Genomic DNA, 57261 nt, shown 5'->3' with positions numbered 1-57261 from the left:
GCGGACGGGCCCGCCCACCGGCGGGTGACCGGGCTGTCGGAGGGCGGTCCTAGACTGCCCGGGCGGGAGCGGCCGACGCCGCCGTCCGGCCGAGGGACCGACGCGGCCGGACGTGTGACGGGAACCGTACGGCCGGACCGACACGATCGAGGGATGGGACGCGTGGCATGACGGCAGTCGAGGCCCACCGGCCCCCGGGCTCCGCGCCCGGGCCCCGGGCCCCGCGGCAGCAGCCCGGCCCGCCGACGGGACGGCGCTCGAGCCCGCACCTGCGCGTCGCCGTCGCCGTCGTGGTGCTGACGACGCTGCTCGCCGGCGGCATCACCTTCGCCGGGGTGTTCGCCTCGGTCGGCCGCTGGCAGAGCACCTCCGAGGTCGTCTTCAACTCGACGATGCCGACGGACTCGAACATCGCCCGCGGCTCGCGCTACGTGCAGGACCGGCTCAGCACGTGGGAGACGCTCGGCAGCAGCGAGGCCGTGGCCCGCCGTGCCGCCGAGATCGGGGCGCGGCCCGGCAACACCCCGTTCGACCCCGCCACGGTGAGCATCTCCTCCAAGCACCTCACCGCGACCGAGATCCTCGAGGTGACGGTCACCTCCGACGACGCCGCGACCGTCTCGGCCGACGCGGGCACCGCGGCGCAGGCGCTGGCCGACGTCGTCGTCGGCAGTGAGCGCTACCCGGGGTCGGCCGACTCCAAGGTGACCGCGCGCGTGGTCAGCACGGGTGGGCCGGCCGTGGACCACGGGGTCCAGGAGGCCCGGTGGTGGGGCATCGTCGGCGCGGTCGCCGGCTTCGTCCTCGCGCTGCTCGCCTGCTCGCTGCTGCGTCCCGGGCGCTGGTCGCGCGACCTCGCCCCGTTCACCATCCGGTCCCGCCGCCGCATGGTCGAGCTCAACCAGGCCGTGATGCACGAGGCGCTGCGCGACCTGGTCGTGGGCGGGCTGCGCTCGCCGGTCGGCAAGGTCACCGTCGGCATCGCCGCACTGTCGATCGTCGGCTACGGGCTGACCGGGCTCGCGATCTTCCCGCTGATCCCGGTGCTCGCGGCGGCCGTGTGGACCTGGAAGAAGGCCGACCCGCGCTGGTCGTCCGCGGCGCTGCTGTTCACCGGCGTCGGCGTCTTCCCGGAGAAGGTCGACCTGGTCAAGCTCGGCCCGGTCACCCCGACGGTCCTCGAGGTGTCGCTGCTCCTCGCGTTCGTGCTGCTGCTGCGCGGGCGGGGGATCGCCCGGTCGCCGCGGCCGCTGTTCACCTGGCCGATCATCGCCATCCTGAGCGCCGCGACCATCGGCGCGGTCGCCGCGCTGGCCCTCGGCGGCTCGTTCAGCCTGATGATCGACAACTATCGGGCGCTGCTGATGGTGGCGGCCTTCTTCCCGGTGTACTACGCCTTCGCGCGCCGCCCCCACCAGCTCATCTCGGTGATGCTCTCGATCGCCGGGGTCTGCAGCTCGATCGTGCTGGTCGCGGCGGTCATGGGCTGGTCGCGTCTGCTGGTCGACGAGCGCAGCTCGGTCATCACCGGCTCGGACACCTCGTCGGTCGCGCGACTCTCGGGCCCCACGCTCGACATGTGGGCGCCGCTGCTGATCCTCCTGCTCTCCGCGCTCATGCCGCGCCGGCCGCGGTGGCTGTGGATCGGGCTCGTGCTGATCGGCGTGCTGCACGAGGCGGCGAGCTTCAACCGCTCCACGTGGGCGCCGCTGATCCTGCTGATCGTCGCCGTCGCGGCGGTCACCCACGGGCCGAAGGGCCTCGTCCGCCGGGCCGCGGTGCTCGTCGTCGTCGGGGCCATCGGGCTCAGCGTGGCCCTCACCGGCCTGGCCGGCGGGCAGGCCAAGGCGATCGCGCTGCGCGCCACGAGCGTCGTCACCGGCCAGGCCTACGGCGAGGACAGCCTCCCGGACCGGTTGCGGGAGAACGCGGCCGCGTACGCCACGCTCGAGCGGCAGCCGTTCGTCGGCGTCGGCGTCGGGCAGTACTACGGCGGCGAGCTGCCGCAGTACAACAACGACCTCAGCCGCCCGTACGTCGACCCGCGCCCGTACATCCACAACCAGTACCTGCGGATCTGGCTCTACATGGGCGTGTTCGGCCTGTTCGCCTACGCGTTCGCCGGCACGCGGATCCTCTCCACGGTGCTGCTGTCCTGGCGCCGACGATCTCCGGGCGCACCGATGGTGGTGGTCGTCGGGATGGGCCTCGCCTGTCTCGCGGCCCAGTCCAGCCTGCAGACGATGCTCGTCGACCGACCCGCGATCCTCACCACGGTCACGCTCATGGCGGCGCTCGGGGCGTTCGCCACGTGGTCGCCGTGGCCGGTCCGGCCGGTCCCCGGGATGCGTCGGCCGGGGCCTCCCGGGGCACCCGTCCCGATGCCGCCGCCGGGCCCACCCCGACGACCTGCCGTCCCCGCAGGCACCATGGAGGAGTGAGCACACCGATGACCGTGACGTCAGCGCTACGCAAGGCGTGGTGGGTGCTCGTGCTCGGTGCCGTGCTCGGCGCCGTCGTCGGACTCGTCGTGGACCTCCGCGTGTCGGGGCAGGGCTACACCTCCCAGGCCCAGGTCCTCGTCTCCGGCGGCGGGGGCGGGGACGCCGACGAGGTCTACAACGCGAACCAGTACGTCAACCAGCGGATGTCGACGTACGCCGAGTTCGTCACGAGCGACCAGGTCCTCGGCCCGGCCGCACAGCAGCTCGGCATCTCGGAGCCGGACCTCGCCTCGCGGGTGACGGCGAACGCCGGCAGCGAGACCACCGTGCTCACCATCGACGTCCAGGGCGCGAGCCCGGACGACGCCGTCCGCTCCGCGCGGGCGGTGACCCAGTCGTTCACCCAGGCGGTCCAGGTCCTCGAGACCCCGGCGCCGGGCCAGCCGCCGCGCATCACCACCGACGTCACGGGCGACCCGTCCACACCGACGCAGAGCCAGTCGAACTCGGTGCTGCGCGTCGCGGGCGGGGCGCTCGCCGGGCTCCTGCTGGTGCTCGTGGGTGTGGTGCTCTACGGCTCGCAGGCCGTGCGCCGTACCGGGAACCGGGTGCTCGCGTGGGTCTCCAGCGACCCCGACGGCGCGCGGCCGCCGATGATGGGCCCGCCCACCGGCGCGAACCCGGTCCTCGGGCCGCCGCCGGGCTACTACCCGCCGCCGGGTCGTCCCCTGCCTCCGCCGCCGCGGCCCTCCGGGCCGCCCGCGCCGCAGCCGGCCGTCGACCCGACGCCGACCACGCCCGTCTCCGCGGCCCAGCTCGCGGCGGCCAAGGCGGCGGCCGGTCAGCCGGAGGCGGCGCAGCGCTCGCCGGGTGGCCCGCAGGGCGGTCGGGACGGCGAGTCCGGCGGCACGCCCGCCGCGGCCTCGGGGCCGTCCGGTGGTCCCGGTGGTTCGGGGTCCTCACAGGGTGCCTCGAACGCGCCGAAGTCCTCGGGGGCGCCGGGGTCGCAGGGTTCCTCGGGGTCGCAGGGGTCGCAGGGTTCCTCGGGTTCCGAGAGCAGTGGCGCGGGCAAGGCCGGGGCGGTCGCCGCCGGTGCCGCCGGTGCCGCCGCCGCAGTGGGCGCTGCCGCGGCCGCGGCGAAGTCCGGGAGCGGATCGAGCCCTGCCCAGGGGCCTGGTCCGCAGCAGAACGGGTCCGGCGCCGCCGGGCCGAACGGTCGGCCGGGCCCGGGTGGCCCGTCCAAGCCGCCTTCCGGGGGAGCGGCGTCGCCGAGCCCAGCCGGAGGCGCGAAGCCGAGCCCGGGCGCGAAGAACGCGGGGCCCGCGAACGGTGTGAACGGCCAGGCCGCCGGTGGGCGCGGACAGGGGCCTTCCGGTCCCGGTACGTCGACCCCCGGCACGAACGGCAACGCCCCGAAGGCGGGCCCGGCCCCCAGCGGCCCGAAGCCGCAGGCCGGCCCGGCGCAGAACGGTGCGCAGGGGCAGCAGGGCGGGCCGAAGCCCGCCGGTCAGCAGCAGCCCGGTTCCCAGCAGGCGGGCGCGAAGCCCGGTGGCCCGACCGGCGGCGCCGGTCAGCAGCAGGGCGGCCCGAAGCCGGCCGGTCAGCAGCAGTCCGGGCCGCAGCAGTCCGGGCCGCAGCAGTCCGGGCCGCAGCAGTCCGGGCCGCAGCAGTCCGGCCAGCAGCAGTCCGGCGGCAAGCCGGCCGGGCAGCAGCAGTCCGGCCAGCAGCAGTCCGGCGGCAAGCCGGCCGGGCAGCAGCAGGGCACGCCGCAGTCCGGCGCGAAGCCGGGCGGGCCGCAGGCGGGCCAGCAGCAGACCGGCGCCAAGCCGGGTGGCGGGTCGAACGGTGCGGCGGGGCCGCAGGGCCCGAAGGGCTCCGGTCCCGGGCAGAGCGGTTCCACCCCGTCGCAGCCCGCTCCGTCGTCGTCCGGCCCGGCTGCGTCCGGTGGACCCTCGTCGTCGGCCCCGGCGGGTGCGTCGAAGCCGTCGCCCACCGCGAAGGGCGCCACGAACGGCCAGAACGGTCAGGGCAAGCCCGGCCCGGCGCCCAAGCCGGCTCCGGCGGTCAACGGGGCGGGCGCTGCACCGAAGGCAGCGGCGGGCCCGGACGGGGCGTCGGACGCGCCGACCACCACGGTCGGGACCTCGCCGTCGTCGTCCTCCCCGACGCCGCGCCGCCCCGCGCCGGGCAAGCCGGTGTCGATCAAGCCGAAGAGCTCGTCGTCGCCGACCCCGAGCGTCACGCCGGGTGGCAACACCCCGCCCGCGCGCAACGGAGGCCTCGACGCCGACACCGTCGCGGTCGACATGCGCCGCAAGGGTGGGCCGAGCCCCACACCGCGTCCGCGCCCGAACGGCACGCCGAACCGCGTCGGTTCGGCCGCCTCCGGCGACGGCGACCGCGGCGGTTCGCGCGACGCCTGACCCGGTCCCACCTCGACGGCCCGGCCCCGGAGCACCCGCTCCGGCGCCGGGCCGTCGTCGTTCCCAGCCGCGAGGGGCACGTAGGGCAGGTGTCCGGGGCGTGGGACCTGCGTGGTGTCACTCTCGCGCGGTGGTGGCGCGGGGCGCCCGCCGCGAGAGGCACGGGGCTCGCGCGGGGGTGGCGCGCGGCGCCGGCCGCGAGGGGCACGTAGGGCAGGTGTCCGGGGCGTGGGACCTGCGTGGTGTCACTCTCGCGCGGCGGTGGCGCGCGGCGCCGGCCGCGAGGGGCACGTGCCCTGGCACGGCGCGGCCCGACGAGGCGGGCGCCCGCCGCGAGGGGCGCGCCCACCGCCGGTCTACCCGACCAGAGGTGCCCTTCGCCCAGCGGCGGCGACCCGCGTGAACACCGACGTCCACCCCTCGGCGGCGCGGTCGGCCGAGAAGTACGCCAGGTAGTGCGACCGTGCCGCCGCGCCCACCTCGGCGGCCACCTCCGGGTCGGCCAGCCGGCCGAACACACCGGACAGGCCGGCCACGTCGTCGATCCCCAGCGGCGGCAGGGACGGCGGGGCGAACTCGGGCAGGCCCCCGGAGTCGGACACGATCGTCGGGACGCCGAGCTGCATGGAGAGGACCTGGACGCCGCTCTGGGTCGCGAGCCGGTAGTGCGCGAGGGAGCCCTTCGCGCGCGCCAGGTCCGGGAGCACGTCGGCGTAGGAGAAGTGCTCCCGGCGCCACTCGACGTGCGCGGGCAGGGTGAGCTCGGACAGCGGGCCGTTGCCGAGCAGCACCAGGCGGTCCCCACGATACGAGGGCGACGCCACGTGCGCCGCCCACGCCCGGAGCGCCACCTCGACGTTCTTGTACGGCGACATGCGACCCAGCAGCACGAAGTCGCGCCGCGCGGCCGCGGGCACGGGCACGGCCGGGAGGGCCGATTCGGGCACGTCGGAGGTGACCGGCACGACGTCGACCCGCCGCCCGAACCGCGCCGAGAGCACGGCGGCCACGTGGGCGCTCGGCGCGACGACCGCGGCGGCCGACCGGGTCTGGTGGTCGAGCACCGCCCGCTGGTGCCACGGACGGACCTCGGTCGCGTCGTGCGGCCGGTCGTCGTGGACGATCTGTACCAACGGCGCGAGCCGCGTCATGGGCAGCCACCGCGGGTCGTGCATGAGCTCGGAGACGACGACGTCCGGGGCGAACCGGCGGGCCTCCGCGGTCACGCGGGCGAGGGCGGGGAGGGTCCGCGGGTCCTTGATGGCCGGGTCGAGGACCCGCTCGTCGGGACGGGCGGCGACCTTCTCGTAGTGCTGGTCGGTGGTGACCACCAGGCACTCGTGGCCGGCGGCGGTGAGGGCGTCGACCTGCACCCGGGTGAGCGTGCGCAGCCACGGCGACAGCCAGAGGATCCTCACAGCAGCTCCGCGGGGTCGGCCGGGGCGCCGGGGATCGGCCGGTCGAGCAGCCGCGCGAACGCCCGCTGGTAGGCGTCGGCCATCGCGGCGTCGGTGTAGTGGGTGAGCGCCCGCTCGCGGCCGGCCGCGCCGAGGGCGGCCAGCCGGTCGCGGTCGGTCAGCGCCGCCGTGAGGGCCTCCGCCCACGTCTCGACGGTCGCGGGGGAGACCACGACCCCGGCGGCACCGTGCCCCAGCATCTCCGGCACCGTGCCGCTCGCCGAGGCCATCACCGGCACACCGCGGGTCATGGCCTCCACCATGACGAGCGGGAACGCCTCGAAGTCGCTCGGCACGCAGAGCACGTCGGTCTCGGCGAACGCGGCGTCGGGCCCGGACACCTGCCCGTGCCAGCGCACCCGGTCACGGGCCGCCTGCGGCGTCCGCGCCTCGAGGCGGGCCTTGTCCGGGCCGTCGCCGAAGACGTCGAGCGTCCAGTCGTCCCGCCCGGTGGCGAGCAGGGCGTCGACGAGCAGCAGCGGGTTCTTGTACTCGACGATGCGGGAGAGCATCGCGAACCGGACGGGCTCCGTGCCGGTCGCCCGGAACGGCCGGGGCGCGGCGGCGGGGATGCCGTTCGGGGCCGCCATGACGACGTCGGTGAGGGCCTGGTGGCGCGTCAGGTCGACGTGGTGCTGCGCGGAGAGCACGAGCAGGGCGTCCGCGGAGCGCAGCACGGACGCGACCGCCCCCGAGTACGTCGGCCGGTCGAGCCGGGCCGGGTCGTGCGTGGCCGGCATCCACCGCCGCCGCTGACCCGTGACGCGCCCGAGCGCCCGCCAGGCGCGCGCGAAGGCGACCTCGGTGTTGGTGACCCCGCCGACGACGACGGCGTCCTCGCCCGCCACCTCGACGGTCGGCTGCCACCACGGGACGAACGCCAGGCGCACCCGCGGGTCCAGCTCGGCGGTGTACAGGCCCAGCCCCTGCAGGCAGACCAGCGTCACCGGGTGCCCCCGGTCCACCAGGGCGTTGGCCAGCAGCACCCGCTGGCGCTCGGCGCCGCCGAGGGTGAGCTGGTTGGTGGTGACGACGACGCCGGGCCGGCCCGCGGCCTGCTCGGTCTGGGCCTCCCGACGACGACGGCGGTCGGTGCGCTTGGAGCGCTGTACGCGGTCGAGCACGGCCGCGCCGAGGGAGAAGACGGTGCCGGGCCCGCGGTTGCCGGCGTTGCCCAGCGCCATCACCTGGGCGGCGCGCAGCAGGTCGACGCCGCGCTGCGAGGCGAGCGGGTCGCCGGTCTGCGTACCGGCGGCGGCGTGGCGGACCTGGGGGCCGTCGTCGTCGACGAGCTTGAGCGTCCAGCCGGCGCGGCGCGCGGCGGGCTGCCAGGTGGCGTCCTCGCCGTAGACGAAGAAGCGCTCGTCGAACGGGCCCAGCGCCTCCCAGGCGTCGCGGGAGAGCAGCAGGCAGCACCCGGCCATGTAGCCGTCGACGTCGTGCGGGGCCTCGGGGTAGAGGTCGGAGAGCCCCGCGAGGCGGGGATGGTCGCGCAGCCGCTTCGCGTAGCCGGCGGCGTTGAGGAGGTTGCGCAGCACGCTCTGCTCGCGATGCGCGACGTCCCACGGCTGCTCGCGGCCCTCGGGGTCGAGCACGGTCGGCGAGACCGCGGCGACGCGGGGCTGCGCGAGGGCGGCCCGGGCCGCGGTCAGCGGACCGATCAGCTCCGCGTCGGGGTTGAGGTGCAGCATGTCGGCGTCCGGGCACTGCGCGGCGAGCCGGTTCATCGCGGCGATGTAGCCGAGGTTGGACTCCGAGAACGTCCACCGGACCTGCGGCCAGGAGGTGGCGAGCGCCCGGACCTCGTCCGACCCGGACGACGCGTTGTCCCACACGTGGACCGGCGAGTCGGGGAGGTGCTTCTCGACGCTGCGCAGGGCCCGGTCCAGCAGGTCGGCCCGCCGGTAGGACACGATCAGGACGGCCAGCTCACGACCCGACACGATCCTCGGTCTCCTTCGCCGTCCCCGCGGAATCCGGACACGGCGATCGTGGCACGACACCCGGAGTGACCCGGCGCCCGCCCCGGTCAGCCCTTCCGGATGACGCGCATCTCGACGAACTTGCCCTGCTGGCGCATGCGGATGGTCTGCAGCGCCGCCAGTTCGAGCTCCATGGTCGGCACGTCGGTGATGTCGGCGAAGTCGCGACGGCCGACGCTGCGGGTCCCGGCGGCGACGGTGGGCCGCATCTGCGCCGTCTCCGCGTCCAACGCGTCGCGGCCCTCGGGCACCCGCGCCATGCCGGGCAGCACGGTCGTCGCGGCGTCCAGGCCGACGCCGGCCGGGTCGATCCGCGGCTCGACGGTGGGCGCCGACGGGGCGACCCCGATCCCGTCGTCGGCGTTCTCGGCGGCCGCCTCGGCCTCCATGCGGTCGAGGCTCTTCGGGCGCAGCGCCCCGAGCAGGGCGTTGCGCATGGCCGGGGGGATGGCGCCGACGAGCAGCGCGCCGACGAAGTAGGCGATCCCGCCGGCGGCGAGCGGGATCAGCAGCGGCAGGTCGTAGGTCAGCCAGATCGCGCCGAGGGCCAGCAGGCCCGCGGGCACGAGCCGGGCGAGGTAGCCGAACGGCAGCGGGTGCACGCCGTGGCGGCGCAGCCGCCACTGGGAGGCGAGCACGCCGATCGTCTCGGTGACGATCAGCATGATGCCGCAGGCGACGGCACCGAGGTGCGGGATGAGGATGATGTTCCCGACGATGTTGATGCCGAGGTTGATCGTCGACATCGTCGTCAGGTAGCGCTGCTCGTGGGCGGCGATGAGGCCGTCCGAGACGATCGCCGACAGGAACGTCATCGCCACGGCGATGAAGAAGAACTGCAGCGGCGGTCCGGCGAAGGCGCCGACGCCGTTGGACCCGCCGACGAGGTCGGCCATGCGTTGCGCGAGCGGCCACCCGATCACCGCGATCGGGAAGCCCATGAGCAGCAGGAAGCGGTAGCCCTGGTCGACCGCGCGGGCGAAGCGGGCCCGGTCGGAGTTGTAGGTCTCGTTGATCGTCGAGAGCACCGAGCGTTCGAAGACCTGCGAGATCAGCGTCAGCGTGAACGCGATCTGCAGGGCGGCGTAGTAGCCGCCGATCTGTTCGGAGGTCCCGAGGATCGAGAGCAGGAGCCCGTCCGCGCGCCAGTACAGCACCGCGATGATCGAGATGATCGTGAGCGGGAAGGCCTCCTTGAGGAGCTTCCACATCTGCGGCCAGTCGACCACCCAGGTCAGCTGGGCCAGGCGGCGCGCGCCCCACCACTGGATCACCAGGCGCAGCGCCTGCGGGATGATCTGCACCGCGCACATGGCGAGCAGACCCCAGTCGAAGTAGGCCACCGACGCGGCCGCCGAGAGGGTCAGCACCCGCGAGAAGAACTCCGCTGACGCCGCCGACGAGTAGCGCACCTTGACGTCGAAGACCGGCTCGTAGCAGGACGAGATCGTCGTGAAGATCAGTCCGACGGCGAGCACGCCGACGGCGGCCTGCTGCTCGACGTCGCCCCAGTAGACCCCGAAGCCCGCGATCGCGGCGATGATCGCCAGCGGGACCGCGTACATCGTCGAGAAGGAGATGTTCATCCCGACGAGGCGTTCGAGGTTCCCCCCGTGCCCGGCGACGCGGCGCACGATGATCGTGCCGAGGCCGAGCTCGGTGAACGCCTCGAAGCTCTGCGCGAAGACGACCGCCGCGGCCAGGACGCCGTACCCGCCCTCGCCGAGGTAGCGGGTGGCGATGCCGAGCGTCACCATCGACAGCGGCAGCGCCGAGAACTTGGCGAGCACCTGGATGGCGACGCCTCGTGCGATCGCCGTGGACCGGGTGCTCATCGTTGGCGATGCTACTCGTGGGGGTCCGGAGCGGTCCCGGGCGGCGGTCCCCTCCCCGGGGTTGCGCGGGTCGCTGACTAGGGTGACCTCCCGATGGACGTCCGGAGCTCCACCTGGCTGCTGACCGGCGGTGCCGGGTACATCGGGTCGCACGTGCTGCGGGCCCTGCGGGCCGCGGGCCACGACGCGGTCGTCCTCGACGACCTGTCGACGGGGCTGCGCGAACGCCTGCCCGACGACGTCGAGCTGCTGCACCACGACCTGCTCGACCCCGGCCTGGGCACGGTCCTGGCCGACCTGACGCGTCGTCGGGACGTGGCGGGCGTGGTGCACCTGGCGGCGAAGAAGTCGGTGCCGGAGTCGGTGGCCGCGCCGCTGACCTACTACGAGCACAACGTCGGCGGGACGGTCGCGATGCTGCGCGCGGCGACGGCCGCGGGCATCGGACGGTTCCTGTACTCCTCCAGCGCGGCGGTGTACGGCGAGACCTCCGCCGAGCCGGTCACCGAGGACCACCCCACGCTGCCGACCAGTCCCTACGGTGAGACGAAGCTCGCGGGGGAGTGGGCGGTCCGCCGGCACGCCGAGGCCGAGGGGCTCGGCTGGACGGCGCTGCGCTACTTCAACGTGGCGGGCACCGCGTCCGCGGCGCTGGCCGACCGGGGCGCGACGAACCTGCTGCCGCTGGTGGAGCGCGCGGCGCGCACCGGCGAGCCGGTCAAGGTCTTCGGGGACGACTGGCCGACCCCGGACGGCACCTGCCTGCGCGACTACGTGCACGTCGAGGACCTGGCCGAGGCCCACGTCGCGGCGGCCGCGGCGCTGCTCGGGGGTCGCTCCCCGGGAGCGCTCAACGTGGGCCGCAACGCGGGGACGAGCGTGCTCGAGGTGATCGCCGCGGTGTCGGCGGCGCGGGGACAGCAGGTGCCCTACGAGGTCGTCGGGCGCCGCCCGGGCGACCCGGCCCGCGTGGTGGCCGACGCGTCGCGGATCGCCGAGGTCCTCGGGTGGCGCGCGGAGCGCGACATCGACGCGATGTGCGCTCCGCGCCCGTGAGTACTCATCCGTGCTCCGGCACGGATGAGTACTCACAGGCCGTCAGGCACCCAGCGTCCCGTCCGCACTCAGCTTGCGGTAGTACCCCGACAGGTCCATGCGGCGCTTGGCGTTGACGGTGGACTTGCCCTCGTCGACGAACAGCCGCAGCGGGATCGCGCGGAAGTCGAAGCTGACCCGCGAGGTGTCGGTGTCGTTCGGGTAGTTGCCGTGGCGGTTGTTCACGGCGTCGAACCGGAACACCTCGCCGGGCTCGACGACGGCGGGCGAGAAGGTGTCGCTGCCCGGGGTGTCCTCGATCCACATCGAGTTGGTGCCGTAGGCGCGGGTCAGCGGCAGCCAGTAGTTCAGCGTGGCCGGCTGGTGGTTGTAGTCGGAGTCCTTGTGGAACTCCGACACCGCCACGCTGCCCGGGCGGTGCACGCGGAAGGTGGGGACGCGCTGGACGGCGAGGTCCTCGCCGTACTGCGGGAGGATCCACTCGACCAGGAAGCGGTCGTAGAGGTCCCGGACCTGGTCGTACTCGCGGTAGAAGATCGAGTGGTCGTCGGAGTCCTGGTCGTGGTTGTCCACGTCCGCCCGGCGGCCCAGCTCGTGGATCTTCTCCAGGTCGGGCGTGTCGAGGATCTTCGCGACGACGGTCGAGAAGGGGAACTCGATGGGGTCGTACGTGAGCACGGTGCCGTGCTCGCTGCGGTCGGCCATGGCCGGTTCCTTCCTACTGCGGGGGAGCGAGGACTTCGCGGTACATCGCCACCAGGCGGTCCGCCCAGGCGTCGGCACCGAACGGTGCGACGCTCTCGCGGGCCCGGGCACCCAGCTGGACCCGGACCTCGTCGTCGGAGAGGAGTTTGTCCAGGGCGGCGCCGAGGGCCGCCGGGTCGTTGACCGGGACGACGACGCCGTTGTCGCCGTCGCGCACGAGGGTGGCCAGGCCACCGACCGGGGTGACGACGGGGCACAGACCCCAGGCCATCCCCTCGAGGACCGACATCGGCAGGCCCTCCCACCAGCTGGGCAGCAGCAGCAGCTGGGCGTCGCGCAGCAGCGCGTCCCGCTCCGCCGGCCCGATCCAGCTGCGGACGTCGACGCCGGCCCCGAGGCCCGCCGCGGCGACCGCCGCGTGCACCGCGTCGATGTCGCCGTGCCCCGCGAGCGTCACGTGCAGGCGCTCGCGGTGCTCCGCGTGCAGCCCGGCGACCGCGTCGAGGAGGTCGAACACGCCCTTGCGGTCGATGAGCCGGCCCAGGAACACCGCCCGCACGGGGCTGCCGTGCGGGTCCCGCTCCGGGAGCTCCGCCGGCCACTCCACCGGGTTCGCGACGACGACGACGCGCTCGGCCGGGAGGCCGAGCCGGCTCGTGTAGGTCTCGCGGGCGCCGTCGGCCAGCACGATCACGCGGTCGGCCCGCAGCAGCCACGCGACGACCGGGCGCAGCGGCGCCGGCAGGCCGTCGAACCACTCCGCGAACGCGCCGGCGTGGGTGTGCAGCACGGTCGGGACCCCGCGCCCGCGGGCGACGGCGACGATCACGCCCTTGCGCAGGGCGGAGAGTCCCTTGGCGACGTGCAGGTGCACCACGTCGACCCGGCCGCCGAGGACGAGCGCGAGCGCCCGGGCGATGCCGCCGACCATGAGCCGCAGCCGGCGCAGGAGGCCGGTCTCGTCGTAGGTCGTCACCACGCGCACCGCGACGTCGTCGCGGGCGCCGAGGAAGCGCACGTGCAGCCGCTGCACCGAGGAGATGCCGCCGGGCGTGCCCTCGGCCTGACCGACCACGAGGACGCGGAGGGGACCCGCGACCCGTCGTCGGGAACGCTGCGTGGACGTCACCGGCGGGCCGGGTCCACCGTCGCGTACGCGGCGAGCAGGGCGGTCTGGGAGTGCGACCAGGAGAGTGCCCCCGCGACGCGCTCGCGGCCGACCTCACCCATCTGCTTGCGCCGCACCGGGTCGTCGAGCAGGTCCGAGACCAGCGCGGCGTACTCGTCGACGTCGTTCGGGCGGGCGAACAGCGCGGCGTCGCCCGCGGAGACCCGGCTCTCGGTGAGGTCGAACGAGACCATCGGCAGGCCCATCGCCATGTACTCCATGATCTTGTTCATGGTGGACACGTCGTTGAGCGGGTTCAGCGGGTCGGGCGCGAGGCCCAGGCACGCCGTCGAGAGGTAGCGGCGCACGTCCGGGGTGTCGGCCATGCCGGTGAACGTCACCCGGTCGTCGAGGCCGAGCCGGTGGGCGAGGTCGACGACGTCGTCGAACGCGTCGCCGCCGCCGAGGAACGCGGCGTGCCAGTCGTCGCGGCGCTCGGCCAGCCGGGCGAGGGCTCGGACCGCGTAGTCCACGCCGTCCTGCGGGCCCATGACGCCGAGGTAGACGAGCAGGTGCTCCTGACCCCGGGCGAGGTCCGGCTCGGGCGGGACCTGCTTGAAGCGGTCCAGGGCGGGGGCGCTGCGGACGGTGAACGCCTTCGAGCCGTGCACCCGGCCGCGGCCGACGGCCTTCGACCGGTAGCTCTCGTTGGTGGAGATGACCACGTCGGCGGACCGGTAGGTCAGGAACTCCATCAGCCGCAGGCCCCAGTAGAGGGCGTCGCGCTTCGGGCGGAAACGGGAGAGGTAGAGCTCGGGCACGAGGTCGTGCTGGTCGAAGACGACCTTCGTGCGGCCGCCGCTGAGCACCTTGAGCACCAGCGCGACCACGAACAGCAGGTCCGGCGGGTTGCACAGGTGGACGACGTCGACCGGGGCGCGGCGGTGCACCGCCCGCGCGAGCCGCACCGAGTGGAACAGCGCGGTGGCGTACTCCTTCAGATAGCCCTGCGGGCCGCCGGACGCCGCCTGCAGCGGGTACCGGTGGATCCGCACGCCGTCGACGGTGGCCTCGCGCTCGGTGTCGCGCTCGGTGCCCCGCGGGCAGATGACCTCGACGTCCCAGCCGTGGTCGCGCAGCGTCGTGGCCTCCTGCCACACGCGCCGGTCGAACGGCACCGAGAGGTTCTCGACGAGGATGAGTGCTCTGCCGGGCAAGTCTCGTCTTCCGTCCTGTCGGGGGCCAGGGCCGACCCGAGCGGAGGCCGTTCGGGCTCGGACCACGGTAGCGAGGGGGTGTCGGTCCTCCGTCGGGTGCCCGGCGTCGGCACGCCTCACTGTCCAGAGGACGCGCGGCGACCTGCCCGGTTGTCGTGACGCACGGCTCGGTGCGCCGGTCCCGGGTGCGACGATGGGGTGGACCGCCGCGGGGCCGCGCGGCGGCGGCCGCTCGCAGGGTCGACGTCCACCTCCGGCGAACGGGCCGATCCCGGACATCGGTAGCGTCGCGGTAGCCCGAACGGGTCACGAGTCACAGGGGGAGTCCGAGGACATGCACGTACACGTGGAGCTGCCCGAGGAGCTCGACGTGGAGGAGTACCGGCTGCGGAACGCGCGCGGCGAGATTCCCGACCACACCCCCTACGGCCTGCACCACATCGGCGACGACGGCGACGTCGTCACCTTCCGCCGGCCCGCGCACGGCGTGGTGGCCTACGCCTCGCGCAAGGTCCGCAACCGGCTCGACGGCTACGAGGCCGTCACCGCCGTGACCGGCGCCGTCCAGCGTCGCGGTGCGGACGCCGTCCTCTGCATGGACGAGCGTACCGGCGTCCCGGCGCTGTTCACCTCCCCGCGCCGTCCCGTCGTCACCGGGATCGGCTGGCTCGAGCGTCCCGACATGCTCGGGCGGTCCGAGCGGATCGCGACGACGCGCGCGCTGAAGCGGGCGGCCGGGATGTTCAGCCAGTCCCCGGGCGTGGTCCCGATCCTGCGCGAGCACTGGGACGTCGACCCCGGCCGGGTGCACGGGGTGACGCTCGGCATCGACCCGGACTTCTATCCGGAGCAGCCGTGGGACGCGCGCGACCCGGGTGGGGTGACCATCACCAGCGTCGGGGACGACCGCAACCGCGACCACGACACGCTCGTGGCCGCCGTGGAGCAGGTCCGCGCGGGCGGCGTCCCGGCCTGGCTGGAGCTGGCGACGACGATCCCGGTCACCCTCGCCCCGGACGCCGGGGTGGTGCACGCCCGGCGCATGAACGCGGCGATGCGGGGGCTCTACCGGCGCTCGACCGTCGTCGCGATCGCGCTGCGGTCCAACCCGGTGGGCGCCGGCCTCACGGTGGCGCTGGAGGGGCTGGCCAGCGGCCGTCCGGTGGTCGCGACGGACAACCCGGGCATGGACCACTACGTCGACCACGGCCGCACCGGCATCCTCGTGCCGCCGGACGACCCGGCGGCGATGGCCCGCGCGATCGCCGACCTGCTCTCCGACCCCGAGCGGGCGGCCGCGATGGGCGCCGAGGGCCGCAAGGACGTCGAGACCCGCTTCACCTCGGCGCACATGGCGCGCGAGCTCGCCGACATCGTCCGCGGCGTGCTCTAGGCCTTCCCGACGACGGTGGCGGCGCCGGCCGTCGTCGGGAAGGGCGCTACGACGTGACGAGCGCGCGCCCGGCGTCGGTGGCGACCATCTCCACGCCGTCGAGGACGTCCTCGCCGCGCATCACGCGCAGGTAGGCGGCGCGCAGCCGCGCCAGGACGCCGTCGACCGGGTAGGCGAACCCGTCGATCTCCGAGACGAGGGTGAGCTCGGAGATCGTGCCGGCGATGGCGGCCTCCTGAGCCGCGAGCAGCTCGGTGCGGTCGATCGGGCGGCGGACGAGGCGGAGCCCGTCACGCTCGACGATCCGCTCCAGGATGCGCACGGTGAGGCTGTCGAGCGCGCCCTCCGACGACGGCGGCACCACGACCTCGTCGTCGATCAGGGCGACGACGCACGCCCCGGTGGCCTCGGCGACGCGGCCCTCCCGGTTGAGCAGGATCGCGTCGTCGTAGCCGAGCCGGCGCGCCTCGATGCGGGCGAGGCGCGCGACGACGTAGTTCGCGCTGCTCTTCACCCGGGTGGGCAGGTCGACGTCGGTGCCGCGGCGCCAGGTGGAGACGCCGAGGCGCATCGGCTCGCCCGACTCCTTCTGCTGCGTGAACGCGGTGATCACGAGCTGGGCGCGGGTGCCCTCGCCCCAGTGGCCCTCGGTCACGTAGAGGGTGGGGCGGAACCACAGGTCCCGCTCCCGCACGAGGAGCTCGGCCGCGAGCTGCTCGAGGCGGCGCAGGAACTCGGGGTAGTCGAAGTCCACCGGGATGTGGAAGAGCTTCGCCGATCGGAGCAGCCGCTCGTAGTGCTCGCGCGGGGTGCGCAGCGAGAAGGTCTCGCTCGCCGGGTCCCAGTAGCCCTTCACGCCCTCGAACACCGAGAGCGCCCGGGTGAGGGCCTCGGCCGAGATGTGGATGCGGACGTCGTCGTAGGGGACGAGCTGACCGTCGACCGACGCCCACGGCGGGGTCTGGAGCTGAGAGAGCGACGCGATGTGCGCCATGTGTCGGTTTCCTCCCCGAATGAACCACGACAGGAAGACGGATCGTGATCGGACCGTACCGGCCGCGGTAAAGATCAAGTCCTTTCGGGCACCTCGGTGGACCCGGTCGGACAACCGGTGGCTACCGTGCGACGTCTCGGGAGCCAGGAGGTTCTCCTGTTGTGGGGAGAGCCGGGCGCGAAGGGGGCCGACGTGACGAACGTTCTCTCGAATCCGTCGTTCGACGACGCGACGCGACGCGAGCACCTGTACTCCGGCGACGTGATGGTCTACGGCGCGACGCCGGCGACCCTCGCGCTCGTCCAGTTCACCCGGGAGCTGGTGGAGGAGGCGTTCGCGGGGCGCGACCCGCAGGTGGCGCAGTACGAGATGGAGGTGCGGGACTTCGCGACGCTGCTCGCGGACCTCAAGCCCCGCTTCATCCACCACCCGCGGTGCAAGGAGCTGCTGCCGGCCATCCTCGAGGAGCGGGGCTGCGACCTGGAGCGCACGTACTTCGACGTTCCCCGGCTGCGCACCTCGACCTCGGACGACTACCTGACGACGGGCATCGCGTTCGCGTTCCACCCGCACCGCGACACCTGGTACTCGGCGCCGATGTGCCAGACCAACTGGTGGATGCCGGTCTACCCGGTGACCTCGGACAACGTCATGGCCTTCCACCCGAAGTACATGACGCAGGGCGTCCGCAACGGGTCCCGCCGCTACGACTACGACGAGTGGAACCGCACGAGCCGGTTCAGCGCCGCGACGCAGATCGGCAAGGACACCCGCGACCAGCCCACGCCCGAGGAGCCGGTCGAGCTCGACCCGCAGGTGCGTGTGGTCCCCGAGGTCGGCGGGATGATGGTGTTCTCCGGCAACCAGCTGCACTCGTCGGTGCCGAACACCTCCGGGCGCACCCGGTTCTCGATCGACTTCCGCGTGGTCGACATCGACGACGTCGAGGCGCACCGCGGTTCGCGCAACGTGGACTCGGAGTGCTCCGGGACCTCGCTGCGCGACTTCCGGCGGTGCTCGGACCTCGCCCCGATGCCCGAGGAGCTCGCCGCGCAGTACGACGGGCGGGCGGTCGTCGGGGTGTAGGTCGCCCGGGTCCCGCGGCGCTCAGCGCCGCCGCGGGGCCGCGTGCGTCCGGAGCGCCGGCGCGACCGGGCGGCCGCGGAGCAGGCCCTCGGTCGACCCGTGCTCGATCGCCTTGCGGTAGGTCGGCACCGCGTCGGCCACGGCCTGGATCGTCCGGTCCACGTCGTCGTCGGTGTGCGCCGCGGAGATGACGAAGGACTGGCCGAGCACGCCGCCGCGCAGGAGGTCGGCGAGGAAGAGCGTGCGGAACTCCTGCGAGGGCAGGCCGTCCGGGCCCCGGGTGAGGAACACGAGGCAGTTCGGGTGCCCCGCGACGAGCAGGTGGTCCTGCATGCCCTCGGCCTCGATCGCGGCGTTCGCGCCCGCGGCGAGCCGCTCGCCCGCGCGGCGCATCGCGCCGACCGGGTCCTCGGTGCGGTAGACCTCCGCCACCGCGCGGAACGCGGTGAGCCCGACCGTCTCCGGGCCGTTCGTGGTGGAGAGCAGGAACACCCGGCCCTCGTCCGTCGCGAGACCGCCGAGCTCCATCAGCTCCCGCTTCCCGGCCAGGGCGGCGATCGGGAACCCGTTGCCCATCGCCTTGCCCCACGTGGACAGGTCGGGCACGACGCCGTACACCTCCTGCGCGCCACCGGCCGCCCAGCGGAACCCGGTGATCATCTCGTCGAAGACGAGGACCGTGCCGTGCGCGGTGCACAGGTCCCGGACCGCCTGCAGGAACCCCGGCGCCGGGGCGACCATGCCGGTGGCGGCCTCCAGGAACACCGCGGCGATGCGGCCCGGGTGGGCGGCGAAGAGGGCGCGCAGCGAGTCGAGGTCGTTGAAGCCGAAGCGCAGGGTCGCGTCCCGCGTGGCAGCGGGGATGCCCGCGTGCATGCCGGTGGTGCCGATGAACCAGTCGTCGACCGAGAAGAAGGGCTGGTCGGCCACCGCGACCAGGTCGCGCCCGGTCGCGGCGCGCGCGAGGCGCAGCGCCGCGGTGGTGGCGTCGGAGCCGTTCTTGGCGAACTTGACCATGTCCGCGCCGGACACGGTGGTGAGGAAGTCCTCCGCGGCCGCGACCTCGAGGGTCGAGGGGCGGGTGAAGCTGACCCCGCGGGAGAGGACGTCGCGGACCGCGTCGACGACCGGGGCGTAGCCGTGCCCGAGCGTCACCGCCCGCAGGCCCATGCCGTACTCGACGAACTCGTTGCCGTCCGCGTCCCACACCCGCGCGCCGTGGCCGTGGTCGATGACCGGCGCCATGCCCTCGGGGTACTGGTCGTCGCCGCGGGCGTAGGTGTGCGCGCCGCCGGGGACCATCGCGTGCAGTCGGTCCGCCAGGGCGGTCGACCGGCTGAAGTCGGGGGCGGGTCGCTCCACGGAGCACCTCCAGGTCGCAGGGCAGCGGACCACGTCGTCGGCTACGTTCGGTGGTCGCGTCGGGACGGCCGGACGTCATCGTCCGCTACCGGATCGGCGGGGGCGGCACCGGGGTGACGAGAGAATATGCACCACTCGTCCGGTTCGTCCCAAAAAATCGCTCCGTGACGTCCCGGCTACGCGTCCCGTACGGGGTGGAACGGCCGGGGCGGGCATCGGTGACGCCGGAGTCCGACGACCGCCAGATGTACGCTGCGTCACGTCCGGCCGCCGTCGGAGCCGGACGGATCGACCGTCCCGGGCGCGGCTGGCCTGATCGGTGCGTGTCGGCGACGGCGCCCGGTCGCGGGTGCCGGCGCCCGTGCGGCCGGAGGGCGTACCCGCCGGCGGGACCGTGATCCCCCGACCGTGATGGCCCGGACGGCGGCTCCAAGATGGTGCACATGGCGGATCGGAGTTCCTGCGGTACGACGAACGACCGTGGTCTCTCGGAGGACGGCGGCTCGGCGGCAGCCCTTCCCGGGCGTCGTGTCGTCGCCCTCCGCACCACCGTGCGGCGCCCGTCCGAGCCGGTGCCCGCGTGGGCCGGCGGCGGCGCCGCGACGGGGGCGTGGAGCCCGGCGGACGTCCCGGCGGCCGAGGCTCCCGTCGTGGAGCCCCTCGTCCCGTTCGGCGCGGCCCTGCCGTTCGAGCCGGACCCGGAGGCCGCGGCGTTCCTCAACGCCCCCCGGCGCCCGCTCGCCTTCTACGTGGCGCCCTTCGGGACCCCGCCGTTCGGGAACCCGCCCTCCGCGTCCGCCCCGCGGGCGGCGGCCGGCGGGGCGGAGTGGGGCCCGGCCTACCCCGCGGGGGCCTGACACCGTCGTCGTGCCGGGTCGTGCCCGCGCGGGCATGATCCGGCGGTGACCTCCCTCGCGGGCCTGGTCGACCGGTTCACCGCCTCGATGCGGTCGAGCGGCCCCTACCGCGCCCCCGACGAGGCCGAGCAGGCCCGTGCCGACGAGCTCGCCGCGGCGATCTGTTCCGGAGGCCCGCTCCCGTCGATCGCCGCCGCCCTCGGCTTCCTGACGACGAGGGTCGACGGCCGGGACGCGTGGGTGTCGGACCCGCGCAGCGACCGCTCGTGGGGCCTCGTCGTGCTCCCGCCGTCGACGCCGACGCTGGTCGTGGAGGTGCCGCACCCGGCCTCGGACCTGCGCACCGAGCAGATCGGCGTCGGGATCGTCGAGCGGCTCGACGGGGCGCTCTACCTGCAGGCCGGCGCGCACCGGCACGCGGGCGCCCCGGCCGGTGCGCGGCGGCGCGCGGACTGCCCGGCCGACGTCGCGCACCGACCCGACTCGGTCTTCGCCCGCCTCGTCGCCGGGCTCGTGGCCCGCGGCGGTCTGCCCCAGGTGCAGCTCCACGGCTTCGCGGACCGGCCGGGGCTCGACGCCGTCGTGTCGTCCGGCGCCGCGCCCGGGTCGGCGCTGCTCGAGGCGACGGTGGCGGGTCTGGCGGCGGGTGGGGAACGGGTGCGCCGCGGCGGGGACGTCGGGTGCGAGGACCTCTCCGGCACCCGGAACGTGCAGGGCCGGCTCGCGGCCCGCCACGGGACGGTGTTCGTCCACCTGGAGCTGTCGCGTTCGGTGCGGCGCTCGGCCCGTCGTCGGGAACTCGTGGCGGAGGCGGTGGCCGGGGCCGTGCGGTCGGCCACCTAGTGTGGGCGGCCATGGGCAACCGGCTCCTCGTGCTCGGCTGGCACAACATCGACCCGACGCCCGGGTTCCCCGACCCGCCCGGCGTGGGCCGGCTCGGGTTCGCGAAGCAGCTGCGCATGCTCTCCCGGTTCGCCACCGTGCTGCCGCTGCAGACCGCGCTGGGGCTGATCGAGGCCGGCGAGCCGCTGCCCGCGCGCGCCGTGGTCCTCACCTTCGACGACGGGTACCGCGACAACCTCGAGCTCGGCGTGCCGATGCTGGAGCGCCACGGGCTGCCGGCGACGTTCTTCCTGGTGCCGGGCTTCCTCTCGGGCACCGTCGGGGCGTGGTGGGAGGACCTGTCGGCCGCGTTCGACCGGGCGCGCGCCGCGACGCTGGAGTTCGGCGGCACGGTGTACCCGCTGTCGACGCCGGCCGAGCGCGAGACCGCGCACGCCGCCGTGCGGGCGTCGCTGAAGACGCTCGACCACGCCGCCCGGGTCGCCGAGGTCGCCCGCGTGTCGGAGCTGCTGGCACCTGCGGACTCGTCGGTCGGCGAGGGTCTGTTCATGGACTGGTCGGGCGCGAAGTCGCTGCTCGCGGCCGGGCACGAGATCGGCTCGCACACCGTGTCGCACGCGATCCTGGAGCGGGAGACCGAGCCGGGGCAGCGCGTCGAGATGGGCGAGTCGCGGGCGGCCCTCGAGGCGGGACTCGGGATCACGGTGGACACGCTGGCCTTCCCCAACGGCTCCCGCGCGGACTACTCGGACGTGACCACCCGCGTGGCGCGCGACCTCGGGTACCGGTGCGCGATCACGACGACGGCCGGGCTCGCCTCGAACGGGGACTCGCCCTACGAGATGCGCCGCGTCGTCGTCACGCCCACGACCGACCTCGCCAGCGTCGCCGAGAAGGGCTGGCGCAAGGCGAAGGGTCTGGTGGGTCGTCGCCTGTCGTCCCTGACGTCCCGCTCCTCCTGAGCCCTCCCCCCTGAGCCCTCCCCGCCAGTGCAAGCATTGCGTCACTGCTTGCATCCAGTGCCAGAGAATCCGGCTCCGTCGATCGCCGGATTCACGGCCGACCCGCGTGGTCCGGCTCCCACGTGACGTCGGCGTGGGGCAGAGCCGCGGCCACCCGTCGGGCATCGACGACGTCGCGGTACAGCCCGTCGGGGTCCCGGCGCACGCGATTCGGTCGGATGCCGATCACGTGGAGGCCCGCGGAGCGGTAGGCGCGGTGCTGACGTTCGGTCTCGACGACCTGGTCCGGCGTCGTGAAGTGGTGCTCGGTGGAGTCGACCTGCGCCACGAGGCCGATCTCGTCGTCGAAGGCGTCGGCGATGCCGAGGAGTCGTCCTCCGCGGTCCACCACCCGGACGTTCCACCGCATCGACCCGAGCTCGGGGTGCTCCGCCCACCACGCCCGGACGTCGAACTCGGCGGGTGAGCGGACACCCGCGTCGATCGCCCCCAGGACCTCGCGGGGTGTGCCCGAGCCACGCCGGGACCCGGCGTCGAGTTCGGCCCGCAGGGTCTCGCGCGGGACCATGCGACGCTGGACCGCTTCGGTCAGGATCGCTGCGATCGCTCCGTCGTCCCGGATCCGGCGCACGGCGTCGAGGACGCAGCGATCGAGGGGCGCCACGGGGAGTCCGTCGCGCAGAACCGATTTCGGGAGGCGCTTCGTCCGCTCGACGCGGATGCCGCGCACGCTGCGCACCTGGCGGTGTGCCGCGATCAGGACGTGCACCTCGTCGGCGAGCTCACCGCGACGGAGGCCGTGCATCCGGGCGCCGTCGAGCCCGGTGACCATGGCGTCGGACCCGGCGTGGAGCAGGGCCGCGACCAGACGCTGCCGACGGCTCGGTGGCCCGTTCCCCAACAGGACCGTGGCGGGCGCGAGGAGCTGCCAGGGTCCGTCCTTCCGGCATCGCCGGTAGATCGTGCACTCCGGAACGCCCAGTTCCATGAGCGCGACCACGGCGATGACGTCGTCGTCCGCCGCCTGCCGCAGGCGTTCGAGGTCCTTGGCCCATTCTCCGCGTCTCATGGCGGCAGCGTGGGCCGGGAGGGCCCGCGGATGGGAACGCGCGCGGCCGGCCTGTGGATGACTGGAGTGTCGAGGGCCGGCTGTGGATGGCCTGGAGTAGGACGACGACGGCGGGTGGACCAGAGAAATGGTCCACCCGCCGTCGTCGTGGCGTCCTACCCTGACGACCTCACGGTGCCGGATTTGCTATCACTGGGTGCAAGCAGTGACGCATTGCTTGCACCGAGAGGTGCACTGTCAGCGGCGGATGCGGAAGATGCCCCACGACAGCTGACCGCTCCTGCCCCCGTTGACCCAGTTCCGGAGGCCGGTCTTCATGTTCGAGATGTACTCGTCGGAGATCTTCCCGGCGAACGCCTTCTCGGCCTTCTCCAGCTCCGCCAGCACGCGCCCGTAGTGGGTCGTGAGCTGGTCGGTGTGGTCGTCGAAGGAGCAGTCGTTCAGACCGTGCTTCGCGAACTCGGCGCGGTAGAACCCGGGCGAGCCGAGGCTGTCCAGGTGCAGGCGCGCCAGGATCGGCGTGAGTGCGGAGACGTCGGCGCCGTCGGCGGCCATCGGGTCGGTGAACACGACCTGCCCGTTCGGGACGAGCACGCGCGCGATCTCGGCGACGACGGTCGAGCGCTCGCCGGAGTGCAGGAACGCGTCCTGCGACCACACGAGGTCGTAGGCGTTGTCCTGGATCGGCATGTTCTCGAAGCTGCCGTCGACGACGTCGACGAGGTGGTCGAGACCCTGCTCGCGGGTCTTCTCCCGGTTCCGCTCGTTCTCGACCTCGGACAGGTTCAGGCACGTCACCCGGCAGCCGTAGGTGCGGGCCAGGTGCCGGGCCGCGCCGCCGTAGCCGGCGCCCATGTCGAGGATCCGGGTCTCGGCGGTGATGCCGGCCGTCTCCGCCATCCGCTCCACAGTGCGGGCCGAGGCCGGCGCGATGGCCTCGTCGGGGCTCGCGTAGAGCCCCACGTGGATGTCCTCGCCGCCCCACACCTCGTGGTAGAAGGTGTCGGCGTCCTCTGAGTTGTAGTAGTCGCGCGCGGTGTGGACCGCGCTCGAGTACGACTCGGTCAGCTCGTCGTCGGTACGGTACGTCTTCTCGGCCACGTGAATCCAGAAGTCCGGGGTGTCCTGTCCGTAGGTGTCCTGGAAGTCGCCATAGGTGTCGATCTTCTGGAACCCGACCTCGCGCATGAGCCGCCGCACGTACTCCTTGCGCAGCGGGAACATGTTCAGGTGGTACACGGACCCGTCGTCGTGGAACGTGTACCGGAACCGGGCCAGGCCCTCGTCCAGGTACTCCGGCTCCGCCGTGACCGTGTCACCGCTGTAGTAGTACTTGTGCTTCGAGGAGAAGCCCTCGTCCAGGATCGCGTCGTAGTTGCGCTGGTCGAGGATGAGCACGCCGTCGTGCGAGAGCATCGCGTAGAACTCGGCGAGCGCCTTGCGGCGGTCACGCTCGGAGAACAGGTGCGTGAACGAGTTGCCGAGGCAGATGATCGCGTCGTACTCGCCGTGCACGTCGCGGTTGAGCCAGCGCCAGTCGGCCTGGACCACGCGCAGCACGTGACCGCGGTCGCGGCCGTTGGCGAACGCCTTGGCGAGCATCTCCGCGCTGCCGTCGGCCGACACCGTCTCGAAGCCCGCCTCGAGCAGCTGCACCGAGTTGAAGCCGGTCCCGGTCGCCACGTCCAGGACCTTCTCGACGCCCCGTGCGCGGAGCTGGTCGATGAAGAACGAGCCCTCGCTGGCGGCCCGTCCCTCCCAGCCGATGTAGTCGTCCCACTTGTCGACGAATCCCTTGATGTACTCGTCCTGGTAGTGGTTGGTGTCGCGCATCTCGTTCGGGTTGTCGCCGAACTCCTGGTGCACCTCGGCCTCGGTGTACTCCTCGAGGCCAGCCGCGGTGTCGGGGCTCCGGTCTGCGGCTGTCGTCATGCGGTGGTCCTCCGGACGTCGATATTCGTCTCGCTTCCAACGGGGCCTTCCGGAGAGGAGACGCTAGAGCGGTCCGACCACGATGGACACCGAAGATCGCCACGCTCGGTGACGGAAACGATCAAGTGAACCGGTCAGGAATGAGGTGCGCTGGTCCGATCAGCCCTGTTGGGACGCGCCGTCCGCCGTGCGACGGGGAGGTTGCCGTGACGTGAAGAGATACCGGTCACGTTAGTCGCGCAGCCCGATCGGGCAGAGGACGTGCTTCACGCCGACGGTTCGACGATGACCTTCCGGTTCGTCGAGGCCGGGCCGGGGAGCTGCTTGCCGTCCGGGCCGACGTCGTTGACGTAGCCGGGGAACTGGCTCCCCACACCCTTCGTCGTGATCTGGTCCGCCGAGGCGCCCAGGGACACCAGGAGCCCCTTCACCGCCTCCGCGCGCCGCGTGGACAGGTCCACCTGCGACGCGGTGCTCCCGGCGCGGGCGGTGGTGCCGGTCAGCGCGATGCGGCGGGTGGGCGCCTGCTTGAGGAAGTCGGCGAACGGCCCCAGCACGCCCCGGGCGGCGTTCTCGTCGCGGAAGTCCGCGGTGTCGGGCTGGAACCCCACCGACCCGTCGTCGGGCAGGGCGGTGGCCTTCCCGGGGGTGATGGTCGGGGGCGGCGGCAGGTCGACCACGGAGACCGGCGGGACGTCCGACGGGGCGTCCCCCGACCGGGGCTCGTCGACGACCGCGACGCAGGACGCGCCCCCGGCCTCGGCGATGCCCTTCCACAGCGCCACCAACGAGGCGCGCTGGGAGGTGTCCAGCGGCCCCTGGGGCGCCGCGACGTCCCCGATCCCGGCCAGGATCACCGTGGCGCCGTTCAGGGCGGGCAGGGCCTTGGCGTCCCGCAGCGAGGCGACGACGTCGGCGACCGGCGCGTCGAGGAGGCCCTCGGTGCGGAAGTCGAGGGGGGCCACGGTGGAGAGCCCGGAGTCGACGAGCACGACCGTCCCCGGCCGAGAGCCCTGCACCGAGCGGCCCGCGAGCGTCAGCGCGCCGAGCGTGTCCGCCTCGGGGGTCTGCGCCCGCAGCGTCGGGATCGCGTTGCCGAGGCCGGAGAGGAAGGCGTTCTGGTCGTCCTGCGCGGCGATCGCGTTGCCGGCGTCGGTGCGGTAGGTGTCGCTGCCCGCCACCGTCGGGCGGCCGTCGACGTTCACCACCGTGAACTTCGGCTGCACCTTCTGGTCCGAGGCGCCCGCGACGACGGAGATCGCCGCCTGCTGCACCGCGCCCGGCAGGCTCGGCTCGGGCTCGTTGGCCCGGCCGCCGATCGCGATCGCCATCGGCCCCACGGGCACCGGGCAGGACAGCGGGGCGCCCCCGCCGCCGGAGCCGAACCCGCCTCCGGAGTCCCCGGAGGAGCACGCCCCGAGGACGAGGGCGGCGGTGGTGGCGACGGCCAGCGCGGACAGGCGCCGGAGGATCACGAAGGGTCTCCGTTCTGGGCACGGTGGTGGCCGTTGGTGCCGCGGTGGCCGTTGGTCCCGGTGGCGGGGTGCCGGCCGTTCACGGCGGCCGGTGCGGGCGCGCGGTGCGGGGGCGGGTCCCGGCGGACCGGCGGCCGCGCCTCGCGGCCGGGCTCGAGGGCGCGGGCCGGGGTGAACAGCGGGTACGGGGCGGAGTTGGTGAGGCCGTCGGTGATCGACGGGTTCTGCATCTTCGACGCCATGAGGTTGCGGGCGTAGTTCTGCAGCTCCAGCATCTCGGCCGCCACCTGCTGGCGGGCGGCGACCCAGCGCTGCTCCTCGCGGTCGCGCTCGTTCTGCTGCTGGCGCAGCGCCTCGCGGGAGCGCTCCAGCTCGGCGCGGCTGGCCCGCTCGGCGGCGGTGGCCTCCTCGAGACGGCGCTCGGCGCGGCGCAGCGCGCCCGCGACCGGGTTGAACGACACGAACGTCGCCACCATCGCCGCGACGCCGCTGGCGAGGAAGAGCGCGCCGAACAACAGGGCCGGCAGCACGGCCGAGGAGTCCAGGGCCGTCGACGAGCTCGACCCGAACCCGCCGCCGGACCCGAAGCCGCCCCCGGAGCCGAACCCGGACCCCCCGGAGCCGAACCCCGATCCCGACGACGAGCCGAACGGGTTCGACGACGTCGAGGACGGCGTGAGCAGCCGGGTGACGAAGGAGGCGACGCCCAGCACGAGCCAGGTGCCGAAGGCGGCGAGGGTGAGCAGCAGCGACGCGCGCGGGTCCCCGCAGCGCCGCCGGGCCAGGCCCTGCCCGACGAGGTGCGCGAGGCCGACCGAGGCGGCCGCGAACCCGACCGTGCCGATCACGATGAGGAAGGTCGACCCGCGGAAGACGCGGGCGAGCACGACGTAGAAGGCGGCGATGTCCCCGCCGATGGCCAGCACGATGATGCCGAGCGCGAGGTAGTCCTCGCGGGAGCGGTCGATCAGCATCGTGGAGTCGCGGTAGGACCCCACGGTGTCGGGCCGCGGCCCCCGGCGCAACGAGAACCGGGAGCGCCCGCCGCGGTCCGGCGAGGTGGTGGTCATCGGGTCTCCTGCTCGGTGACGGCGTCGTCGGACCGGGGGTCGTCCACGGGGTCGGGGACGGGACCGCCGGCGGCGCGGCGGCCGGGCCCGGTGCGCACCCGCAGCGGGCCGGTGAGGGCGTCGTCGCCGGGCGGGCGCCGGACGCTCAGCGCCTGGCGGGCGGCGCGCGGGCCGCGGGCGGCGCTGCGGCGCGGGTCGTCGGCCACGGTGTCGTCGTCCTCCGCGACGCCGGGGCGTCCGGCCGGCGTGCGCGGGTTCTCCATGAGCCGGTCGCGGGCGTCGGCGTAGTCGCGGCGGGCGATGTCGAGGGCGCGCCGGTCGCGCTCGTGGTTCGCCTCGGCGTCGGCGAGCTGCTGGCGGGCGCCGCCGACCAGCCGGTCGATCACGGCGTGGTGGTCGGCGTGCTCGGAGTCGATGCGCGCCAGCCAGCCCGACGCCCAGGAGGCGATCAGCGGGTCGAGCGCGGCGCCGGTGCCCTCGTCGACCGCGTTCGGCAGCAGGTCGTTGACCAGCGAGCGGACGCGCCCGCGGGCCGCCGCGACGTCGGGGGAGGCCTGGTTCGGGTAGGGCATGGGGCCCACCCGGTCCTCGGCGTAGACCTGGGAGAACCGCTTCTCCTCCGGCGTGCCGGGCGCCCGCAGCCCCGGGCGCGCCGGGGTGTCGGGGGCGCCGGTCACCCGGTGCGCCGGGGTCCGGTCGGCCGGGCCCGACGGGTCGGTGCGGTCCGCGCGCCGCCGCCGCAACCACTGGAACATCAGGACTCCTCGTGAGCGTGGTCGGACGGGACGGCCGCTCCGGCCTCGGCCTCGAACACCCACCCGGGGATGCGGGGGTGCTGGGCCACGAGCCAGGGCCCGATGGCGTCCCCGCGGGGGTGGTGGCGCACGAGGTGGCGCTCGTAGGCCGAGATCCGGGCCATCGCCTGCGCGTGCAGGCGGCGGACCCGGGTCGCGCCGACGATCTCGCGGGCGCGGATGGCGGCGTGGACGCGGGCGAGCTCCTCCCGCGCCGCGGACCCGGTCCGCCGCAGGCGGGTGATCTCCTCGACCATCGGGCGCCGCAGCGCCTCGTACTCCCGCGCGCGGCGGGCGCGCACCACGTCGTCGGCGGTGAGGGACTCGCCGCCGCGGCGCAGGCCGAGCTGGTCGCGGTCGAGCAGCGCGGGCCAGGACGCGACGCGCTCCTCGGCCCGCTCCGCCGCCTCCGCGGTCTCGACGATCCGGACGCGCAGCGCGGCCTCGGTCTCGAGCAGCGGGGCGAGCTCGACGTCGAGCCGGAGTCGTTCGCGGTGGCTGCGCGCGAGGAAGTCCTGGGCGAGCTCCTCGAGCGCGGGCGTCCCGGACGCGCCGGACGGGACCCCGGCGCGGCCGTCGGCGCGGGCGCGGCGCCAGTCCGCGAGGCGGGCCGCCACCGTGTGGACCGGCATACCGGTGGACCCGTCGGGCGGGGGGATCGACGGCGACGACGCCGGGGGAGCCGGGGCGGGAGCGACGGGACGCGGCTCGACCGGGGGACGCGGGGCCGGCGCGCCGATCACCGGTGTCCCGGCGGCGGGCGTGCCCGGCTCGGGTCGGCGGTCCCCGCCCGGCCCCACGTGACGCGGTGGGGGCGGCGCCGACCGGCTCATGGGGCCTCCTGCTCGCGGTCTCACCGGAGCGTCACCGGGAGCCGTTCGGTGCCGGACGGCCTCCTCGCGCCGCCCCGGCGGGGTCCTCGGGGGACCCTCCGTCGCCAGGAGTGTAGGAGGGGCCACCCGGACCGCGGTCCCGGCGGGGGGAGCTGGTCCGTCCGGCCGATCGGGTTCCCCCTCGACACGCGCCCCTCGACACGCCGATCGTCGTGTCACTCGACGGTGTGGAAGTCGCGACGTGTTCTCGGGGCTCGATGGGGTGGTCAGATGCCGCCCGACCTGGGGAATTACGCCTGGACGAGCCGAATGGCTGCGAGGCGAAGGGGTTAATCGCTGGGCTGAACGGTCGATATTCAGACCGTGCAGAACGTGATGGACGGCCTGGAGGACGCGCTGTCCCCGCACCCGGCACTCCGGGGGGCGGGGGAGCTCCGACCCGTCGACCTATTCGAGGAGGTGCGCAGCACCGAGCTGGTCGACGTCGTCGACGACGCGGTCGTCGCCGCGATCGCCCGGGAGGTCTCCCGGGCGACCCACGAGCTCGCCGAGCGCCCGCCCGAGCCGGAGGACACCGACACCCGCGCGCCGGTCGACCTCGAGGTCGTCATCCCGGCCTACAACGAGTCCGGCCGGTTGCCCGCGACCCTCGCGGCGATGGTCGCCTTCCTCTCCGAGCAGCCCTGGACCTCCCGCGTCGTCGTCGTGGACAACGGCAGTGTCGACGACACCGCGGCCGGCGTGCTCAACGTGACCGGACGGGCGTGCAACGTCGCCACCGGGTGGTGCGTCGAGGCCGTCGCGATCGGCTGCTCGCAGGCCGGCAAGGGCGCCGCGGTGATCCGCGGGCTGCGCACCAGCCGGTCGCGCGTCGTCGGGTTCACCGACGCCGACCTGTCCACCCCGCTGGAGACCTTCCTCCCGGTGATGGCCGCGCTCGAGGACGGGGCGTCGGCCGCCATCGCGTCGCGGCACGCGCCCGGGGCGTCGATCGCCGGCAAGCAGCCGCTCGGACGCCGGCTCGGGGGCTCCGCCTTCCGCATGCTGTCCCGGCCGCTGGTGCCCGGCATCCACGACACCCAGTGCGGCTTCAAGTTCTTCGACCGCGAGGCCGTGCAGAGCGCGCTGTGGAAGTGCCGCTCGACCGGGTTCGCCTTCGACATCGAGCTGCTGCGCCACGTCCGCGACGACGGCGGGCGCATCGCCGAGATCCCCGTGACCTGGACCGACACCGCCGGCTCGACCCTGCGCCCGGTCCGCGACGGGCTCGCGGCCTTCGGTGCGGTGGCCAAGCTGCACCGCGAGCTCAACCGCGGCACCGGCCCCGCCCTGCCCGTCCGCCGCGCGTCCGCCCGGCCGACCACGACCGCCCCCGGGAGCGCTCAGTGACCACGACCCTGCCCACCCCCGAGGAGACCCTGCCGCCGGTGCGGCTGGTCCCGGTCCTCGGCCGCGCGACGGCGCAGCTCGCGGGGTGCCGCGTGCTCGTCCTCAACTGGCGCGACGTCCGGCACTCGCAGGCCGGCGGCGCGGAGGCCTACGCCCACCAGATCTCGAAGCGCTGGGTGGAGGCGGGGGTGCACGTCACCTGGCTGACCGCCCGGGACGCCGGGCAGAGCGCCCGCGACGAGATCGACGGCATCGAGATCCGCCGCGCCGGCGGGACGATGGGCGTCTACGCCCGCACCGCGATGCGCCTGCTGCGCGGCGGCCTGCACCGCCGCTTCGACGCGGTGATCGACTGCCAGAACGGCATCCCGTTCTTCTCGCCGGTGTTCACCCGGAACGCGGTGCCGATCGTCCAGGTCGTCCACCACGTGCACCAGGACCAGTTCTCCACGCGCTTCGGCCCGGCGGGCGCGCTGGTCGGCCGGCTGCTCGAGGGCCGCGTCGCGCGGCGGGTCTACCAGGGGAAGCGGACCGTCGCGGTGTCCGCGTCGACGCGCCAGGAGCTGCGTCGGCGGCTGAAGTTCGACGGGCCCATCGACGTCGTCCCGAACGGGATGAACACGTCGATCTCGTCGGGCACCCGCCGGCGGGCCGAGCAGCCGACGATCGTGCTGACCAGCCGGCTCGTGCCGCACAAGCGGGTGGACCTGCTGCTGCACGCCATCTCGGCGGCGCTGCCCGACGTGCCCGACCTGCAGGTCGAGATCGTCGGCGACGGGCCGGAGCTGACCGCCCTGCGCCGCATGGCGGTCGAGCTCGGGCTGGGCCGGGTGGTGCGCTTCCACGGCCGGCTGCCCGACGCCGAGCGGGACGCGCTGATGGAGTCCGCCTGGCTGACGACGTCCACCTCCGACGGCGAGGGCTGGGGCCTGGTCGTGCTGGAGGGCGCCGCGGCCGGTGTGCCGTGCCTCGCCATCCGGACGACCGGGATCCGCGACTCGGTGCTCGACGGCGTCACCGGGTGGCTCGTCGACGGCATCGACGACTTCGCCGCCGTCCTGCCCCGCACGGTCGCCGAGCTCTCGGACCCGGCCCGCGCCGACGAGGTCGCCGAGGCGTGCCGCACCTGGGCGGGCTGCTTCTCCTGGGAGCGCTCCGCGGAGCTGCTCGCGGGGTCGGTGCTCTCCGAGATGCGTGCCTTCCACCGCTCGTCGGCCGAGTCCGACCTGCCCCCGGCCGACCGCTCGGCCCTGCACCGCGCGGCGACCCGTCGTCGGGCCCGCTCGGACATGACGGTGCTCGCGCGGTTCAGCCACCCGGAACCCGCCGAGGCCGCCGCCGCGCTGCGCCTGACCGACGAGGTGTCGATCTGCCTGGGGCGCAACCGCGTCCTCGCGCTGCTGCGCGGGTGCGACGAGGTCGACGCGCTCGGCGTGATCGGCCGGCTCGGGGCGCAGGAGCCCTACGTCCGGCTCGCGAGCCGGCCGGAGCTGCTCGGCGGCCCGGCGATCGTGGGCATCGCCCGCGGGGAGACCCTGCCCTCGGACGTCGTCCCGGGCCGATGAGCGCCCCGGTCGGTGGCAGCGACGCGTCGGTGCTGTCGCGGGACGACGGCGACGACGCTCCGCTGCCACGCGGGTCCGGCGGATCGGCCGCGGCACCCGTCGCCCGGCCCGACGACCGCGCGACCGGCGGCACCGCCACGCTGCTCTCCGCCTCCGGCGGCGTCGTCGGGCTGCTCAGCTACGCGGTCACCCTGGTGATGGCCCACCTGCTCGACGCCCCCGGCTACACCGCCTTCGCGGCCGCGGTGGCCGTGGTGGGCACCGCCGGGGTCGCCTCGGCGGCCCTCATCCCGTTCCCGCTGGCGCACGTGGTGCGCGCGTACCCCGCGCACGCCCCGCAGCGCCGCGCGGCGACCGCCTTCGCGGTCGGGGTGTCGGTGCTGGTCGGGCTGGTCGCGGCGGTCGTCCTCGGGCTCGTCGTCGGGCCCGTCTCGGACCTCCCGACCGCCCTCGCGGCCGGGGTCTCCGGCCTCGCGCTGTTCGCCATCGCCCCGGTGTGGGGCTTCCTGCAGGGCGAGTCCCGCTTCGTGCGCTACGCGGCGCTCACCGTCGGCGAGGTCGCGGTGCGCCTCGGGGCGAGCGTGCTCGCCGTCGTCGTCGGGGCCGGCGCGTGGGGCGCGGTGGGCGGCTTCGCCGTCGGCGCCGTGGCCGTGCTCGCGGTCTCGCTGACCCCCGCCGGCGGCCCGTTCCGGGGCCTGTCGCCCGCCACGGTGGTCCGCGCCCTGCGCGACCGGGCCCGGTGGGCGGAGACCGGTGGGGTCGCCGCGGCCCAGGCCGTCCTGTCCGCCCTCGCGGCCGCGGACGCCGTCGTGGTCGCGCTCGTCGTCACCGACGCGCCGGCCGCCGCGGGCTACCAGGCCGTCTCGACGCTCGCGAAGGCGCCGGTCTACGTCGCGGTCGGGACGGCGCTGGTCGCCTTCCCCGTCCTGCGCGTCGCCCGGGGGCGGGACCGTGACCTGCGCCTGCGGGAGGCGCTCGCCTCCTTCGTCCGCCTCGTCGTGCCCGCCGCCGCGGTCGTCGCGACGGTGCCCACGGCCCTCGTCGGGATCGTGCTGCCCGAGCGGTACCTGCCCTCGGTCGCGCTGCTGCCGGTCCTCGCCCTCATGGGCGTCGGGCTCGGGACGACGACGGTGCTCGCCACGCTGCTCCTCGCGGTCCGCGCCCGGCAGGCCCTCGCCGCCTCGCTCGCCGTCGCGGTGGTCGCGCTCGCCGGAGGACTCGCGCTCGGTGCCGCCGGCACGCTCGCGGGGCTGCCCGGGGTGCCGGCCGACCCGGCCGGACCGCTCGCCGCCGGGGCGGCGGCCGGCGCCGTCGTGGGCGCCGTCGCGGTCGCCGTGCTCGGGGCCGGGCACCGGCCGCGCCCCGTCCCGCCGGGGACCGGGCTCGGCCGCGCCGCCGCGGTCGGCGCGCTCTACGCCGTCGTGGCGACGGTCGTGCTCGCCGCCGCCCGCCCCTCGGTGGGGCTGTGGCTCGTCACCGTGGTGGTCCTCGGCCTCGGCCTCGTGGGGCTGCCGGTGCTCGGGCGGCGGATCGCCCCGGAACCGGACCCCGCCCTCGCCCCGCCCGACCGGGAGCGCGGTGCGCTGCACGTGCTGCACCTCGCGTTCGAGGACCCGGCCATGCCGGGCTCGGGCGGCGGCGCGCTGCGCACCGCCGAGATCGACCGGCGCCTGGCCGCGGCCGGGCACCACGTCACGGTGCTGACCGGACGGTTCCCGGGCGCCGAGGACCGGGTCGAGCGCCACGGCGCCGGGACCGTGCACTGGGTGCACCCGCACGTCGGCCGCGGCCGGACCCGGCTCACCCGCCTGCTGCCCTACATGGCGGCGGCCTTCCTCGCCGCCCGGCGCGCCGGGCGGCGGCACCCCGGCGACGAGGCCGGACCCGGCCCGGTCGACCTCGTCGTCGAGGACTTCTTCGCCCCGATCTCGTCGATGGCGATCCCGCGCTGGACCCGGCGGCCGGTCGTCGGGGTGGTGCAGTGGCTCAACGCGAAGGAGAAGGCGGCGCAGTACCACCTGCCGGTGCACTGGGTCGAGCGCTGGGCGGTCCGCACCCACCGTCGCATCGTCGCGGTGTCGCACGGCGTCGGCGCGGCCACCCAGGCGCTCAGCCCCCGGGCGCACGTCGAGGTGATCGGCAACGGCGTCGATCCGGTGGCGTTCACCGTGCCGCCCGCACCGGTGGCCGGGCGCCGCGACGTGGTCTTCGTCGGACGGCTCGAGATCGCGCAGAAGGGCCTCGACCTGCTGCTCGAGGCCTGGGCCGCCGCGGCCGACCGCATCCCCGGCTGCCTGCTGCTCGCGGGCACCGGACCGGACGAGGAGGCGCTGCGCGCACGGGCCGCCGAGCTCGGCGTGGCCGACCGGGTCCGCTTCCTCGGCTGGGTCGCCGGCCGGGACAAGGCCGAGCTCGTCGCCTCGGCGCGCATCGCCGCGGTCCCGTCGCGCTTCGAGACCTTCGGCATCGTCGCCGCCGAGGCGCTCGCCGTCGGCACCCCCGTCGTCGCCTACGACATCGACTGCCTGCGCGAGGTGGTGCCCGCGGAGGGCGGGGTGCTCGTGCCGACGGCGGACGGCTTCGACGCCCGCGCCTACGCCGAGGCACTGGTCGAGGTCTGGCACGACGAGCCGCGCTGCGCGGTCGTCGCCCGCCGGGGCCCGGAGCTCGCCCGCGTCCACGACTGGGACGCCCTCGCCGCCACCCAGGACGCCTTCTACCGGCGGGTCGCCGCCGAGGGCCGGGGAGGGGCGTGACCGGGAGCTCCGTCCCCCTGGTCCGGCTGCGCCGCGACCCCGGGCGGGTGCGGACGGCGGGGCCCGACGGCCGCTGGGGGCCGGTGGGCGGCGCCGGCTGGGGGCCGCCGTCGGCGGTCGACGCGATCCCGGACGGCCTCGCCGCGCTGCGGGCGACCGCGGCGCCCCGGCACGCGGTCCCGGAGACGGTGCCGGACGAGCCCCGCCGGTCCCGGGCCCGCCGCGGCTACCGGGTCGACCCCGACGCACCTCCCCCGGACGACCCCCCGACGGAGCCGACCACGCCGGTGCCCGGCCGCGGCGGCGGCCGGCACCGGGCGACGCCCGGGCACCGACGGGGCGGCGGGACCTCGCCGGGATTCGCGCGCCCGCAGCACCGTCGGCGGCGGCTCCCACCGGGGGCCGCGCCGCCGCTCGGTCGCGTCCTGGTCACCGCCCCCGGACCCACCCGCGCCCGCCCCGGGGGGATCGCCGGCATCGAGTGGCGGGTCCGCGACCTGCTCGCGGTCCTCGGCACGTTCCTGCTGGTCCACCGGCCGACGGCGGGTCTGGTGCGCCGGTTCTCCCGGGAGCCGGGCGCCCCCCTCACCGGCGTGCTCTACGGCGCCCGGCCCTTCGGCGGCGCGCTGCCGGGTCGTCGCCCGGACGTCGTGTTCCTGCTCTCGACCCTCGTGCTCGTCGCGGCCGCAGTGTTCCTGCGCGGCTTCCACCAGCACTCGGCCTACGAGCTGTTCATGGACGAGGTGCAGTACGCCGACGTCGCGAACTCGTTCGCGGAGGGCACCGGTCCGCAGCTGTTCAACGCCCCGTTCTTCCTGCACCCGCCGCTGGCGTTCCTGTACTTCAGCCGGTTCATCAGCGCGCCGCAGACGAGCATGACCGTCGAGTTCGTGCTCTCGCTGCGCCCGGCGAACCTGCTCTTCGGCGCGGCCAACGCCGCGCTCGTCGTCGCCTGCGCCCGCCGGGTCGTCCCGCGCTGGGCCGCGCTCGTCGCCGGCGCCTTCTACGCGCTCGACCCCTTCGTCATCCGGTTCGACAGCCGCCTGATGCTCGAGGCGCCGATGCTGTTCGGGGTCCTCGCCGGGCTGCTGTGCCTGCTGCTCGCCGCGGAGGCGCCGACCGGGCGGCGGCGCTGGGTGCTGCTCGTGGCCGGCGGTCTGCTCTGGGGCCTCGCGATCACGACGAAGACGAACGCCGGCCTCGTCACCGGCCTCCCGCTGCTCATCATGATCGTCTTCTCGTGGGGCCTGCGGCGCCGCGAGGCGATCACGGTCTTCGCCTGTGAGATCGGCTTCTACGTCTGCTACGTGGCCTGGACGCTCGTCACCGGTCGGTTCCTCGGGTGGGCCGACCAGACCCTCGGCGGCGTCGCCCGCGCGATCGGGCTCGTCAAGGAGACCGGGTTCAGCTCGGCGAACGCCCCGTCGTTCTCCAGCCGCATCGTCGCGAACCTCTCGCTGACCGGCACCTCGTACGTGCTGATCGGGGTCGCCTCGATCTTCGCCGCCTGGTTCGTGCTGGTCTCCTGGCGTTCCCTGCGCCTGCGCGGCGAGCCGGGCGAGCGCTTCGCCGACCCGCGCGACCTGGGCGGCCGGGTCCGCGCGCCCGGGGAGCACGCCCTCGCCGTCATCGCCTGCTGGATCCTCGGGGTGCTCGGGGCGATCACCTACACCGTGGGGCTCGGCGAGCTCGAGGAGCAGACCTTCTACCTCCTCGCGGTGCCGCTCTCGGTGGTCATGGCGCTGCTCGTCACGCGCGCGGCGCGGGCGCGGCGGTGGGTCACGGCGCTCGCGCTGGGGCTCGTCGTCGTGGTGCTGGCCTGCTCGGCCGCCATCTGGTGGAACATCCGCTCGCAGACCGACGACACCTACAGCCGGTTCTCCGCCTGGCTGTTCGCGAACGTCGACCCGAAGACCACCCACATCGCGCTCGGCGAGCACACCGCGCAGTTCGTCATGCCCGGCTACGGCGTTTTCCCGTTGGACGACGTCGACGACGCCCGGGCCTCCAACTCCCGCTACGGCGTCGTCTCGACCCAGCTCTCCGAGCTCGGCCTCGCCGACATCACGCCCGCCGCCATCGCCGAGCTCGACCGGCGCTATCCGGTGGTCTTCCTCGCCCACGGCCGCACCGCGGGCGACCTCAAGGTCTACGACTTCAGCCGGCCGCTCGACGGGTCGGCGCCCATCGGACTCGGTCCCCAAGGCTAGGAGCGACGATGCCCGAGCAACCCCGCCCCGGCGCCGCACCGAGGGCCCCGAAGGCCCCGACCGGGCTCATCCCGAGCCTGGTCGGCATCCGCGGCTACCTCTCGCTCGTGGTGGTGGCGGTCCACGTCGCGCCGTTCGCCGCGGCTCTGGTCCCGGCCACGGCCGCGTTCTTCCTGCCGGTCTGGCACCACGGCTACGTCGCCCTGGACCTCTTCTTCGTGCTCTCCGGCTTCGTCATCAGCTCGGGCTACGCGCGGACCTTCGCGCGGTGGCCGGGGCGGGCGACGTTCGGGAAGTTCCTCTGGGCGCGCCTGTCGCGCTTCTACCCGGTGCACCTCGCGGTGCTCGCGGCGATGGTGTTCGCGGTCCTCGCGTCACGGGCGATCGGCCGGGAGATCCCGCACGGCGGGAACCTGACGTGGGACCTGCTGCGCCAGATCACGCTGACCTCGGGCTGGGGCGGCGCACAGGCCCTGACCTGGAACGGACCGGTCTGGTCGCTCTCCGCGGAGTGGGCCTGCTACCTCGTGCTGCCGCTGCTGCTGCCGCTGGTCCAGCGGCTGCGCACCCCCGTGGCCTGCCTGGTCGGCTACCTCGTGGCCTGCTCGATCCCGCTCGTCCTCTACTCGATCATCGGGTTCGACGACGGGACGATCACCTACGGCATGCCGCTGCCGCGCGCGTTCGGCGGCTTCCTCGCGGGCGCCGTGCTCTACCAGCTCACCACCGTCTCCGAGCGCATCCCCGCCTGGCTGGGCCGCGTGACCGGACCCCTCGTCGCGGTGGCGTTCCTCGCGATCGTCGTCACCTCGAACCTCGAGGGCCCGCCCATGTTCGCCCTGCCGATCATCGGGCTCGTCGTCCCGGCGCTGGCGCAGCGGCGCGGCGCGGTCGACCGCTTTCTCTCGACGAAGGTCTCGCTCGTCGGGGGCGAGTACAGCGTCGCCCTCTTCCTCGTGCACGTGCCGTGGATCCTGGCGGCCTCGCTGCTGATCAACCCGCGCACCTTCCCCGGACCCGTCTGGGGCGTCGTCGGGATCGTCCTGCTGGTGCTCGGGGCGTTCGTGCTCGCGTGGCTGGCGTACGTGCTGATCGAGCGGCCCGCGCAGAAGTGGATGCGGCAGCTCGTCAAGCGCGCTCCGGGTGCCCCGGCGAAGCCCGTGGAGGAACGGGTCGAGGCCGCGGTCGAGCACGCCGACTCCTCGAGCAGTGGCCGGGGGAGCGGCGACGCCCGGTAGTCGTCGTTGACGACTTGAGCCGAGGGCCATTCCCGTTCAGAGCAACCTTGATGCGAACGTGACCTGAATCCGTGCTCGACCTACACCGAACGAGTGACAGTCTGACGCGCCCGTCGCCCGGCTGTCCCCGATCGGAGCTCCCGTGTCGAGCGCTCTCCGCCTGCTCCCCGCCGCGATCGTCCTCGCGCTCGTCGTCTCCGTCGCCCTCCCCACCGGGCGGGCGCGGGCCGCGGACGGACCCGCGTGGGGGTTCGTCGCGTCCACCTGCAGCGAGTCGTCGGTCGCGGCGAACCGGGCCTACGGCCTCGCGGTCGTCGAGGTCGAGGCGTACTGGGACCGCTACCTGCCCACGCGGGCCGGCGTCGTCGACACCGCCTACGTCGCCGACCTGCGGTCGCGGATCACCCGGTGCCTCGACGCCGGCCTGCGGGTGGTCCTCGGCTCCGGTACGCAGTACCCGCCGGCCTGGGTGCGGGCGCTGTCCGGGTCGAAGCTGGTGGACCAGCGCGGGAGGAACCCGGCCACCGGCGCGCTCGACACGGTCTTCTCCGCCACCGTGCGGGCCGCGCAGGTCGACTACCTGCGCCGGCTCGTCCGGGACCTGCCGTCGAGCCGGATCGAGGCGATCCGGGTCGGCACGAGCGTCGCGGGGGAGATCGGCTACCCCGGGCCGAACGAGGCGGGTGACGGCTTCCTGCAGAGCTGGTGGGCGTTCTCGCCGGCGGCCCAGCAGGGCACCGGCCTCGCCGCGGGCGCGTCCCGGACGCCGATGCCGGGCTGGGTCCCGGGGCAGCGGACCTGGCAGGGGCGCGCCGTGACCGCGTCGGCGGCGCGCTCGTGGTTCCTCTGGTACTCCCGCGCGCTCACCACCGCGATCAAGGGCCAGCACGACGCGTTGCGGGGCGCCGGGTACGCGGGCCAGGTCCACCTGCCGGCGCCGGGGAAGGGCGTGCTGCCCGCCGACCTGACCACCGCCACGAACGCGCTCCTGAACGGCACCGGCGACCGCGACGGGTCGCTCGGGCGTGGCCTGAACTACCCCGACCAGTTCGGGGTGCTGGCGGGGAGCACCTCGAGGACGGTGATCGCGCTGACCGGGATCGACGACGCGACCGCCGTCCTCGCCCGCCGCCAGTCGCCGCCGCAGGACGCGTGCCGGGACGGCGACGCGGCGGCCAGCGTCGCCGCGGGCACCCCGGTACACCTGTGGTCGAACCAGCGCTTCGCCCGCGCCCAGGCCACCCGGGCCAACCTGCCCGCGGTCGGGGAGAACCCCGGCCCCCCGGCCGCGCAGACCGGCGGCACGTCGTACTCGGACTCCCTCGCCGAGCAGATCGCCCGGTCGCCCGCGTACGCCCGGGGCTGCCGGCTCGCGGCCCTGCTCGTCGCCTTCGAGTGGGCGATGGACGACCCGCGGTGGGGCGTGACCCGCGACGACTACCGCCGGGCCGTCCTCGGCTGACCTCCCGCGGCGGGTCACCGGACCGGGCGGTATCGCGCTCCTTCCCGACGACGGGCGGCGCGGGTCGGCCAGGCTGCGCGGGTGAGGACCTCCGGGCGTCCGCCGTTCCGTGCCCTGGTGGTCCTGCTCGCGCTCGTCGCGTCGTGCGGGGCGGCTCCGGCCGCACCCGTCGGCGGGGAGCCCGCGTGGGGCGTCGTGGACTCGACCTGTGCCCCGGACCGCCTGGCGACCCGGCCGCCCGGGATCGACGTCGCGGTGGTCGAGGCGCATTGGGACCGCCTCGAGCCCGCATCCGGTGCGGTGGACACCGGCTACGCCGACGGGCTGCGGGCCACCGTGCAGCGCTGCCTCGACGCCGGGGTGCGGGTGGTCCTCGGCAGCGGGCTGCAGTACCCGCCGGCGTGGGTCCGGGCCCTGCCCGACGCGGCCGTGCGCGACCAGGCCGGCCGGACCCCGACGAACGGGTCGGTCGACACCGTCTTCTCCGCGGCCGTCGCGGCCGCGGCCGACGGCTACCTGCGCCGGCTGGTGGCGGCCGTCCCCGCCGACAACCTGGTCGGCATCCGGGTCGGCACCTCCACCGCGGGCGAGCTCGGACACCCGGGGCCCGACGCGTCCGGAGCGGCGTTCGACAGCTGGTGGGCGTTCGGCCCGGCGCCGCAGCACGGGCAGGGGCTGGCACCCGGGCAGGTCCCGTCGCCCCTGCCGGACTGGATCCCCGGGCAGCGGACGTGGCAGGGGCGGGCCGTGACGCCGGACGACGCGCGGGCCTGGTTCGACTGGTACTCCGGCGCGGTGGTGCGGGCCGTCGCGGACCGGGCGCGGTCGCTGCGCGCGGCCGGCTACGGCGGGCCGGTGCACGTCCCGGCCGCGGGTCGCGGGGTCCTGCCCGCCGCGCTCGACGCCGCCGTGGCGGTCGTGCTCGACACGGCCGTCCGCGACGGCGCGCTGCGCCGGGGCCTGGACTACGTCGGCGACCTCCCCGCGCTGGCCGCCACGGTGCCGGGTGCGGTCGTCGACATCACCGGCCTCGACGACGCCACCGCCGTCCGCGCCCGCCGGCTCTCCCCGCCGCAGGACCGGTGCGCGCCCGGGGACGCCGGGCGCCTCCTCGGCGGCGACCCGTCGCTCGACGACTGGCCGAACCAGCGCGTCACCGCCGCCGCGGCGGCGCGGGCCGGGCTGCCGACGGTGGGTGAGAACCCGGGTCCGCCCGGCCCGACGACGGGCGGGACCGCCGACTCCGACAGCGAGGCCGACCAGCTGCGGTACGCGGTGGCCTACGCCCGCGGCTGCGGGTTGTCGGCGTTCCTGTTCGCGTTCGAGGACGACCTGTACACCGACCGCAGCGGCATCACCCCGGCCGACTACGAGGCGGCGATCCGGGGCTGAGGACTGCTCCGAGCAGGGGATTCACGCCCGGAGCAGCTGCTGGGCCGTCCGCGTGGAACCGTTGCGCCGTCCGAACGACTCGGGCCGCGAGCTGTGCCATCCGGACCCGGACGGGGCGATGCCAGCGAGCGTGTCCCTCCTCCTGCGTCCCAGGCGCCTCATCCGTCACAGCCGGGCGGTCGTCGTCCTCGCCGTGCTCGCCCTCGCACTCCTCGGCCTGCGGCCGCCCGCCGCGCACGCCGCCACCGACCCGAGCTGGGGCGTCATGGCCTCCGGCTGCACGTCCTCGGACATCGCGGCGAACCGCGCCGCCGGCATCACCCTCGTCGAGGTCGAGGCGTACTGGGACCGGTGGCTGCCGACCTCGGCCACGGCCGAGAACACCGACTACGTCACCGACCTCGCCGCCCGCGTCACCGCCTGCCTCGACGCCGGGGTGCGCGTGGTCCTCGGGACCGGCACGCAGTACCCGCCGTCGTGGGTGCGGCAGCTCTCCGGCGCGACCTTCGTGGACCAGAAGGGCAACACCCCGACGACGGGTGCGGTCGACACGGTCTTCTCCGCCGCCGCCCGCTCCGCGCAGAACGACTACCTGCGCCGCATCGTCGCGAAGCTCCCGGTGTCGCGCCTCGACGGCATCCGCGTCGGCACCAGCACGGCGGGCGAGATCGGCTTTCCCGGGCCGAACGAGTCGGGCACCGGGTTCCTGCAGAGCTGGTGGGCCTACGGCGCCGACGCCCAGCAGGGCACCGGGCTCGCCGCGGGGACGCCGAAGACGCCGATGCCGGGCTGGATCCCCGGGGCGAGGACGTGGAACGGCAAGGCCGTCACCGCCTCGGCCGCCCAGAACTGGTTCCTCTGGTACGAGCGCTCCCTGGTCTACGCGATCAAGGACCAGGCCGACACGCTGCGCACCGCGGGCTACACGGGCACCGTGCACGTCCCGTCGCCCGGCAAGGGCGTGCTCCCCGCGGACCTCACCGCGGCCACGAACGCGCTGCTGAACGGGACGGGCGACCGCGACGGGTCGCTCGGGCGCGGCCTCTACTACGTCGACCAGTTCCCGGTGCTGGCCGGCAACGTCGCGAGCACGGTCGTGGTCGACCTGACCGGCGTCGACGACGCGACCGCCGTCACCGCGCGCGGCCTCAGCCCCGCGCAGGACACGTGCCAGGCCACCGACGCCACCACGAGCGTGCAGACCACGACGAACGTCGCGGCCTGGTCGAACCTGCGCTTCGCCCGCTCGCAGGCGGCGCGGGCCGGGCTCGCCGCCGTCGGGGAGAACCCCGGCCCGCCCGCGGCCCAGACCGGCGGGACCTCGAACTCCGACTCCGAGGCCGAGCAGATCCGCCGGAGCCCCGGGTACGCCCGCGGGTGCGCCCTGGCCGCGTTCTTCCTGGCCTTCGAGGACGTGCTCGACGACCCGTCGTCGGGATCGACCCGGCAGGACTACGTGGACGCCGTGACCGGGGCGGGGTGATCGGAGCGCCGCGTGCCCGCCGGGTACCGGCCCCACACCACCCCGCCGGCCCCGTCGCGCGCCAGGGCGGAGCCCGCCACCGCGGCGCCGAGCCCGAGGACGGCGTGCACGGCGTCCCAGCGGTCGTGGCCGGGGCCGTGCAGGACGACCACGAGCCCGTCGCGCGCCGCGTGCACGGGGTCGTCGCCGAGCCGCAGGTCGACGCGCACGGCGGGGACCGGGAAGCGCACGGCGATGCGCTCGGCGAGGCAGCGCAACGGGTCGGGTCCGTCGGTCCGTCGTCCGGTGGTGAGGGCGCGGGCCAGCGTGGGTCGGGACGCCGGGAGCCCGCCGACCTGGACGACGGCGGGTCGCAGTGCCTCGGGGACAGCGAGCTTGCGCACGGACTCCACGGTGGCGACGGAGGTCGACGCCGTGACCAGCCCGAGCCCGGTGCGCCCGGTGTCGGTGGGGACCTCGACGGCCGCGCACCGGCCGAGCAGCCCCGCCGCTCGCCAGACGCGCTCGACGTCGTCGAGAGCGAGAGCGGGCTCGGACGCCGTGCCGGGCCGCAGCAGGAGCGTGTCGGTCACGGGGGACTCCGCAGGTCGGGGCCGAGGTGGCCGCGACCGTACAGATCGGACGAAACGGACACCAGGGGGCTCCGATGTCCGCGACCGGCCGCTCACCCACCGTGATCTGGCACCGTGACGCCCGAACCGATCCCGAGGAAGGGTGTCTGGGGTGTTCGCACGGCGGGTCATGGTGGTGGGGACGGGCTACGTCGGGCTGACGACGGGGGCGTGTCTGGCGTCGTTGGGTCACGAGGTGGTGTGCGCGGACATCGACGCGGCGAAGGTGGAGCGGCTGCGTCGCGGTGTGGTGGACATCGTGGAGCCGGGGCTGGCGGAGCTGGTCGCGGAGCAGACCTCGGCGGGGCGGTTGTCGTTCGTGGTCGGCGCGGGGGCGGCGCTGGGTTCGTTCGAGGACGGGCGTCCGGCGGAGGTGCTGTTCCTGTGTGTCCCGACGCCGATGGGCGCGGGCGGGGTGGCGGACCTGCGCGCGGTGGAGTCGGTGATCGAGGAGGTCGGCGCGGAGCTGGCGGCGGGCACCGTGGTGGTGAACAAGTCGACGGTGCCGGTGGGCACGGCGGCGCGGACCGCGGAGCTGCTCGAGCGCACCGATGTCGCGGTGGTGTCGAACCCGGAGTTCCTGCGCGAGGGGTCGGCGGTCAAGGACTTCCTGGGTCCGGACCGGATCGTGGTGGGCTCGGACAACCAGGACGCCGCGGAGCGGGTGGCGGCGCTGTACGCCCGGCTGGGTGCGCCGACGGTGCTGACCGACGCGGCGTCGGCGGAGCTGATGAAGTACGCGGCGAACTGCTTCCTGGCGATGAAGCTGTCGTACGTGAACGCGATGGCCGAGCTGTGTGAGCGGGTCGGGGCGGACATCGGGGACGTGACCGAGGGGATCGGCTACGACCGGCGGATCGGGCAGGCGTTCCTGTCGCCGGGTCCGGGGTGGGGCGGGTCGTGTCTGCCGAAGGACACGCACGCGTTGCTGCAGGTGGCGGACTCGGCGGACTTCGAGTTCCGGTTGCTGCGCGCGACGATCGACACGAACACCCGCCAGCGGCAGCGGATCGTGGACAAGGTGCGCCTGGCGGTGACCGGGAAGCGGACGGGGTCGCTGTCGCGGGTGCGGCTGGCGCTGCTGGGGCTGACGTTCAAGGCGGGCACCGACGACCTGCGGGACTCGCCGGCGTTGGCGATCGCGGCGCTGCTGCGTCAGGCCGGCGCGGAGCTGGTGGGGTACGACCCGGCGTTCGTGGAGGGGAAGGACGGGGCGGCGCCGCCGACCGAGATCGACGGGGTGCCGCTGGCGGCGGACGCGGTGTCGGCCGCGCAGGGCGCGGAGGCGGTGCTGGTGCTCACCGAGTGGCCGGTGTTCCGCACGTTGGACTGGTCGGTGATCGCGTCGGCGGTGAAGCGCCCGATCGTGATCGACACCCGCAACATCGTCGACCCGGCCACCCTGCGCCGCGCCGGCCTGACCGCCGTCGGCCTCGGTCGCCGCGGGGACGGGGACGTGGCGGAGTAGGGCGCCCCTGACCTGCACGAACGGCACTCTCGCAGCATCTATGTGCGCGAGGGTGCCGTTCGTTCAGGAGGTGGCGGGCGCCAGCGACGCCCGGAGCACGTCGGCGATCGGTGTGGCGGGACGGCCGGCCAGCTCGGCGAGCGTGGGGTCGGCCGGGGCGAAGTCGCCCCGCGCGGCGGCGGGGAAGAACCCGAGGAGCAGGTCGGCCGCGGGGGCGGGGACACCGCGGCCGAGCAGGGTCTCGCGGTACTCCGCCGGCTCCACGACGACACGGCGCACCGGGCGGCCGGTGAGGTCGCCCACGAGGGTCGCGACCTGCTCGAAGTCGACCGCCTCGGGCCCGGTGAGCGGGGCGGTCGGACCGTCCGGGGCGCCGTCGACGAGCAGGCGGGCGGTCGCGGTCGCCAGGTCCTCGCGCGTGGTCCAGGCGACCGGCCCGTCGTCGGGAAGGCGCAGCTCCCCGGTGGTCGCGGCGTCGGCCAGGAACATCGGCACGGTGTTCGCGTAGAAGCCGTTGCGCAGTGAGGTCCACGCGATCCCGGCCGCGGCGAGGATCTCCTCGGTCGCGGCGTGGTCGGCCGCGGCCGCGAACGGCGAGTCGACGCGGGCGCCCTGGTGGGCGGTGTAGAGGACCCGCCGTGCGCCCGCGGCGACGGCCGCGTCGATCGCGGCGCGGTGCTGGGCGACGCCGTCCGGGCCGAGGGTGTTCGCGCTGACGACGAGCACCTGCTCGGCCCCGGCGAACGCGTCGGCGAGCGTGTCGGGCGCGGTGAAGTCGCCCTGGCGGACCCGCACGCCGCGATCGGCCAGGTCCTGGGCCCGGGCGGTGTCCCGCACGCTCACCCCGACCTCGGCGGCGGGCACGAGCTCCAGCAGGCGGTCGACGACGAGGCGGCCCAGCACGCCGGTGGCGCCGGTGACGACGATCATGTCGGTCTCCTATCGGTGGTAGCGCCTCGACGCTAACACCGGAAACGTACCGGCGCTAACGCGTGAGTGTTACCGTCGTTCCCGTGGAGCCCCGGGAGCGGATCGTGGACGCTGCGGCGCGGCTGCTCGAGTCCGAGGGCGAGGAGGCCGTGTCGACGCGGGCGGTGAGCGCCGCGGCCGGGGTACAGGCGCCGACGATCTACCGACTGTTCGGGGACAAGCAGGGGCTGCTCGATGCGGTCGTCACGCGCGGGTTCTCCGACTACCTCGCGGAGAAGACGGTGCGGGAGCCGACCGACGACCCGGTCGCCGACCTGCGGACCGGCTGGGACCTGCACGTCGGTCTCGCCCTCGAACGGCCCGCGCTCTACCGGCTGATGTACGCCCGTCCGCAGGCCGACGGGTACTCCCCGGCAGCGCGGGCGGCGTTCGTCGAGCTCGCCGCGCTGATCCACCGCATCGCCGTCGCCGGGCGGCTGCGGGTGCCCGAGGGGCGGGCGGTCGGGATGGTGCACGCCGCGGGCTCGGGGGTCGCGCTCTCGCTGATCGCGGTGCCGCCGGAGAAGCGCGACGAGGGGTTGTCGCGCGCCGCCTGCGAGGCGGTCGTCGCGGCGATCACCACCGAGGAGGCGTTCCCGACGACGGGGCCGGTCGCCTCCGCGATCGCCCTGCGGGCCACGGTGGACGACCTGGACGTCCTGACGCCGGCCGAGCGGGCGCTGCTGGGGGAGTGGCTGGACCGGGTGGCTTCGCCCTGTGAGCAGTAATCCGTGCTCTGGCACGGAGAAGTACTCACGGGGCGGAGCCACCTGCGTAGCGCCCCGGCGGGACCCCGAGCAGGCGCCGGAAGTGCCGCGTCAGGTGCGCCTGGTCGTGGAAGCCGGCCTCGACCGCGACGCGCGCGGCAGGAAGTCCCGCGAGCAACAGCCGGCGCGCGACCTCCACGCGCCGGCCGACGAGGTAGCGGTGCGGCGGCAGCCCGAACTCCGCCGAGAACGCCTTGACCAGGTGGTTCGAGGTCACGCCCAGCTGGGCGGCGGCCTCGTCAAGGGCGAGACCGTCGACGACGTGGGTGTCGAGCAGGTCCCGCAGGCCGGCCGCGGTGCGCGGATCCCGCACCGAGCGGTCGTCGGGAACGCCGTGCGAGAGATGCGACGCCAGCCGCTCGGTCACCAGCGCGAGCCCGGAGCTCGCCGCGAGTTCGTCGCCCCGGTGCTCGAGCACCCGGTGCAGCCGGTCGACCGCGCCGCGCAGGGCGTCGTCGACGACGGCGGGCCGGTCGACGGCGCGCCCGACGAGGGCCTCGGGGAACTGCGAGAGGTAGAGGACCCGCTTGCGGAAGCCGCCCGACGTCGCCGACCGCCCGTCGTGCGCCACGCCCGGCGGCAGCAGCGTGACCGCGCGGCCGAGGGCACCGTGCTCGGCGCGGTCGAGGTCGTAGCGGACGGCGCCGTCGTCGACGACGAGCAGGGTCCAGGTCGCGTGGGTGTGCAGCGGGTAGGCGTGCTCGACGAACCGGGCGTGGAAGACCTCCTCGATCCCGGGCACCCCCGGGTTCCACGCCCGCACCTGCTCCGGACCCACTCCAGGAACGTACAAGAACGCGCGCCGCGCACGGCCGATCGTGGACGCCATGAGCACCCGCTTCGAGACGAAGATCGTGATCGTCCTCCGCGACGACCTGGCCGGCTGGCAGCGCAGCAACGTCGTCGCGTTCCTCGCGAGCGGGATCGCGGCGACGGTGCCCGAGCTGATCGGGGAGCCGTACGCCGACGCCGACGGCACCGCCTACGCGCCGATGTTCCGGCAGCCGGTGGTGGTGCTGGAGGGCGACGCCGGGACGGTCCGGGCGGCGCACCGGCGGGCGGTCGACCGGGGGTTGCGGGTCCCGGTGTTCACCGCCGACCTCTTCGCCACCGGCGGCGACGAGGAGAACCGCGCGGCGGTCGCCGCGGTGCCGCGGGAGGAGCTGGACCTGGTCGGCGTCGCCGTGCACGCGCCGCGCAACGCCGCCGACAAGATCACGAAGGGCGCCCGGATGAGCGGGTGACCCGGTCAGCCCTGCGCCGGCTCCACCGCGTACACCTCGAGGGCCTCCGGGACGCCCTTGAGGTTCAGGCGACGGCGACGCCGCGTGGAGACGGTCCGCGCGTCGAGCCGGCCGAGGAAGTCGCCGCTGACCAGGATCTCGTCGGCGCGGGCGGCGTCGCCCAGGCGGGCGGCGACGTTCACCGCGACGCCCAGGTAGTCCCCGCCGACCCGGCGCGGCCGCCCGACGTGCAGGCCCGCCCGCATCCGGGGCGACCAACCGTCGACGTGCAGCGCGCCGAGCCGGCGGCGGGCCTCCAGGACGGCCTCGAGGGCGCCCCGGGGGTCGGCGAACGCCACCATCAGCCCGTCGCCGAGGCGCTTGACGACGGTGCCCGCCCGCTCGGTCATCGGCGGCTCCCAGGCCTCTCCGACGCGGCGCAGCACACGCAGCACCTCGTCGTCCCCGGCCTCGAGCGACCAGTGGGAGAACTCGACGAGGTCGGTGAAGACCAGCGTCACCTCGTGCTCGCCGCCGCCGCGCCCGAGCCGTTCGAGGAGCGACTGCCAGATCTGCACGCCCCCGAGGCCGAGCTCGCGCACCACGCCGGGGCGGTCGCCCGTGAGCCCCACGATCGCCCGCCCGGCGGCCTCGGTGTGCCGGGCCCCGCCCAGCGAGAGCGGGTCGCCGAAGTGGGCGTCCCCGGGCAGCGTCTCCCGCACCCGCCGCACCGCCCGTTGCAGCGTCGGGGACCGGTCGAGCTCGCGGGCCCGGGCCGCGGTGCGCACGGCGGCCACGCGGAACCGCTCGGCCCGTGAGGGGACCGAGCCGTCGTCGGGTGCCGGCGCCGACCCGTCGTCAGGAAGGTGCTGGGGGTCGGTCATCGCAGCAGCCCTTCGAACACCTGGCGGTCCACGGCCTCGACGAGGTCCTCCAGGGCCATGCGGCCCGGTCGGTACCACTCGATGAGCGAGTTGACCGTCCCGGAGAGCAGGCGGGCTGCGACGACCGGGTCGACGTCGTCGCGCACGGCTGCGACCAGGCCCGCGATCGTCTGGTCGAACTCGCGGCGACGGGCCAGCGCCCAGCGCTCGGTCTCGGTGTTGCCGCGCAGCCGCAGCAGCAACGTCACGTACGGCAGCTCGGTGCCCAGCACCTCCACCTGCCTCCGGACGATGTGGCGCAGGCGGTCGACCGGTGCCCCGGACACGGCGTCGGGCTCGGCGAGGATGCCGAACAGCCCGTCGAGCGCCCGGTCCAGCGCCGCCCGCAGCAGCGCCTCCTTGCCGGAGACGTGGTGGTAGAAGGACGACTTGGTGATCCCGGCGGCGCGGGAGAGGTCCTCCATGCTCGTCGCGTCGTAGCCGCGTTCGTTGAACGCCTGCGCCGCGACCTCGACCAGCGACGCCAGCGTGTACGGCTCGGCGTGCCCGGACCGGCGACCGGGTCGGCCCACCCGTCCCGCCCCGTCGCCCCGCTCGTCACTGGTCATGATCCCCGGGACCCTAGCGCCGTGCGGCCGGATGGTTGACGCTGTCCGCGGGGACGGGTGTCACCGGTCACCCGCCGCTGCTATCGTGCTGTCCGACCGAACGATCGTTCGGCGACGCTGCGCCCCCGGGGAGAGGCCATGACGACGACCACGGGCGCGCCGCTGCTCGCCCCGGCCGGCGACCACCGCAACGCCACCCGCACGATCGGTGCCCCGTTGGCGCGGGCCCTCGCCGTCGCGCCGGGTGCGACGGCCGTGGTGTGCGCCGGGATGGAGTTCACCTACGCCGAGCTCGGTGCGCGCGTGCGTCGCCTCATCGGCGCCCTCGCCGACCTCGGGCTGGAGCGCGGGGACCGGGTCGCGGTGCTCGGCGCCAACGGCCACCGCTACCTCGAGCTCTACCTCGCCGTGCCCGCCGCGGGTCTGGTGATCGTCCCGCTGAACACCCGGCACTCCGACCCGGAGCGGGTCTACGCGATCGCCGACTCGGGCGCGCGGGTCCTCGTCACCGACCGGGACGTGGCCGGCGTGGACGCCGGGGTGCGGGTGATCGGCCTCGAGGACGAGTACGACCGGCTCCTCGCCGACGCCGCCGAGCGGCCGATCCCCGACGGGGACGACGCCCCGGCCGAGCACGACCTGGCCGGCATCTTCTACACCGGCGGCACCACGGGGGCGGCCAAGGGCGTCATGCTCACCCACGGCAACCTCGTCGCGAACGCCTTCCACTTCATGGCGTGCTGGCCGTTCACCGAGGACACCCGGTTCATGGTGGTCGCGCCGATGTTCCACGCGGCGGGCACGATCGGCGCGCTCGCCACCATCTGGGCCGCGGGCACGCAGGTGATCGTCCCGGCGTTCACCCCGGCCGGGGTGCTCGACGTCGTCGAGTCCGAGCGGGTCACCGCCACCCTCGTGGTCCCGACGATGATGGACGCGCTCGCCGTCGAGCAGCGCGAGCGCCCGCGGGACGTGTCGTCGCTGCGCTGGCTCTCGCACGGCAGCTCGCCCGCGGCGCGGGAGCTGCTGCGCCGCACGCACGCGACCTTCCCCGCCGCGTCGATGCTGCACATCTACGGGCTCACCGAGACCTCGCCGATCGTCACGCTGCACCCCGACGAGCAGCTGCGCCTCGACTCGCCGCGCGCGATGTCCTGCGGACGGCCCGCGGTCGGGGTGGAGGTGCGCATCGAGGACCCGGTCGAGCGGACGATGCTGCCGAGCGGGCAGGTCGGGGAGGTCGCGATCCGCGGGGCGAACGTGACCCCGGGCTACTGGAACAAGCCCGAGGAGACCGCGAAGGTCCTCGACGGCGGGTGGTTCCGCTCCGGCGACCTGGGCTATCTCGACGACGCCGGGTTCCTGTTCCTCGTCGACCGCGCCAAGGACATGATCGTGTCCGGGGGCGAGAACGTGTACTCGGCCGAGGTGGAGAACGCGCTCTACTCGCACCCGGCGGTCGTCGAGGCGGCGGTCTTCGGCATTCCCGACGAGCGCTTCGGCGAGGCGGTGCACGCGACCGTCCAGGTCCGCGCGACGGTCACCGCCGACGAGCTCGTGGCCCACTGCCGGCTGACGATCGCGGGCTACAAGGTGCCGCGCACCGTCGAGCTGCGGGAGGACCCGCTCCCGAAGTCCGGCGCCGGGAAGATCCTCAAGCGGAACCTCCGGGACGCGTTCTGGGAGGGGCGCGAGAGCAAGCTCGTGTGAGCACTTTCCGTGGCCCTGGCCACGGAAAGTGCTCACATCACCGGGCGAGCCGCGGCAGCAGCGCCGACGCGATCGTGATCATCACCGCCGCGGCCACCAGCAGCACCGTGAAGCACAGCCCGAGCCGGGCGGGCGTGCCCACGAGCAGGCCGCGCAGCGCCTCGACCTCGTAGCTCAGCGGGTTGACGTGGTTGACCACCTGCAACCAGCCCGGCATCACGTCGACCGGGTAGAGCGCGTTCGAGGCGAAGAACAGCGGCATCGTGATCGCCTGGCCGATGCCCATCAGTCGGTCGCGGGAGAGCACCACGCCTGCGAGCGTGATCGACAGGCAGCAGAAGAACGCCGACCCGAGCACCACGACGACCGCGGCGCCCAGCAGCTTCAGCGGGTTGCCCGTCAGCCCGACCCCCAGCAGCAGCGCGATCACGACGACGACCAGCGCCTGCACCAGGGCGCGGATGCCCGCCGCGAACGCCTTGGCGGTCACGAGGGCGGCCCGCGGCGTGGGGGTCACCAGCAGTTTCGCCAGCACGCCCGCGTCCCGTTCCCAGATGACCTGGATGCCGTAGAAGATCGCGATGAACAGTGCCGACTGGGCGAGGATCCCGGGGGCGAGGAAGTCCAGGTAGGGCGTCGACCCGGTCGGGATGGCGTGGATGCGGCTGAACGTCGTGCCGAACACGATCAGCCACAGCGCGGGCTGGACGGTGCGGGTGACCAGCTCGGTGCGGTCGTGGCGCAGCTTCTGCAGCTCGACCAGGCACATCGCGCCGACCCGGCGCAGCAGCAGCGCGACCTCGCCGACCGGCGAGGTCCGCTCAGCCGACGCGGCGGGCGGTGCGGCGGGCAGCACGGACATCGCGCATTCCTCCTGCGGGTTCCAGGGTGTCGCCGGTGTGGTGGCGGAACACGTCCTCGAGGGTCGCGCCCCCGCCGATCGCCGCCGTGAGCTCGGCGGGCGTGCCCTCGGCGCGGAGCCGGCCGCGGTGCATCAGGGCGACGCGGTCGCAGTGCAGCTCGGCCTCCTCCATCGCGTGGGTGGTGACGAGCACGGTCATGCCGTTGGCCCGCCGGACCTCGTGGATGCGGTCCCAGACCCCGGAGCGGGCGACCGGGTCGAGCCCGACCGTCGGCTCGTCGAGCACGAGTACCCGCGGGGCGCTGACCAGCGCCTGCGCCAGCTCGAGCCGCCGGACCATGCCGCCGGAGTAGGTGGACGCGGTGCGGTCGGCCGACTCCGTCAGGCCCATCGCGTCCAGCACCGCCTCGATGGCGTCGGCCCGCTCGCGGCGCGGCACGTCGAACAGGCGCGCGAACAGCGCCACGTTCTCCCGCCCGGTCAACGACCCGTCGGCCGAGAGCTGCTGGGGGACGTAGCCGAGCAGTCGGCGCACCCGTCGTCGGGACCGGACGACGTCGAGTCCCTCCACCAGGACCGACCCCGGCGGAGCGGGCAGCAGGGTGGTGACGGCGCGCAGCGTCGTCGTCTTGCCCGCACCGTTCGGGCCGAGCAGCCCGAACACCTCGCCGGGTTCCAGGGCCAGGTCGACCCCGTCCACCGCGACGTGGTCGCCGAAGGCGTAGTGCAGGTCGTTCACCAGCACGGGGCTCACGGTTCTCCTTCCACCGCGTCGAGCAGGCGTTCCAGGGCCGGGACGGCCGCCTCGAGGGCGGTCCGGTCGGCGTCGGGGAGTCGGCCCAGGGCCGCCTCGACGAGTTCCGAGCGCGCCGTGCGCCAGCGCTGCAGGCGCTCCCGGGCGGCCCCGGTGAGTTCGAGCCGCACCGCGCGCCGGTCCGCCGGGTCGGTCCGGCGCACCAGGTGGCCGTCCGCGACGGCGCCGCGGACGGCGGTGGAGACGGTGTTCTCGGCGAGGCGCAGCCGGCGGGCCACGGCGCCGACGCCGGCCCCCGGGAGCTCCTCGACCGCCCGGAGCAGCTCGACCCGGCCGGCGGGCAGGTGCTCGACGCCGAGTCGCTCCCGGGTGCGTCGCCGGACCGCCCGCCGGAGTGCCGTGACGGCCGGCAGGAGCCGGTCGGCGAGGACGACGGTCGTGGTCACCCAGATAATTTAGCTCTGCTATCGAGGCAAGTCGAGTCGTCGGCCACGCCCCGGGCCGTTCCGATCGGCCGGGTGCGTCTCTACGCTCCTGCGGGGAGCGGACCACGACGAGGAGGCCCCGCGTGCACCAGCACCTCGAGGTGCGGATCGGCGCCTGCCCGGACTACGTCTGGGCCGTGCTGACCGACGTCGCCCGCTGGCCGGACTGGTCGTCCTCGCTGCGGGCCGTGGAGCCCTTCGACGGCGGCCCGCTGGTGGTCGGCGGCGGGGTGCGCGTGCGCCAGCGTCACCTGCCCGACCGGGAGTGGCGCGTCACCGAGCTGCGTCCGCACCGCGGGTTCACCTGGCGCGGGACGGGCCTGGGCTCGGCGTCGTCGTTCCGGGTGCGGCTGGGCCGGTCGGCCCAGGGCCGGGGCACCGACGTGTCGGTCGACCTGGACCGTTCCGGCTGGATGGGCAGCGTCGTCGGCGCCATGACCGGCTCGACCGCGGCGGCCCACCTCGACGAGCTGCTCGACGGCCTGCGTCGCCGGTGCGAGGCCGGGCAGGGGCGAGCGGAGCGACGGGGGACGACGCAGTGCGCTCCCGCTCCGGTCGGCGTGGCGGACGCGGCGGCCCGTCCGCGGTCCTGAGGGGGAGTAGGCCCCCGGTCGTTACTCCTGTCCGGCCCGGCACTACTCGACCCGTCGTCGTGACCTTCTGCCCGACCGGACGGTCCTCCTAGCGTCGGCGGCACCGCAGACGGGCCGCCCGGGCCCGGTGCCGACCGAGGAGGACGACGTGCACGACGAGCGCCACCACCCGTACCCCGCGACCCCGCAGGCCCCGCAGTACGTGGTGGCCGCACCGACCTGGCCCGTGGGTCCGGACGTCGGCGGGGTCATGTACGTGAACGGCGTGCCGCAGCCGTTGAGCCGGCGGAGCTCCCGCGTGGTGATCGCGGCGGTGGTGTTCGCGACGTGCGTCGTCCCGCTGATCATCATCGCCGCGGTGATGTTCATGATGCCGGACGTCGACGGGATGATCGGCGACGCGACGCGCAGCGTCCCCTCGCTCACCGTCCCGGCGCGCTGACCGGACACGAGGGGAACGACGACGGGCCCGGCTCCCCTCGGGGAGCCGGGCCCGTCGTCGTGTGCCTGGGGCGTCAGGGCTCGTGCGGGTACACGGCGACGACCGTGCCGTCCGCGCGCGCGGCGACGTACCCGCTCTCGGAGTACGCGTTGGAGGCGTACATCCGCACCGTCGCCCCGGAGTCGGCGTCGCCCTCGAGGGCGAGGTAGCGGGAGTCGGCGTCCCGGACCCCGACGCTGCGGTCGACCCCGGCGAGCAGGGCGAGCAGCGGCCGTGGGTCGATGCCCGCGAGGTCCACTGCCGGCTCGTCCGGGTCGTGGGAGGTCGCGTCCGGGCTGCCGACCCCGCCGCGGTAGGAGACGCGGTGGGCCCGCGCCGGCTCGCCGGGCACCGGCAGCTCCAGCACCGCGTACCCGGGGTTCAGGACGAGGTCGTAGACCTGCGCCGACCCGCGGGCGGCGACGAGGTCGTCGACCATGCGCCGCCAGCCGGCCTCGGAGTGCAGGTCCACGGGCGTGACCACGCGGGCGCCCGGGGCGGCGGCACCGGAGGTCGTCGGGCCGTCGGCGGACCGCCGGACGAACGCCGAGCCCACGAGGGTGAGGGCGCCGAGCACCGCCAGGACCACGACGAACGCGACGACGGCGTCGGCCCACGACCATCGTCGGGACGGCGGAGCGGGCGCCGCGGGACCCGGCGGGGGATCGGCACGGCGCGCGCGCTGCAGGTCCGCGACCAGGGCGGACAGCTCGGCGATCGAGCGCGCACGCATCGCGGCGGCCGTGCGTTCCCGGTGCTCGGAGCCGTCGATCTGGCCCTCGGCGAAGGCCGTGTCGAGCAGGTCGCAGGTGGCGGTGCGGTCGGTGTCGCGGGCGCGGGTGGCGGTCACGCCGGCGACGCTAGGGCCGCCGTCGGCGCCGCCGGCTCGTCGTGGACGAGGTCGAGTAGGTCGGCCGGGAGGTCGAGTAGCCCCGCCGCGCTACTCACCCGCCGCGGTGGGTGGCGGACATCCCGGTCCCGGGAGCCGCGGAACGGGGTACACCCCCCGTGTGCAGCTGGTGCCCGGTCCCCGTCAGGTCGTCCGCGAGGCGCGGATGCTCACGTCCGCACCTCGCGGCCTGCTCGCGCTCGGCCGCATCTGGGCGCTCCCCGGGGTGCGGGTCAACCACCGCGAGGAGCCGGGTGACCCGGAGACGGACGCCCCGCCGCCGCTGCCGTCCCCCGGGCCGCGCGACCAGACGCTCTTCGACGGGCACGGGCCGATGCTGCACCGCGTCTTCACCGTCCACGTCCCGGACGCCACGCTGGGCCCGCGCGAACTCGTCGCGGTGCTGGTCGCGGACATCAACGCCGCGATGATCCCCGGGGCCGCCCGGTTCGACCGCGTCACCGGTTCCGATCACGCCCTGAGCGTCGGCGACGAGTACGTCGTGCGGATCCCCGGGCCGTGGGACGGGCCGGTGCGGGTGGTCGACCGCACCGACGAGACCCGCCGCTCGTCGTTCCGGCTCGCCACCCTCGAGGGCCACGTGGAGGCCGGGCAGATCGAGTTCGCGGCCGAGGGCGCCGGGGACGAGGAGGGCGGGGACCCGACCCTGCAGTTCAGCATCACCACGTGGGCCCGCGCGGGGGACGTCGTCGCCGACCTGTTCTACAGCCGCCTGCGGCTCGCGAAGAACCTGCAGTACCAGCTGTGGGTGCACTGCTGCGTGCGCGCGGCCGAGCTGGCGGGGGGCCGGCCCGAGGGTGGCGTGGAGGTCGTGACCCGCACCGTGGAGTGGACCGACGAGGTCGCCGAGAAATTCTCGGCGGCCGGGTAACGCCCGGGCCCCCACGGGCGAACTGACAGGTGGCCCCGGCGGGCCGCGGGACCCCCGACCTCGCGGCTCACCGGGGCCGTCGTCGTTCATGATCGGTCTCCGGACGGTCCGGCGCGCCTGCGCGGGGTGACGCAGAGGTCGACCTAGCCTCGATCGCGTGTCCTCCGGTCGAGTCCGCGTCCCCGTCCCGGGCGCCGTCGTCGGCGTCGTGATCGCGCTCTGCGCCGTGCTGCTGCTCAAGTGGTTGGCGATCGTGGCCCTGGTCGGGTGGGGGCTGACCCTGCTGGTGCGCTGGGCCTGGCGTCGTCAGCGGGGTGTCGCGGCACCGCCGCTCGACGCGGGTCTCGACCTGCTCCTGCCCGCGCCCCGGGAGGAACCGGCCCCCGTGGTGGGGTCGGCGGCGTCGGAGGACTGCACCTGGTGCGGCCTCGTCGGCGGGCACCGCGACCTGCGCGGCCGCCTCGTCCGCCCGCGCCACGCGCATGTGCCGTCCGGCAGGTGAGCACAAAGTGGGGTCATGGGCCCACTTTCTGCTCACCTGCGCGGAGCGCACCTCACGTCACGTCGTCGTAGTCGCTTCCCGACGGCGGGTCGGTGCGGGTCGGTGCCGGCGCCGGTGCGGCGGTCCGGGCGGGCTCGAGCACCGTGGGCGCCACCGGCGTCGAGGCGGTGACGGTGCTCGCCGAGGCCCCGGCGGAGGCCATCGGCGACGGCCCCGCCTCGTCGTCGGCCAGGCCCTGCCACGGCGAGGCCTTCGCGGCCCGGCGGTCGTGGATGCGGCAGACCTGCGCGGCGATCTCGAACAGCACCGTCAGCGAGCAGCCGAGGGCGAGCATCGAGAACGGGTCCTGGCCGGGCGTGACCACCGCGGCGAACACGAAGATCGCGAAGATCAGCCCGCGGCGCCAGGCCTTGATCGTGGCGTACGGGAAGATGCCGACCCGGTTCAGCATGATCATCAGCAGGGGGAGCTCGAAGCTCACGCCGAAGATGACCAGCAGCGTGATGAGCAGGCTGAAGTAGTCGTCGCCGCGCAGCGCGGTGATCTGGATGCCGCCACCGACGGTGACCAGGAAGTACAGCGCCTTCGTCAGCACCAGGTACGCCATCACGGCGCCCGCGACGAACAGCAGCGTGCCCACCCCGATGAACACCCGGGCGAACTTCCGCTCGTGCGCGTGCAGCCCCGGCGTGATGAACCCCCACAGCTGCGAGAGCCACACCGGGCTGGAGAGCACCACGCCCGCCGCGACGCCGACCTTGATGAGCAGGGTCAGCTGTTCGAACGGGGCGAAGGCGACGAGCTGGCAGCGGTTCGGGTCGCCGAGCGTCAGCCGCGCGCCGGGCGGCAGGGCGCAGTAGGGCTCGGTGAGCAGCTGGCCGAGCGAGGGCAGCCCGAAGACATGGAACTGGTACCAGAGGACGCCGACGATCGTGCCGAGCAGGATCGCGATGACCCCGATCATCAGCCGGCGTCGCAGCTCGTGGATGTGCTCGAGCAACGTCATGGTGCCGTCGGGGTTGCCGGCGCGCGGCCGCAGCCAGCGGGGGACGTGCATCCACGACGGTCGTGCCACGGCCGATCAGCCTACGGGCGCCGTGTGTACCCCCGGTGACCCGGCACCGACGGGCGCGAGGCGCAGCCGTACCAGCAGGCCGCGGTGGTCGCTGCC

At 74.8% G+C, this 57261-nt stretch carries 49 protein-coding genes (1 of these 49 cut by a window edge); 24 read left to right on the top strand and 25 right to left on the bottom strand.

Going from position 1 to position 57261, the window contains the following annotated elements; translation table 11 throughout:
• Window positions 1-167: 167 nt before the first annotated feature.
• Both ACQPYX_RS26345 and ACQPYX_RS26340 read left to right on the top strand, forming a co-directional pair.
• Window positions 168-2441: an O-antigen ligase family protein gene (locus tag ACQPYX_RS26345; protein ID WP_433800253.1), complete on the top strand. Its 2274-nt coding sequence runs from the start codon at window positions 168-170 to the stop codon at window positions 2439-2441.
• Window positions 2442-2449: 8 nt separating this feature from the next.
• The gene (locus ACQPYX_RS26340; RefSeq protein ID WP_433800251.1) at window positions 2450-4867 is read left to right on the top strand and encodes a Wzz/FepE/Etk N-terminal domain-containing protein; all 2418 of its coding nucleotides are present in this window, start codon (window positions 2450-2452) and stop codon (window positions 4865-4867) included.
• Between the two features lie 356 nt (window positions 4868-5223).
• Here the strand turns inward: ACQPYX_RS26340 and ACQPYX_RS26335 are convergent, their stop codons facing one another.
• The 3 genes from ACQPYX_RS26335 to ACQPYX_RS26325 form a co-directional block, all read right to left on the bottom strand.
• A complete protein-coding gene (locus tag ACQPYX_RS26335; protein ID WP_433800250.1) occupies window positions 5224-6285 on the bottom strand; it encodes a glycosyltransferase in 1062 nt (353 codons plus the stop codon).
• Window positions 6282-8267, bottom strand: a complete 1986-nt coding sequence (locus ACQPYX_RS26330; RefSeq protein WP_433800249.1) for a glycosyltransferase — start codon at window positions 8265-8267, stop codon at window positions 6282-6284. Before ACQPYX_RS26330 ends, ACQPYX_RS26335 begins: the two co-directional genes overlap by 4 nt.
• Window positions 8268-8353: 86 nt before the next feature.
• Complete coding sequence (locus ACQPYX_RS26325) at window positions 8354-10141, bottom strand: flippase (protein WP_433800248.1); 1788 nt, start codon at window positions 10139-10141, stop codon at window positions 8354-8356.
• 93 nt (window positions 10142-10234) lie between these two features.
• On the opposite strand from ACQPYX_RS26325, the gene galE reads away from it, so the two are divergent.
• Window positions 10235-11197 (top strand): UDP-glucose 4-epimerase GalE, encoded by a 963-nt coding sequence (gene galE, locus ACQPYX_RS26320; RefSeq protein ID WP_433800247.1) that lies wholly within the window; start codon window positions 10235-10237, stop codon window positions 11195-11197.
• A gap of 42 nt (window positions 11198-11239) precedes the next feature.
• Here galE and ACQPYX_RS26315 read toward each other — a convergent pair whose 3' ends face one another.
• From ACQPYX_RS26315 to ACQPYX_RS26305, 3 genes are read right to left on the bottom strand one after another with little or no spacing between them, the layout of a single operon-like run.
• Window positions 11240-11902, bottom strand: a complete 663-nt coding sequence (locus tag ACQPYX_RS26315) for a hypothetical protein (protein ID WP_433800246.1) — start codon at window positions 11900-11902, stop codon at window positions 11240-11242.
• Window positions 11903-11915: 13 nt separating this feature from the next.
• A complete protein-coding gene (locus tag ACQPYX_RS26310) occupies window positions 11916-13031 on the bottom strand; it encodes a glycosyltransferase family 4 protein (protein WP_433800245.1) in 1116 nt (371 codons plus the stop codon).
• Complete coding sequence (locus ACQPYX_RS26305; protein ID WP_433800244.1) at window positions 13028-14227, bottom strand: glycosyltransferase family 4 protein; 1200 nt, start codon at window positions 14225-14227, stop codon at window positions 13028-13030. The genes ACQPYX_RS26310 and ACQPYX_RS26305 overlap by 4 nt, the downstream gene beginning before the upstream one ends.
• 334 nt (window positions 14228-14561) lie before the next feature.
• Here ACQPYX_RS26305 and ACQPYX_RS26300 point away from each other — a divergent pair, with 334 nt between their 5' ends.
• Window positions 14562-15620 (top strand): glycosyltransferase family 4 protein, encoded by a 1059-nt coding sequence (locus tag ACQPYX_RS26300; RefSeq protein ID WP_433800243.1) that lies wholly within the window; start codon window positions 14562-14564, stop codon window positions 15618-15620.
• A gap of 46 nt (window positions 15621-15666) precedes the next feature.
• Here ACQPYX_RS26300 and ACQPYX_RS26295 read toward each other — a convergent pair whose 3' ends face one another.
• On the bottom strand, window positions 15667-16614 hold the full coding sequence (locus tag ACQPYX_RS26295; protein ID WP_433800242.1) for an aminotransferase class IV: 948 nt from the start codon (window positions 16612-16614) through the stop codon (window positions 15667-15669).
• Window positions 16615-16806: 192 nt separating this feature from the next.
• Between ACQPYX_RS26295 and ACQPYX_RS26290 the strand changes: the two genes are divergently transcribed.
• Window positions 16807-17700 carry a phytanoyl-CoA dioxygenase family protein gene (locus ACQPYX_RS26290; RefSeq protein WP_433800241.1) on the top strand — a complete coding sequence of 298 codons (894 nt, stop codon included), beginning with the start codon at window positions 16807-16809 and terminating at the stop codon, window positions 17698-17700.
• 21 nt (window positions 17701-17721) lie between these two features.
• Here ACQPYX_RS26290 and ACQPYX_RS26285 read toward each other — a convergent pair whose 3' ends face one another.
• Window positions 17722-19062 (bottom strand): glutamate-1-semialdehyde 2,1-aminomutase, encoded by a 1341-nt coding sequence (locus ACQPYX_RS26285; protein ID WP_433800239.1) that lies wholly within the window; start codon window positions 19060-19062, stop codon window positions 17722-17724.
• 443 nt (window positions 19063-19505) lie between these two features.
• On the opposite strand from ACQPYX_RS26285, the gene ACQPYX_RS26280 reads away from it, so the two are divergent.
• From ACQPYX_RS26280 to ACQPYX_RS26270, 3 genes are read left to right on the top strand one after another with little or no spacing between them, the layout of a single operon-like run.
• On the top strand, window positions 19506-19919 hold the full coding sequence (locus tag ACQPYX_RS26280; protein ID WP_433800238.1) for a hypothetical protein: 414 nt from the start codon (window positions 19506-19508) through the stop codon (window positions 19917-19919).
• A 45-nt stretch (window positions 19920-19964) separates the two neighbouring features.
• Window positions 19965-20762: a hypothetical protein gene (locus tag ACQPYX_RS26275; RefSeq protein WP_433800237.1), complete on the top strand. Its 798-nt coding sequence runs from the start codon at window positions 19965-19967 to the stop codon at window positions 20760-20762.
• Window positions 20763-20773: 11 nt separating this feature from the next.
• Window positions 20774-21724 carry a polysaccharide deacetylase family protein gene (locus ACQPYX_RS26270; protein ID WP_433800236.1) on the top strand — a complete coding sequence of 317 codons (951 nt, stop codon included), beginning with the start codon at window positions 20774-20776 and terminating at the stop codon, window positions 21722-21724.
• Between the two features lie 91 nt (window positions 21725-21815).
• On the opposite strand, the gene ACQPYX_RS26265 is transcribed toward ACQPYX_RS26270, so the two are convergent.
• The 6 genes from ACQPYX_RS26265 to ACQPYX_RS26240 form a co-directional block, all read right to left on the bottom strand.
• Window positions 21816-22793 (bottom strand): hypothetical protein, encoded by a 978-nt coding sequence (locus ACQPYX_RS26265; protein WP_433800235.1) that lies wholly within the window; start codon window positions 22791-22793, stop codon window positions 21816-21818.
• Between the two features lie 237 nt (window positions 22794-23030).
• Window positions 23031-24725, bottom strand: a complete 1695-nt coding sequence (locus tag ACQPYX_RS26260; RefSeq protein WP_433800234.1) for a methyltransferase domain-containing protein — start codon at window positions 24723-24725, stop codon at window positions 23031-23033.
• 266 nt (window positions 24726-24991) lie between these two features.
• Complete coding sequence (locus ACQPYX_RS26255; RefSeq protein WP_433800233.1) at window positions 24992-26200, bottom strand: OmpA family protein; 1209 nt, start codon at window positions 26198-26200, stop codon at window positions 24992-24994.
• The gene (locus tag ACQPYX_RS26250) at window positions 26197-27270 is read right to left on the bottom strand and encodes a hypothetical protein (RefSeq protein WP_433800232.1); all 1074 of its coding nucleotides are present in this window, start codon (window positions 27268-27270) and stop codon (window positions 26197-26199) included. The genes ACQPYX_RS26255 and ACQPYX_RS26250 overlap by 4 nt, the downstream gene beginning before the upstream one ends.
• Window positions 27267-28025, bottom strand: a complete 759-nt coding sequence (locus ACQPYX_RS26245) for a hypothetical protein (protein ID WP_433800231.1) — start codon at window positions 28023-28025, stop codon at window positions 27267-27269. Before ACQPYX_RS26245 ends, ACQPYX_RS26250 begins: the two co-directional genes overlap by 4 nt.
• Complete coding sequence (locus ACQPYX_RS26240) at window positions 28025-28897, bottom strand: hypothetical protein (protein ID WP_433800230.1); 873 nt, start codon at window positions 28895-28897, stop codon at window positions 28025-28027. The genes ACQPYX_RS26245 and ACQPYX_RS26240 overlap by 1 nt, the downstream gene beginning before the upstream one ends.
• A gap of 363 nt (window positions 28898-29260) precedes the next feature.
• On the opposite strand from ACQPYX_RS26240, the gene ACQPYX_RS26235 reads away from it, so the two are divergent.
• The 8 genes from ACQPYX_RS26235 (at window position 29261) to ACQPYX_RS26200 (ending at window position 42392) form a co-directional block, all read left to right on the top strand.
• The gene (locus ACQPYX_RS26235; RefSeq protein ID WP_433800229.1) at window positions 29261-30286 is read left to right on the top strand and encodes a glycosyltransferase; all 1026 of its coding nucleotides are present in this window, start codon (window positions 29261-29263) and stop codon (window positions 30284-30286) included.
• Window positions 30283-31851: a glycosyltransferase family 4 protein gene (locus ACQPYX_RS26230; protein ID WP_433800227.1), complete on the top strand. Its 1569-nt coding sequence runs from the start codon at window positions 30283-30285 to the stop codon at window positions 31849-31851. The genes ACQPYX_RS26235 and ACQPYX_RS26230 overlap by 4 nt, the downstream gene beginning before the upstream one ends.
• Window positions 31848-34607: a glycosyltransferase family 4 protein gene (locus ACQPYX_RS26225; RefSeq protein WP_433800226.1), complete on the top strand. Its 2760-nt coding sequence runs from the start codon at window positions 31848-31850 to the stop codon at window positions 34605-34607. Before ACQPYX_RS26230 ends, ACQPYX_RS26225 begins: the two co-directional genes overlap by 4 nt.
• The gene (locus tag ACQPYX_RS26220) at window positions 34604-36817 is read left to right on the top strand and encodes an ArnT family glycosyltransferase (RefSeq protein WP_433800224.1); all 2214 of its coding nucleotides are present in this window, start codon (window positions 34604-34606) and stop codon (window positions 36815-36817) included. The genes ACQPYX_RS26225 and ACQPYX_RS26220 overlap by 4 nt, the downstream gene beginning before the upstream one ends.
• An 8-nt stretch (window positions 36818-36825) precedes the next feature.
• The gene (locus ACQPYX_RS26215; RefSeq protein WP_433800223.1) at window positions 36826-38055 is read left to right on the top strand and encodes an acyltransferase family protein; all 1230 of its coding nucleotides are present in this window, start codon (window positions 36826-36828) and stop codon (window positions 38053-38055) included.
• A 142-nt stretch (window positions 38056-38197) separates the two neighbouring features.
• On the top strand, window positions 38198-39517 hold the full coding sequence (locus ACQPYX_RS26210) for a hypothetical protein (RefSeq protein ID WP_433800222.1): 1320 nt from the start codon (window positions 38198-38200) through the stop codon (window positions 39515-39517).
• Window positions 39518-39598: 81 nt separating this feature from the next.
• Complete coding sequence (locus ACQPYX_RS26205; protein ID WP_433800221.1) at window positions 39599-40909, top strand: beta-galactosidase; 1311 nt, start codon at window positions 39599-39601, stop codon at window positions 40907-40909.
• Between the two features lie 130 nt (window positions 40910-41039).
• Entirely contained in the window at window positions 41040-42392 is a 1353-nt protein-coding gene (locus ACQPYX_RS26200) for a hypothetical protein (RefSeq protein WP_433800219.1), read from the top strand.
• Here the strand turns inward: ACQPYX_RS26200 and ACQPYX_RS26195 are convergent.
• Window positions 42362-42964 (bottom strand): hypothetical protein, encoded by a 603-nt coding sequence (locus ACQPYX_RS26195; protein WP_433800218.1) that lies wholly within the window; start codon window positions 42962-42964, stop codon window positions 42362-42364. The genes ACQPYX_RS26200 and ACQPYX_RS26195 overlap by 31 nt on opposite strands.
• A gap of 151 nt (window positions 42965-43115) precedes the next feature.
• Between ACQPYX_RS26195 and ACQPYX_RS26190 the strand changes: the two genes are divergently transcribed.
• Window positions 43116-44471 carry a UDP-glucose dehydrogenase family protein gene (locus tag ACQPYX_RS26190; protein WP_433800217.1) on the top strand — a complete coding sequence of 452 codons (1356 nt, stop codon included), beginning with the start codon at window positions 43116-43118 and terminating at the stop codon, window positions 44469-44471.
• Window positions 44472-44534: 63 nt separating this feature from the next.
• Here the strand turns inward: ACQPYX_RS26190 and ACQPYX_RS26185 are convergent, their stop codons facing one another.
• Window positions 44535-45401, bottom strand: a complete 867-nt coding sequence (locus ACQPYX_RS26185; protein ID WP_433800216.1) for an NAD(P)H-binding protein — start codon at window positions 45399-45401, stop codon at window positions 44535-44537.
• 83 nt (window positions 45402-45484) lie between these two features.
• Between ACQPYX_RS26185 and ACQPYX_RS26180 the strand changes: the two genes are divergently transcribed.
• Window positions 45485-46168, top strand: a complete 684-nt coding sequence (locus ACQPYX_RS26180) for a TetR/AcrR family transcriptional regulator (RefSeq protein WP_433800215.1) — start codon at window positions 45485-45487, stop codon at window positions 46166-46168.
• Window positions 46169-46193: 25 nt separating this feature from the next.
• Here ACQPYX_RS26180 and ACQPYX_RS26175 read toward each other — a convergent pair whose 3' ends face one another.
• Entirely contained in the window at window positions 46194-46985 is a 792-nt protein-coding gene (locus ACQPYX_RS26175) for an AraC family transcriptional regulator (protein WP_433800214.1), read from the bottom strand.
• Window positions 46986-47034: 49 nt separating this feature from the next.
• Between ACQPYX_RS26175 and ACQPYX_RS26170 the strand changes: the two genes are divergently transcribed.
• Window positions 47035-47451, top strand: a complete 417-nt coding sequence (locus tag ACQPYX_RS26170; RefSeq protein ID WP_433800213.1) for a DUF2000 family protein — start codon at window positions 47035-47037, stop codon at window positions 47449-47451.
• A gap of 5 nt (window positions 47452-47456) precedes the next feature.
• Here the strand turns inward: ACQPYX_RS26170 and ACQPYX_RS26165 are convergent, their stop codons facing one another.
• Window positions 47457-48314, bottom strand: a complete 858-nt coding sequence (locus tag ACQPYX_RS26165; protein WP_433800212.1) for an adenylate/guanylate cyclase domain-containing protein — start codon at window positions 48312-48314, stop codon at window positions 47457-47459.
• Complete coding sequence (locus tag ACQPYX_RS26160) at window positions 48311-48922, bottom strand: TetR/AcrR family transcriptional regulator (RefSeq protein WP_433800211.1); 612 nt, start codon at window positions 48920-48922, stop codon at window positions 48311-48313. Before ACQPYX_RS26160 ends, ACQPYX_RS26165 begins: the two co-directional genes overlap by 4 nt.
• A gap of 138 nt (window positions 48923-49060) precedes the next feature.
• Here ACQPYX_RS26160 and ACQPYX_RS26155 point away from each other — a divergent pair, with 138 nt between their 5' ends.
• Window positions 49061-50632, top strand: a complete 1572-nt coding sequence (locus ACQPYX_RS26155) for a class I adenylate-forming enzyme family protein (RefSeq protein ID WP_433800210.1) — start codon at window positions 49061-49063, stop codon at window positions 50630-50632.
• Between the two features lie 37 nt (window positions 50633-50669).
• Here the strand turns inward: ACQPYX_RS26155 and ACQPYX_RS26150 are convergent, their stop codons facing one another.
• Genes ACQPYX_RS26150 through ACQPYX_RS26140 form a run of 3 tightly spaced genes read right to left on the bottom strand, consistent with a single transcriptional unit; the run spans window position 50670 to window position 52694 of the window.
• Window positions 50670-51494, bottom strand: coding sequence for an ABC transporter permease (locus tag ACQPYX_RS26150; protein ID WP_433800209.1), 825 nt, complete (start codon window positions 51492-51494; stop codon window positions 50670-50672).
• Window positions 51454-52248 (bottom strand): ABC transporter ATP-binding protein, encoded by a 795-nt coding sequence (locus ACQPYX_RS26145; RefSeq protein WP_433800208.1) that lies wholly within the window; start codon window positions 52246-52248, stop codon window positions 51454-51456. Before ACQPYX_RS26145 ends, ACQPYX_RS26150 begins: the two co-directional genes overlap by 41 nt.
• The gene (locus tag ACQPYX_RS26140) at window positions 52245-52694 is read right to left on the bottom strand and encodes a MarR family winged helix-turn-helix transcriptional regulator (protein ID WP_433800207.1); all 450 of its coding nucleotides are present in this window, start codon (window positions 52692-52694) and stop codon (window positions 52245-52247) included. The genes ACQPYX_RS26145 and ACQPYX_RS26140 overlap by 4 nt, the downstream gene beginning before the upstream one ends.
• A 122-nt stretch (window positions 52695-52816) precedes the next feature.
• Between ACQPYX_RS26140 and ACQPYX_RS26135 the strand changes: the two genes are divergently transcribed.
• Together ACQPYX_RS26135 and ACQPYX_RS26130 are read left to right on the top strand one after the other, a co-directional pair.
• Window positions 52817-53326 (top strand): SRPBCC family protein, encoded by a 510-nt coding sequence (locus ACQPYX_RS26135; RefSeq protein ID WP_433800206.1) that lies wholly within the window; start codon window positions 52817-52819, stop codon window positions 53324-53326.
• Window positions 53327-53474: 148 nt separating this feature from the next.
• A complete protein-coding gene (locus tag ACQPYX_RS26130) occupies window positions 53475-53768 on the top strand; it encodes a hypothetical protein (protein ID WP_433800205.1) in 294 nt (97 codons plus the stop codon).
• A gap of 73 nt (window positions 53769-53841) precedes the next feature.
• On the opposite strand, the gene ACQPYX_RS26125 is transcribed toward ACQPYX_RS26130, so the two are convergent.
• The gene (locus ACQPYX_RS26125; protein ID WP_433800203.1) at window positions 53842-54657 is read right to left on the bottom strand and encodes a DUF1707 SHOCT-like domain-containing protein; all 816 of its coding nucleotides are present in this window, start codon (window positions 54655-54657) and stop codon (window positions 53842-53844) included.
• Window positions 54658-54817: 160 nt separating this feature from the next.
• Here ACQPYX_RS26125 and ACQPYX_RS26120 point away from each other — a divergent pair, with 160 nt between their 5' ends.
• The gene (locus tag ACQPYX_RS26120; protein ID WP_433800201.1) at window positions 54818-55588 is read left to right on the top strand and encodes a DUF1990 family protein; all 771 of its coding nucleotides are present in this window, start codon (window positions 54818-54820) and stop codon (window positions 55586-55588) included.
• Between the two features lie 157 nt (window positions 55589-55745).
• Window positions 55746-56090, top strand: a complete 345-nt coding sequence (locus ACQPYX_RS26115; protein WP_433800200.1) for a hypothetical protein — start codon at window positions 55746-55748, stop codon at window positions 56088-56090.
• Window positions 56091-56142: 52 nt separating this feature from the next.
• Here the strand turns inward: ACQPYX_RS26115 and tatC are convergent, their stop codons facing one another.
• Together tatC and ACQPYX_RS26105 are read right to left on the bottom strand one after the other, a co-directional pair.
• Complete coding sequence (tatC, locus tag ACQPYX_RS26110; protein ID WP_433800199.1) at window positions 56143-57165, bottom strand: twin-arginine translocase subunit TatC; 1023 nt, start codon at window positions 57163-57165, stop codon at window positions 56143-56145.
• Between the two features lie 6 nt (window positions 57166-57171).
• On the bottom strand, window positions 57172-57261 hold the final stretch of the coding sequence (locus tag ACQPYX_RS26105; protein WP_433800198.1) for an endonuclease/exonuclease/phosphatase family protein. It continues 993 nt past the right edge of the window; only the last 90 of its 1083 coding nucleotides appear in the window; its start codon lies beyond the right edge, outside the window; it ends in the stop codon at window positions 57172-57174.

Source organism: Actinomycetospora sp. CA-084318, from assembly GCF_050955885.1.
Classification (GTDB): domain Bacteria; phylum Actinomycetota; class Actinomycetes; order Mycobacteriales; family Pseudonocardiaceae; genus Actinomycetospora.
This window is presented reverse-complemented; position numbering and strand designations above follow the sequence as displayed.

What these genes read in the sequence shown, in the direction of transcription:
- ACQPYX_RS26345 (WP_433800253.1), top strand. Translation starts at nt 168, where the DNA reads ATGACGGCAGTCGAGGCCCACCGGCCCCCGGGCTCCGCGCCCGGGCCC.
- ACQPYX_RS26340 (WP_433800251.1), top strand. Translation starts at nt 2,450, where the DNA reads ATGACCGTGACGTCAGCGCTACGCAAGGCGTGGTGGGTGCTCGTGCTC.
- ACQPYX_RS26325 (WP_433800248.1), bottom strand. Translation starts at nt 10,141, where the DNA reads ATGAGCACCCGGTCCACGGCGATCGCACGAGGCGTCGCCATCCAGGTG.
- galE (WP_433800247.1), top strand. Translation starts at nt 10,235, where the DNA reads ATGGACGTCCGGAGCTCCACCTGGCTGCTGACCGGCGGTGCCGGGTAC.
- ACQPYX_RS26315 (WP_433800246.1), bottom strand. Translation starts at nt 11,902, where the DNA reads ATGGCCGACCGCAGCGAGCACGGCACCGTGCTCACGTACGACCCCATC.
- ACQPYX_RS26300 (WP_433800243.1), top strand. Translation starts at nt 14,562, where the DNA reads ATGCACGTACACGTGGAGCTGCCCGAGGAGCTCGACGTGGAGGAGTAC.
- ACQPYX_RS26295 (WP_433800242.1), bottom strand. Translation starts at nt 16,614, where the DNA reads ATGGCGCACATCGCGTCGCTCTCTCAGCTCCAGACCCCGCCGTGGGCG.
- ACQPYX_RS26280 (WP_433800238.1), top strand. Translation starts at nt 19,506, where the DNA reads ATGGCGGATCGGAGTTCCTGCGGTACGACGAACGACCGTGGTCTCTCG.
- ACQPYX_RS26270 (WP_433800236.1), top strand. Translation starts at nt 20,774, where the DNA reads ATGGGCAACCGGCTCCTCGTGCTCGGCTGGCACAACATCGACCCGACG.
- ACQPYX_RS26265 (WP_433800235.1), bottom strand. Translation starts at nt 22,793, where the DNA reads ATGAGACGCGGAGAATGGGCCAAGGACCTCGAACGCCTGCGGCAGGCG.
- ACQPYX_RS26260 (WP_433800234.1), bottom strand. Translation starts at nt 24,725, where the DNA reads ATGACGACAGCCGCAGACCGGAGCCCCGACACCGCGGCTGGCCTCGAG.
- ACQPYX_RS26250 (WP_433800232.1), bottom strand. Translation starts at nt 27,270, where the DNA reads ATGACCACCACCTCGCCGGACCGCGGCGGGCGCTCCCGGTTCTCGTTG.
- ACQPYX_RS26245 (WP_433800231.1), bottom strand. Translation starts at nt 28,025, where the DNA reads ATGTTCCAGTGGTTGCGGCGGCGGCGCGCGGACCGCACCGACCCGTCG.
- ACQPYX_RS26240 (WP_433800230.1), bottom strand. Translation starts at nt 28,897, where the DNA reads ATGAGCCGGTCGGCGCCGCCCCCACCGCGTCACGTGGGGCCGGGCGGG.
- ACQPYX_RS26225 (WP_433800226.1), top strand. Translation starts at nt 31,848, where the DNA reads ATGAGCGCCCCGGTCGGTGGCAGCGACGCGTCGGTGCTGTCGCGGGAC.
- ACQPYX_RS26215 (WP_433800223.1), top strand. Translation starts at nt 36,826, where the DNA reads ATGCCCGAGCAACCCCGCCCCGGCGCCGCACCGAGGGCCCCGAAGGCC.
- ACQPYX_RS26185 (WP_433800216.1), bottom strand. Translation starts at nt 45,401, where the DNA reads ATGATCGTCGTCACCGGCGCCACCGGCGTGCTGGGCCGCCTCGTCGTC.
- ACQPYX_RS26170 (WP_433800213.1), top strand. Translation starts at nt 47,035, where the DNA reads ATGAGCACCCGCTTCGAGACGAAGATCGTGATCGTCCTCCGCGACGAC.
- ACQPYX_RS26165 (WP_433800212.1), bottom strand. Translation starts at nt 48,314, where the DNA reads ATGACCGACCCCCAGCACCTTCCTGACGACGGGTCGGCGCCGGCACCC.
- ACQPYX_RS26160 (WP_433800211.1), bottom strand. Translation starts at nt 48,922, where the DNA reads ATGACCAGTGACGAGCGGGGCGACGGGGCGGGACGGGTGGGCCGACCC.
- ACQPYX_RS26155 (WP_433800210.1), top strand. Translation starts at nt 49,061, where the DNA reads ATGACGACGACCACGGGCGCGCCGCTGCTCGCCCCGGCCGGCGACCAC.
- ACQPYX_RS26150 (WP_433800209.1), bottom strand. Translation starts at nt 51,494, where the DNA reads ATGTCCGTGCTGCCCGCCGCACCGCCCGCCGCGTCGGCTGAGCGGACC.